The organism is Azospirillum sp., assembly GCF_050789165.1.
On the sequence record NZ_JBOZRT010000011.1, the window covers coordinates 1 to 57,671 of the forward strand.

A 57,671-nucleotide genomic window follows, 5' to 3' on the forward strand; every position below is an offset into this window, starting at 1 on the left:
CGGGGGGGGGCCCGCGGCGTGTCGGGGAGGCCGCTGCCCCCACCCTCCCGCTTCGCGGGTCCCTCCCTCCCCCGCCGGAAGCGGGGGAGGGCCTCGTCACCTCACGCCTTCACCACCTTCACGGCGCACTTCTTGAAGTCCGTCTCCTTGGAGAGCGGGCAGGTGGCGTCCAGCGTCAGCTTGTTGACCAGCTGGCTCTCGTCGAAGAACGGGATGAACACCACGCCCTTCGGCGGCTTGTTGCGGCCCTGCGTCTCGACGCGGGTGAGCAGCTCGCCGCGGCGGGTCTGCAGCTTCACCGGCAGACCGCGGCGCAGGCCGCGCGCCTTGGCGTCCTCGGGGTGCATGAAGACCACCGCGTTGGGCACCGCCTTGTGCAGCTCCGGCACGCGGCGCGTCATCGAGCCGGTGTGCCAGTGCTCCAGCACGCGGCCGGTGACCAGCCACATGTCGTACTCGGCGTCCGGGCTCTCGGCGGGCGGCTGGTAGGGCAGCGCGAAGATGTTCGCCTTGCCGTCCTTGTTGCCGTAGAACTTCACGCCCTCGCCCGCCTTCACGTACGGGTCATAGCCCTCGCGGAAGCGCCACAGCGTCTCCTTGTTGTCCACCACCGGCCAGCGCAGGCCGCGGGCCTTGTGATACACCCCGTAGTCGGCGAGGTCGTGGCCGTGGCCGCGGCCGAAGCCGGCGTACTCCTCGAACAGCCCCTTCTGCACGTAGAAGCCGAAGTGCTTGGATTCGGTGTTCTCGAAGCCCGGCTGCAGCTGGTCCAGGCCGAACTTGTTCACCTGGCCGTTCAGGTACAGCACCTCGAACAGGGTCTTGCCCTTGAACTCGGGGTTCTTGTCCAGCAGTTCCGCCGGCCACACCTCGTCGGTGGTGAAGCGCTTGGCGAACTCCATGAGCTGCCAGAGGTCGGACTTCGCCTCGCCCGGCGCGTTGACCTGCTGGCGCCACACCTGGGTGCGGCGCTCGGCGTTGCCGTAGCCGCCCTCCTTCTCCATCCACATCGCGGTGGGCAGGATCAGGTCGGCCGCCATGGCGGAGACGGTCGGGTACGGATCGGACACCACCACGAAGTTGTCGGGGTTGCGCCAGCCCGGATACAGCTCCTCGTTGATGTTCGGGCCCGCCTGCATGTTGTTGGTGCAGAGCGTCCAGTAGCAGTTCAGCTTGCCGTCCTTGAGCATCCGGCTCTGCAGCACGGCGTGGAAGCCGATCTTCTCCGGCACGGTGCCTTCCGGCACCTTCCAGATCGTCTCGGCCGTCTTGCGGTGCTCGGGGTTGGTCACCACCAGGTCCGCCGGCAGGCGGTGGGCGAAGGTGCCGACCTCGCGCGCGGTGCCGCAGGCCGAGGGCTGGCCGGTCAGCGAGAACGGGCTGTTGCCCGGCTCGGAGATCTTACCGGTCAGCAGGTGGATGTTGTAGACGAGGTTGTTGGCCCAGGTGCCGCGGGTGTGCTGGTTGAACCCCATGGTCCACAGCGACATCACCTTGACCTTCGGGTCGGCGTACAGCTCGGCCAGCGCCTTCAGCTGATCGACCGGCACGCCGGAGATCTGGCTGGTCTTCTCGGCCGTGTACTCCGACACGAACTGCTTGAACTCGTCGAAGCTGATCGGCGAGGACTTGTTCGGGTCGGCGGCGTCCTTGGCGTCCTTCTCCAGCGGGTGGTTCGGACGCAGGCCGTAGCCGATGTCGGTCACGCCCTTCTTGAAGTTGGTGTGCTTGGCGACGAACGCCTCGTTCACCCGGCCGGTCTGGATGATGTAATTGGCGATGAAGTTGAGGATCGCCAGATCCGACTGCGGCTTGAAGATGATCGGCAGGTCGGCCAGCTCGTAGGACCGGTGCTCGAAGGTCGAGAGCACGGCCACCTTGCTGTCCTTGTGGCTCAGGCGGCGGTCGGTGATGCGCGACCACAGGATCGGGTGCATCTCCGCCATGTTCGAGCCCCAGAGCACGAAGGCGTCGGCGTTGTCGATGTCGTCGTAGCAGCCCATCGGCTCGTCGATGCCGAAGGTGCGCATGAAGCCGACGACGGCGGACGCCATGCAGTGGCGGGCGTTCGGGTCGATGTTGTTGGAGCGCAGGCCCGCCTTCATCAGCTTGACGGCGGCGTAGCCCTCCATGATCGTCCACTGGCCCGACCCGAACATGCCGATGGAGGACGGGCCGTTCTTCTTCAGCGACGCCTTCCACTTCTGCGCCATGATGTCGAACGCCTCGTCCCACGAGACCGGCGTGAACTCGCCGTTCTTGTCGAACACGCCGTTCTTCTTGCGCAGAAGCGGCTTGGTCAGGCGGTCCTCGCCGTACATGATCTTGGAGAGGAAGTAGCCCTTGATGCAGTTCAGGCCGCGGTTGACCGGCGCGTCCGGGTCGCCCTGGGTGGCGACCACCTTGTCGCCCTTGACGCCGATCAGCACGCCGCAGCCGGTGCCGCAGAACCGGCACGCGCCCTTGTCCCAGCGGATGTCGTCGGGAAGACGGCCGGTCGGCTGGGCAACCGCCGTCGAGACGGGGAGCCCGGCCACCGCGGCGGTCGCCGCCACCGCGTTGGCCTTAACGAAATCTCGCCTGGTGAACTTCATGAGGGCATCTCCTCAGACAGGTCGTCCGTCTCGCAGTGGTGGTAGACCAAGGCCGCCGACACGACGCCTTCGATCGCGGGGAATTGGCTCAGGGTGAGCGACGCCGGGACGCCGTCCGCGTCCTCGACGGTGACCACGAGGCGGCCGTCCGCCACCTCCTGGTGGATCTCGACGCCGGGCAGCGCTGCCAAGCCGCGCTTGGCGGCCTCCAGCCGCTCCGGCACGGCGTGGACCAGCACGCCGCAGACGTTGTGGCCGGAGGGCGGGGCTGCCGCCTCCCGGTCGATGAAGCGCGTCAGCCGCATGCCGCGACCTCCCTCTCGTCCTGGTCCGTCTGGACCGAAATCGCCTTGACCGGGCACGGGCCGACGCAGGCGCCGCAGCCCGTGCACGAAGCGCCTGCCACTTCCGGCAGCCAGCGCCCGCGCCCCAGCGGGCGGAAGCGGATCGCCCGCGCCTCGCAGTGGTCGCCGCACACCCGGCAGTCCACGCCGTTGACCGACAGGCAGCCGGCGCCGATCGCCGCCTTCAGGCCCCACGGCGCCCGGTCCCCGTCGCGCGCCAGCGCGCCGGTCGGACAGGCGTCGGCGCAGGCGCCGCAGAAGGTGCAGGCCCCGGCGGCGAACTCGACGCTGGGGTAGCCGGCGCGGTCCTGCCCGATGATCCGCTCCGGGCAGGCGCGCTCGCACCGGCCGCAGCGGTCGCAGGAGTCGGCGAACCCGTCGGTCGTCCATGGCGGACGCACGGCGTCGGGGTCGCCCCGGAACCGCCCGCGCAGGAAGTTGAACCGACTGACCGCGCCCATTGGCGAAGCTCTCCCGTTCGCGGCCCGCGCCCCTTTCGGGCGCAGGCCGCGTTGATCCTGTTTCTCGTACCGTGATCCGTCGCCCAGGTTGTACCGGTGGCTCCACCGACACGCTTAGGCTTGACGGACTATGGGCGCCGCCGAACCGGCCAAACCTTGACTTCGATCAAGCTCACGCAGGACGGTTTGTCGCACGTTGGTTGAAATACCTCAGCAAATTCGTCGAGTATTGCCGCCGCCCCGCGCGCCTGGACGGCAGTGCCGTCGCTTTCGAAACCGGTTCGATTTTTTCGGTTTGCAGTTCGGTTCCGCCAAGCCTATGTTTGCTGATCAAACAAACAGGCACGCTGCCGAAGCGGCGGCCGGGACCGGGAGGATCATCCATGACGCAGGCGAGGACGCGGCTGTTCGCCGCGACGGTCATTGCATCCGCTTACGCGTTCGCCGCGCCGGCAAGCGCCCAGGATTGCCAGAGCCGCGGCGACCTCGACCAGCTCTACTGCGACCGCAACGGCGACCTCGTCGCCGACGCGCCGACCGATGCGAAGGACTGGAAGGACCCGGACACGCTGGTCTTCACCTACACGCCGGTCGAGGATCCCGCCGTCTACGCCAACATCTTCAAGCCGTTCCAGGAAGAGCTGGGCAAGTGCACCGGCAAGAAGGTCCTGTACTTCCAGGTGCAGTCGAACGCGGCGGAGATCGAGGCGATGCGCTCCGGCCGGCTGCACGTCGCCGGCTTCTCCACCGGGCCGACCGGATTCGCGGTGAACCTCGCCGGCGCGGTGCCCTTCGCGGTGAAGGGCGACGAGTCGGGCTTCCAGGGCTACCAGCTGTGGATGCTGGTCAAGGCCGACAGCCCCTACAAGACGCTGGGCGACCTGAAGGGCAAGAAGATCGCCCACACCTCGCCCTCGTCGAACTCCGGCAACCTGGCACCGCGGGCGCTGTTCCCGGAACTCGGGCTGGTGCCGGAGAAGGACTATCAGGTGCTCTATTCCGGCAAGCACGACCAGTCGGTGATGGGCGTGGTGTCCGGCGACTACGACGCCGCCCCGGTGGCCTCCGACGTCTACACCCGCATGGTCCACCGCGGGCAGGTCGACGGCAACAAGATCCGCGTTATCTACAAGAGCGAGACCTTCCCCACCTCCTCCTTCGCCCACGCCCACAACCTGAAGCCGGAGTTGGCCCAGAAGCTGGTGCAGTGCTTCACCAGCTACCGGTTCCCGGAGGAGATGAAGAAGGCGTTCGAGGGTGCCGACCGATTCGTGCCGGTCACCTACAAGGACGCCTGGGCGGTGGTGCGCAAGGTGGCGGACGGCAGCGGCACGCCGTTCAACGCCGCCACCTACGCCAAGCAGAAGCAGTGACCATGCCCGACGGCACGCTGACCGGCCGCGTCGCGGCCCTCCCCGGCGGCGGCACCGACGCGCCGCCGCCGCTGGTGGTCCGCAACCTCGTGAAGTCCTACGGCGACGGGCTGCCGGTGCTGAAGGGCCTGTCGCTGTCCTTCGCGGCGCGCGGGGTGTGCGCCATCATCGGCCCGTCGGGCACCGGCAAGAGCACCTTCATCCGCTGCGTCAACCGGCTGGTCGAGCCGACCTCGGGCGAGATCCTGGTCAAGGGCCGCGACGTCGCCCGCGCCGGCCGGCACGAGCTGCGGCTGATCCGCCGCCGCATCGGCATGGTGTTCCAGGAGTACAACCTCGTCGAACGCCTGACGGTGATGGAGAACGTGCTGTGCGGCCGGCTCGGCTACGTGCCGGTGTGGCGGGCGTGGCTGCGCCGCTACGGCACGGACGACATCGACCAGGCGTTCGCGCTGCTCGACCGGGTCGGCCTGGGCGGCTTCGCGCACAAGCGCGCCGACAGCCTGTCCGGCGGCCAGCGCCAGCGCGTCGGCATCGCCCGCGCCGTCATGCAGGACCCCGACCTGCTGCTGGCCGACGAGCCCACCTCGTCGCTCGACCCCAAGACGTCGGTGGAGATCATGGAGCTGCTGACCGCGGTGGCGCGGGAGCGCGGCGTGCCGGTGCTCATCAACATCCACGACGTGACGCTGGCCCGCCGCTTCGCCGACCGCATCGTCGGCCTGTCGGCCGGACAGGTGGTGTTCGACGGCCCGCCGGCCGAGCTGACCGACGCCCACCTGCGCGCCATCTACGGCGGCGAGGACTGGCTGGCATGACCGCGGCACGGCAGGCCTTCCGGCCCAACTGGACGGCGCGGGCCGTCTGGCTGCTGTTCGCCGCCTACGTGCTCTACGCCGCGCAGGTGCTGGACATGAGCTGGGCGCGCTTCGTGCTGGGCCTGGAGCACGGCGGGCGCTTCCTCGGCCGGCTGTTCCCGCCGCAGTTCCTGCGCTGGGAGCTGCTGCTCGACGGGCTGGTGGAGAGCCTGCAGATCGCTGTCATTGCGTCCGTGCTGGGAATCCTGGCGTCGCTGCCGCTGGGGCTTCTGTCGGCACGCAACCTGATGCCGGCGTGGGTCAGCACGCCGGCGCGGGTGTTCATCGCCGTCTGCCGCTCCTTCCACCCGATCCTGGTCGCCATCGTCTTCGTCAAGGCGATCGGCTTCGGCGCGCTGGCCGGCATCCTGGCGCTGGTCGTCGCGTCGCTCGGCTTCGTCGCCAAGCTGTTCGCCGAGGCCATCGAGGAGATCTCCATGAAGCAGGTGGAGGCGGTGCGCGCCACCGGCGCGCCGTTCCTGGGAGTCGTCGCCATGGGCGTGCTGCCGCAGGTGACGGCGCGCTTCATCGGCTTTTCCACCTACCAGCTGGACAGCAACCTGCGGAACTCCACCATGGTCGGCATCGTCGGCGGCGGCGGCATCGGCGGCACGCTGTTCGCGGCGTTCCAGCGCTTCGACTACGGGTTCGTCTGCGCGATCCTGCTGTCGATCATCGCGCTGATCATGGTGGGCGAGTTGCTGGCCGCGCGGCTGAGGGCGATGTTCCAATGACCGACGCGACGCTCCACCGTCCTTGGCAGCGCTTCACCCCGGCCGAGCGCCTGGGCCGCTTCGCCACCTATCTCGTGCTGGTCGCCGGCTTCGTCTGGTCGCTGCGCACCGTCGAGGTGATCCCCGAGTTCCTGTGGGACGCGCCGGAGCAGGTGATGGACCTCGCCCGCCGCCTGTGGCCGCCCGACCTCGCCTACGCCCCTCCGGTCGGCAGGGCGCTGCTGGAGACGCTGCACATCGCCACGCTGGGCACGATCCTCAGCGTCGTGCTTGCGGTGCCGGTCGGGCTGATGGCGGCGCGCACCATCACCCGCTCGCGGCCGCTGAACTGGCTGGCGAAGCTGGTGCTGGTCTCGTCGCGCTCGGTCAACTCGCTGGTCTGGGCGCTGCTGTTCGTCGCGGTGTTCGGGCCGGGCGCGCTCGCCGGCATGCTGGCCATCGCCTTCCGCTCGGTCGGCTTCGTCGGCAAGCTGCTGTCGGAGGCGCTGGAGGAGGCCGCCCCCGGCCCCATCGAGGCGCTGCGCGCCGCCGGCGCGCCGTGGCCGTCGATCCTGCTCAAGGGCTACTGGCCGCAGGTTCAGCCGGCCTTCTGGTCGATCGCGCTGTTCCGCTGGGACATCAACGTGCGCGAATCCGCGGTGCTCGGCCTGATCGGCGCGGGCGGCATCGGGCTGGTGCTGAACTCCGCCATGGACCTGTTCCAGTGGGACCGGGTGGCGACCGCACTGCTCGCCATCTTCGCGGTGGTGGTGCTGGCCGAAGTGTTCGTGACACAAGTGCGCAAGCGACTGCTGTAACTCCCTCCTCAGCACCGTCATGGCCGGTGAGGAACGTTGCCGCGAAGACGTGGATGGCCGGGTCAAGCCCCATGGGCGCTACGTTAGCGTTCTGGACATCGCTCCAGACATTTTTTGGCCGTCATCCCCGCGAAGGCGGGGATCCATAACTCCCGAGGCAGAGGCTGTGGAACGTATGGATCCCCGCCTTCGCGGGGATGACGGTTTGGGACCGTGATTGGTCGCCGAAACCGGCCGCCAACCACTAAACTGAGCGCCCATGGGGTCAAGCCCGGCGATGACGAGAAGGACGAATGACGACCAGGATGACTCACGACATCGAACTCGACCGCCGCCTCGCCGCAGGCGCCGCGGTGGCGCGCGAAGCCGGGCGCCTCGCCCGCCGCTACTTCGAGCGCCGCGCCGACCTCACCGTCGAGGTGAAAGGCCCGCAGGACCTCGTCAGCGTCGCCGACCGCGCGGTGGAGGACCTGATCCGCGCCCGCCTGTCCGCCCTGTTCCCGGAGGACACGGTGGTCGGCGAGGAGGCCGGCGGCTTGGCGGCGTCGCGGGTGTGGGTGGTCGACCCCATCGACGGCACGCAGAACTTCCTGCGCGGCCTGCCGTGGTTCGGCGTGGTGCTGGCGCTGATGGTGGACGGCCGCACCGAACTGGGCATCATCTATGACCCCAACACCGACGAGCTGTACACCGCCCGGCGCGGCGGCGGCGCCTTCCTGAACGGCGAGTCGATCCGGGTGTCCGGCTGCGCCGAGCTGGGCAAGGCGGTGATCGGCGTCGGCCACTCGCCGCGCCACGCGCCGCACCTGTTCCTGGAGCCGTTCACCGCGGTGATCGAAGCCGGAGCGCAGACGCGCAACCTGCTGACCGCGGCCCTGCAGCTGGCGCACGTCGCCTGCGGGCGGCTCGACGCGACCTGGGACCCGTACCTGCTGCCCTGGGACGTGCTGGCGGGAATTCTGCTGGTGGAAGAGGCCGGCGGCGCTGCGGCGCCCTACCGGCTGCGCCCGGACTTTTCCGGCGGCGCATCGCTGCTCGCCGGAACGGCGGCGCTGGTCGACGCGTTGCGCCCGCTGGTTACGGACCGCGCCGACAAGGAGTAAAGAGTTGAGACGCGAGACGCCGGGCCCGCCGAAGCGGACCCGGCACGTTCTCGAGACCGCCGATTAGGCGAGTTCGATGCGCTCGGCCTCGGGGCCCTTCTGGCCCTGACGCACGGTGATGCGCACGCGCTCACCATCCTGCAGGCCGCTCAGGCCGGACCGCTCGACCGCCTTCACGTGCACGAAGACGTCCTTGCCGCCGTTGTCCGGAGCGATGAAGCCGAAGCCCTTGGTCACGTTGAACCACTTCACCGTGCCGTCGACGACCTCGCCGCCGCCGCCGCCCTGGTCGCCGTAGCGGTCGTAGCCGCCGCCGCCGCCGTAGCCGCCACGCGACGGACGGTCGCCGTAGCCGCCACCGCCGCCGCCACGCGACGGACGCTCCTGCGCGGTCGACTTATCGACCGAGTGCAGGGCGGCGACCTGCGGGCCCTTCGGGCCGCGCGACAGGTCGCACACGACGGTCGTGCCCTCGGGCAGCGAGTCGTGGCCGGCGAACTGCACGGCCGAAGCGTGCAGGAAGGCGTCCGGCGAGCCGTCCTCCGGCGTCACGAAGCCGAAGCCCTTCTCCGGGTTGTACCACTTGACAGTGGCGGTGATGTTGCGCTGGGTGATCTCGGGAGCAGAAGCGCGGAAACCACCGCGCTGGGGACGATCGTACATCGGGGTCTCGTAAAACGTAAAAAGAGGCCGCAGCCGCTATGGATGGGCTGAACAACAATGCCTGTCGACAGCACCCGATGCAATCGTAATCGCGCCCTACGCACAAAGAACATTCGAGGGTGTGACCGCACTCATACCGGTGCATGGCCGGTGTATGCGGCGATGGTGCTTGACCCGGCCCGCATTCGGCGTCATACCGAGACCGAAACGGACGCCCGCCGCTGCGGCGGAGCGCTCCATGCGTGTCGTGATCGCGCGGAACCGTGGCCGGGATCGCTCCCGCCGCCGGTGCAAATCCGAGACGTACCTGCCCATACGACCCGACCGGCACGCGCACGGTCCGGGGCTTAGAAAGCGCGATCCGCTCAGCCGATTACGCAGACCCATCGCCTCCGCGCCGCGGGGGCACGGCGGTGCGCGCGACCCAAGGACACCATGACCTCCTTTTCCGACCTTTCGCTCCGTTCCGAGATTCAGGCCGCGCTGGCCGCCCAGGGCTACGTGACGCCGACGCCGATCCAGGCGCAGGCCATCCCGCCGGCGCTGCTCGGCCGCGACATCCTGGGCATCGCCCAGACCGGCACCGGCAAGACCGCCGCCTTCACGCTGCCGATCCTGCAGCGCCTGTCCACCACCGCGACCGGCCGCGGCGCGGCGCCGCGCACGCTGATCCTGACGCCGACGCGCGAGCTGGCCATCCAGATCGGCGACAGCATCGCCAACTACGGCGCCGGCCTGGGCCTGCGCCACGCGGTCATCTTCGGCGGCGTCGGCCAGAGCCCGCAGGTGGATGCGCTGCGGCGCGGCCTCGACATCCTGGTCGCCACGCCCGGCCGCCTGATCGACCTGATGAACCAGGGGCACGTGAAGCTCGACCGGCTGGAGGTCTTCGTCCTCGACGAGGCCGACCGCATGCTCGACATGGGCTTCATCCACGACGTCAAGCGCGTCATCGCCAAGCTGCCCAAGGAGCGGCAGACGCTGTTCTTCTCGGCCACCATGCCGAAGGAGATCACCGACCTCGCCAACCGCCTGCTGAAGGAGCCGGTCCGCGTCGAGGTCACCCCGGTCGCCACCACGGCCGAGCGCATCGACCAGAGCGTGATCTTCGTCCCCGCCGCCGACAAGCGGCACCTGCTGCTGGAGATGCTGGGCAAGGACGCCGGCATGGACCGCGTGATGGTGTTCACCCGCACCAAGCACGGCGCCAACAAGGTGACCGAGCATCTGGTCAAGGGCGGCGTCACCGCCGCCGCCATCCACGGCAACAAGTCGCAGAGCGCCCGCCAAGCGGCCCTGGAGGGCTTCCGCGCCGGCACCGTGCGCGTGCTGGTGGCCACCGACATCGCGGCGCGCGGCATCGACGTGGACGGCGTGTCGCACGTGGTGAACTTCGAGCTTCCGAACATCGCGGAGAGCTACGTGCACCGCATCGGCCGCACCGCGCGCGCCGGCAACTCGGGCATCGCCATCGCCTTCTGCGACGACGGCGAGGAGCGCGCCTACCTGCGCGACATCGAGAAGCTGACCCGCAAGCCGCTGACCGTGGTCGGCACGCCCGCCTACCGCCGTCCGGCCCCGACCGAGGCGCACGCCGGCTCCCGGCACAACCCGCCGCCGCATCGCGCCGAGCAGCACCGCGGCGAGCGCCGCGGCCCGCAACAGCCGCGCCCGGCCCGCGCCGAGCAGTCCCGCCCGGCGGCCCGCGCCGAGCAGCCGAAGCCGGCGAACAAACCGGCCCGGCCGCAGCGCAACGAGCAGCCGCGCCAGGACCGTCCGCAGCACGCCCGCGGCGCCGCCCCGCGCGGCCGCGGCGGGGCGTTCGGCGACTTCGTGTCGGCGATCAACGGCCCGCGCTCGTCCGACAAGCGCTGACCGCGATGACCGCGCCCGTGCCCGACTGCGAGAGCTGCGGGGCCTGCTGCGCCTATTCGTGGACGTGGCCGGCGTTCGTCGGCCCGCTCGACGGCGACGGCGTCCCGGGGCACCTCGTGGAGAACGGCCGCATGCGCTGCGACGGCGACCGCTGCGCGGCGCTGCGGGGGACCATCGGCGAGGAGGTCACCTGCGTCGTCTACGACGACCGCCCGCTGGTCTGCCGGGAGTTCACCGCCGGCAGCGACGCCTGCCACGCCGTCCGCGCCCATTTCGGGCTGGACGGCGCGGCCGGCGGGTAGCGGGGCGTCAGCTCGCGGCGGCCACCTTGCCGCCGCCGGAGCCGGCCATGCCGTTGTTCATGGCCCAGATCGCCGCCTGCGTGCGGTTCACCGCGCCGATCTTGCGCAGCAGGCTCTTCAGGTGGACCTTCACCGTCGCTTCGGTGATGCCCAGCTCGTTGGCGATCTGCTTGTTCCCGTGGCCGCTGGTCAGCCGCGTCAGGATCTCGATCTCGCGGTTCGACAGCGTGCGCCCGCCGATGCTGGTGGACCCCGGCGAGCCCGGGCTCTGCGCCAGGATCTGCGCCATGTCGCGCGGGTACACCTTGCCGCCGGCCAGCGCGTAGCGCACCCACTGCGCCAGCGCGGTGGCCGAGGTGTCGGCGGTCAGGCAGCCGTCGGCGCCGGCGGCCAGCGCCTCGCGCAGCATGGCGCCGCTGATCGTCGTGGCCAGCAGGAGGATGCGCGAGTCGGCGAACGCCGCGCGCAGCGAGGCGATGTCGTCGCCGACCGCTTGGCAGCCGGTGGCGTCGAACAGGATGGCGTCCGCGGCCGGGGCCGAACCCTGGGTGGCCTGGCGGGCGTTCGCGGCCTCGGCAACCACGTCGAAACCCTCCTCACCCAGAAGGTGTCGCAGACCGCCCCGCTGGAGCCCGTTGGCCCCGATGATCATGACCGTCGGCACGTCTCACTCCTCCATCAGCATCGCTGGATGGGGACAGACTATCCGTTCTTGCGCCACGGGCAACGAACCGGACGGTGAGCCGGGGCACGCAGCCGCGATGCCCAGATCGGGGGACCTTCCCCAAATGTTCCTGAAAAACATCCTACGAAAGTAGTGGTTGCGCGCTTTGCTGCGCTGCAACATACTCTGGGTGTTCGCCCTTCTTGGGCGTTTCCTCCCTAGACTTCGGGCCGCCGCGCACGCGCAGCGGCCTCTTTTTTTGGCCGTATCAGTCCGGCAGGACCCGGTAGGCCATGTACCGCCGGGCCAGCGGTGCCGGCAGCGGCAGCGGCCGCAGCCAGACCGGCGGCCGGTCGATCCACAGCCGCGCCAGCACGCCGCGCGGCTGTCCGCCCATCAGCCGCTCGACGCCCGCGCCGGTGCTGCGGCAGAGCAGCACGTGCGTCACCGCGCGGCGGCGGGCGACCTCGCGCGCCTCGGCGTCGCTGCCCAGGAAGAAGCGCACGGTGTCGAGGATGGCGTCGGCGCCGCGGTGGTACGGGCCGGCGACGGCCGCGCCGCCGGTGCGGTAGGCGATCTCCGGTCCGTCGAAGAGGTTGGTCATCAGCGTGGCGCCGGAGTCGGTCAGGAACGGCGCCACCTCGGCGTAGTTACACGGGCGCGGCGCGCCCAGCGCGACCGCCCCGCCCATCGGCGCCGCGATGGCCGCCGCCACAGCCCAATAGCCGGCCGCCGAGGCCGCGAACGCTCCCGCCCCCGCCAGCCGCCGCATCCGGCCGTGCCCGGCCCGGCACCACGGCACCAGCGCCGCCAGCCCCTCGACCCAGGGGATGACGCACACCGCCTCCAGCATCGGCACCTCGCGCACCGCCAGCACGCTGGAGACCAGGTAGACCGCCAGGAACAGCGCCAGCACCGCGTGCCGCCGCGCGTCGGCGCCGCGACGGCGGCGCAGCGCCAGCGCGGTGAAGATCGCCGCCGGAAAGAACGGCCCCCAGTCCAGCACGAAGGCCAGCCGCTCGCCCCAGTTGGCGACGCTGAGCGGCCGGTCGGCCTGCACCGCCCCGGTCAGAAGCCGCGTCACCAGCGGATCCACCCCGTCATACGGGTGGACCAGCATGCCGGGGAACGCCGCCAGCGCGACTCCGGCCACCGCCACGCCGGCCACGGCCAGCGCGCCGAGCCGCCGCTGCGGAGTCGTCAGGACGCCACGCGCCGCCGCACGGTCGACGACTCCCACCATGACCAGCGACGCCAGCGCCAGCGCCGCGTGGAACGCGGAGATGCGGTCCACCTCCAGGTCGCCGAGTCCCCACGGCCCACGCTCGGCCAGCAGTTCCAGCGGCAGCAGCGCCGCGAGCGCCGCCGCGTAGGCCAGCAGCGCCCGCGGCCGCTGCGGTCCGTAGAGCGCCCACAGCAGCCCGACCGCCACCCCCGCCGTGGCGGCGAGCAGCACGCCCTCGACCGAGGTCCACAGCGCCACCGCAGCCGCCAGCGCCGCCAGCACCGGCGGGCCCCGCCGCTCCGGCTCCACCGCGTGGAGCAGCAGCGCCGCGAGCGTCGCCAGCAGCAGCAGCACGAGCAATCCGTGATGGTCGGCCGCGCCGGCCGAGAACACGACGTCGCCGCTCACCTGCAAGGCCAGCAGCAGCACGGCGCCGACGAACCAGCGGTCGTTCAGGAAGGGCCGCGTCGCCGCCGACAGCGCCGGCACGCACAGCAGGTGCAGCAGCGGCCCCATCAGCATCGCCGCGCGCAGCAGCGCGTCATGATACGAAAGCATCAGGCCGGCCAGCCCGGCGCCGGCCAGCAGCAGCAGGTCCACCGGGTGCGTCCAGTGCAGCGACTGTCCGTAGGGGGCGTTCAGCCGGCCTAGCAGCGGGTCGAACCAGCCGCCGCGGTCGTGCATCTGTTCGACGCGCATGACGCGGGCGTAGCTGTCGGCGTCGTAGAGCTGCGTCCAGCCGCCGTCGGCCGCCAGCGGGCTGATGCCGAGCAGCACCAGCGCCACCTGCGCCGCGGCGACGATCAGCAGACCCGACACCAGCGCGGTCGGCGCGTGCAGAAGCGGCCGGCCGGCGGCGGACTCGGCGGACGGCGCCGCGGTGCGGGGCATGGCTGTGCTCGCGAAGGAACGGTCGCGCAGCATCAGCAAGGATCAGGCCATACGCTTCACCGGTCGCTCGACCACCTCTCCGAACCGTCATCCCCGCGAAGGCGGGGATCCATAATTCCCAAAGCGCGCGGCCACGAAACGTATGGATCCCCGCCTTCGCGGGGATGACGGCCAAAAGAGTCTTCCCGCTTTTTTTGAGAGTCGGCAGCGGGAATCCCCGCCCCGCCCTTCCCGACTCCGGGAAGCCGCGCTCAGCCGCCGGCCGGCACCACGCGGTCGCCGGACACCGGGCGGCACGCCGGCGGGACCGGCAGCGGCAAGCCGGCGCGGGCCATGGCGCGGTCGACCACGTCGGCCGGCGCCTGATCGATCAGCTGCAGCAGCAGGTCGTCCACCTCGCGCTCGTCGATCTCGGCGCACTCGGTGAAGACCTCGGCGATGACCTCAGCCTGGTAGGTGGCGCGGCCGGCGTCGCCGCCGTCGTAGCCCAATTCGCGCGCCACCGCGATGGCGATGCGCACCGGCACCTCCAGCGCGCTGGGGAGCCGCGCCTTGCGGAACAGCGCCTCCAGGCCGAGCGGCCCGCCGTCCCAGGCCAGCAGCCGCACCGCGTCCACCGCGATGCCGGCGCGCACCGACATGCCGGCGACGAACAGCCGGAACTCCCCGGCGCACAGCGCGCGGCAGAGCAGCGACCCGGTCAGCCGGTGGTTGGCCTCCAGATGGTGGGCGACCAGATCGACGTCGTCGATCTCGTGCACCAGGGGCTGGAGCAGCAGCATGGTGGCCGCCTCCCGCCCGCGCTCGACCAGCTTGGCCGCGAGATGCGGCGACACCTTGTGCGACTTGACCAGCGAGGCGCGGATCTCCTCCGACACGAAGGCGATCAGCCGCTCGACCAGCGCCATGGACAGGTCGGGGCGCGCCGCGATGGCCTCGGTCACCGCGCGCACGCCGCCGAAGCGGTCCACCGCCGTGTGCAGCGCCGGTTCCGGCACCGCGGCGCCGGCGTTGCGCAGCAGGCGGGTGACGACCACCACGTTGCCGACCTCGACGATGGCGTTCGCCACCTTGGCCGACACGGTGCGCCGCCCGGCGATGGCGAGCTGCTTGTGGGCGTCGCTCTCGGCGACGATGCGCAGCAGGAATTCGTCGCCCAGCGCCTCGGCGTGGCGCAGCACCGGGAAGGCCACCGCGCCGACGTCGCGCGCCAGCTGCTCGGCCAGGTCCTCGGTCAGCAGCGTGCTGTTGTTGATCTGCCAGGCGACCGCCTCGCGCACCGTGGACTCGGCGTCGGCGGCGAAGCAGTGCAGGATCTCGGTGGCCAGGCTGCGCTCGCCCTCGGTCAGCGCGCCGGCCTCCAGGTCATGCACCAGCTTGGTCATGGTGACGATGCGGGCGGCGGCGGTCGGCGCCGCCGAGAGGTACGCGACGTCCTCCGACGTCAGGGCGTAGACGGTCACGGAGCGTCCCCGTTCCCCCATTCCAGGCTGGCGGAGTCGTAGCGGATCAGGTCGCACCACGCGCGCTCCAGCCGGCGCAGCGTGCGGTAGGTGGCGTCGAACTCCTGGGCGTCGGCCTCGGTGCGGATCATCGCCTCGCTGCGCGCCGCCTCCAGCCGGCGCAGCTCCTCGACCAGCCGCAGCCCCTGCGGCGACAGCTTGAGTCGCGCGGTGCGGCGGTCGCGGGCGCTGGCCGCGCGGTCCACGTAGCCGGACTCGACCAGATGCTTGAGATTGTAGGAGGCGTTGGAGCCCAGGTAGTTGCCGCGCTCCAGCAGGTCGCGCACCGACAGCTCCTCGTTGCCGATGTGCATGAGCATCAGCACCTGCACGGCGCTGAGGTCCTCCACGCCGATGCGCGCCAGCTCGATGCGCACCACGTCCTGGAAGCGGCGGTTCATGCTTTCGATGATCCGCGCCAGATCATAGCAGACCCCCTTCCCGGCGAAGCGCCCGGGGCGGGCGGGTTCGACCGGCAACGGTTCGGCGGCGGCGGTGTTCATCGGCGGCTCCTGGTGCTGGTCCGGCAAGGGGTCGGCGCGTCTCCGGAGCGGGCAATGGCCCGGAAACGCTGCCTCGACCGGTTTGCCGCAGATTCATTTCAAATTGTTGGGACATATTTCGGCCATCGGCGCTCTCCGACCGATGGTTGCAAGGGTCCGCAAAACGTTCGACGTGCGACAGCACGCATATTGCTGGCGAGAGGCGGGCTCCCCTCTTTCCGCCAGCCGCGGGCCGATTTGGCAAGTCATCGTCTTTCCTTCTGCACCCCTTGCCGAGGCGAGTCAACACTGCGAGACTTAATCGCGCCGAAAGCATTCTGTCCACAATAATAAAACATTACTGCACGCAAACACTTATCGAGCAAAATTCCGTGGTTTTGATCGGCCGATGTTTCGGATATCAAAACATCCGGGAAGCACAGAGGCGAACCAGCGCGAACGCCAGACATTTCGAATTTTGAAACAACCAGCAAACGCATTGCGCCGCATATCCATGCGATTGCACAAGTATGCGGGTCACACCATTTTCCGTTGACCTTTCGCGAGCGTGGTGCCTAGCGTCACCGACCTGGATTGTCCGTCGGCGACACCCGAAAGGCTTCGCACCTCCATGACGACCGCCTCCTCTTCTCGCGAGCCGGCGCCGCTGCGCGGCACCCTGCGGCAGATCGGCCACGGGTTGCTGTTCGCGGCGGTGCTCAACTGCTTCGCCAACGCGCTGATGCTGATCGTGCCGCTGTTCACCATGCAGGTGTACGACCGCGTGATGACCAGCCACAGCACCGACACGCTGGTCATGCTGCTGATCGTCGCCGTCGCCGGCCTGATGCTGGCCGGCGTGCTGGAGTACATCCGCGGGCGCACCTTCCAGATCCTCGGCGGCATCGTGGCGCGGCGCCTCAACGTGCCGGCGCTGCAGGCCGCCGTGGTGGACGCGCTCGGCGGCGGCAAGGGCACCAGCCAGACGATCCGCGACCTGAACGAGCTGCGCACCTTCCTTACCGGCTCGGCCATCGCCGTGCCGCTGGAACTCATCTGGGTGCCGCTGTTCCTGGCGGTGCTGTTCCTGCTGCACCCGGCCTACGGCGCCGTGGCGTGCGTGGCCGCGGTGCTGCTGATCGTGCTCAGCGTGATCACCGACCTCGCCACCCGCCGGCCGCTGGCCGAGGCCAACGAGGCCGCCGCCCGCACCTTCGCCGAGGTCGGCGCCACCGTCCGGCACGCCGAGGCGATCGAGGCCATGGGCATGCTGCCCGCCGTGTCGCGCCGCTGGCAGGAGTCGCAGGCGCACATGAGCGACCTGCTCGACCGCGGCTCGTCGCGCGCCCGCGCGCTGGCGGCGGTGACGCGCTCGCTGCGCCTGATCCTGCAGGTCGGCACCATGGCGATCGGCGTGCTGCTGGTTCTGGACAACAGCGCCTCGCCGGGCAGCATGATGGCGGCGGGCATGCTGATGAGCCGCCTGCTGCACCCCTTCGAGCAGCTGATCGACGGCTGGCGGCAATGGGTCTTCGCGCTGTCCGCCTACGGCCGCGTCCGCACCATGCTGACCAACAGCGCGTCCCGCCGCGAGACCATCCCGATGCCGCGGCCGGAGGGCCGGCTGAGCATCGACCGCCTCGGCTACATCCCGCCCGGCGCCGACCGGCCGGTGCTGCGCAACGTCTCCTTCGCGCTGGAGCCCGGCGAGGTGCTGGGCGTCATCGGCCCGTCGGGCGCCGGCAAATCCACGCTGGCCCGCCTGCTGGTCGGCGTCTGGGAGCCGACGGCCGGCGGCATCTTCCTGGACGGGCACAGCACCTGGCTGTGGGAGCGCGAGAGCTTCGGCAAGCACGTCGGCTACGTGCCGCAGAGCGTGGCGCTGCTGGAGGGTTCGGTGCGCGAGAACATCGCCCGCATGCAGGAGGGCGACCCGGCCGCCGTGGTCGCCGCCGCCAAGCTGGCCGGCATCCACGAGATGATCGGCCGCCTGCCCTACGGCTACGACACGCCGCTCGGCGACACCACCGGGGGCCTCAGCGGCGGCCAGCGCCAGCGCGTGGCGCTCGCCCGCGCGCTGTACGGCAACCCGCGCCTGCTGGTGCTGGACGAGCCCAACTCCAACCTCGACAACGTCGGCGAGGAGGCCTTGATGCAGGCCATCGCGCGCGCCAAGGCGGCGGGCACCACGGTGGTGATGATCACCCACCGGCCCTCCATCGTCTCGGCGGTGGACAAGCTGCTGGTGCTGAAGGACGGCATGGTCGAGCAGTTCGGCCCACGCGCCGAGGTCATGCGCACCGTCACCCCCGCGGCGCCCAAGCCCGCCGTCCGCCTCGTCCGCGCCGGAGAGCCGTCATGACCATCGCCCTGACCGAAGACAACGGCCTCGATCCGGCGCTGCGCCGGGTGATGCTGTCCGGCGCGCTGGCGGTGGGGATCGGCTTCGGCGGGTTCCTCGGCTGGGCCTGCCTCGCCGACCTCGACGCCGCCGCCATCGCCCCGGGCACCATCATTGCCGACAGCCAGCGCAAGACCATCTCGCATCTGGAAGGCGGCATCCTCAGCGCCATGCTGGTGAAGGAGAGCGACGTGGTGCGCGTCGGCCAGCCGCTGCTGCGCCTGGACGACACCCAGGTGTCGGCGGCGATCGCGCAGATCCAGACGCAGCACTGGGCGGCGCAGGTCCGCCTCGCCCGCCTGCGCGCCGAGCAGGCCGAGGCGACCTCCTTCGAGGTGCCGGCCGAGGTCGCCGCCGCCGCCGGCTCCACCCCGGCCGCCGCCGACTCGATCGCCAGCGAGCGCGGCCTGTTCACCGCCCGGCGCGAGCGCAACGAGGGCCTGCTGGCCGTGCAGCGCAAGCGGATCGCCCAGCTGCGCGAGCAGATCGCCGCCGTCGACGCGCAGAGCGCCGCCAGCACCGAGCGCCTGGCGCTCACCGAGGACGAGCTGCGCATGGTGAAGACGCTCGTCGACAAGGGCTACGAGCGCCGTCCCCGGCTGCTGGAGATGCAGCGACTCGTCTCCGACCTGAAGGGCCGGATCGGCGAGCTGAAGGCCAACCGCGCCCAGGCCGAGCAGGGGATCGCCGCCGCCGAGCTGGAGATCCTCGACGTCGCCAACACCCGCCGCTCCGACATCGCGGACGAGTTGCAGAAGACCCAGGCGGTGCTGGCCGACCTGACGGAGCGGCTGCGCGGCACCGGCGACGTGAAGCGCCGCCTGACCGTCACCGCGCCGCAGGACGGCCGGGTGGTCGCCGTTCACTTCCTCACCCCCGGCAGCGCCATTCCCAGCGGCGCCCCGATCCTGGAGCTGGTGCCGGAGCACGACGACCTCGTGGTCGAGGCCTCGGTCAGCCCCACCGACATCGACAGCGTGCGCGCCGGCCAGCCGGCGCACGTCCGCCTGACCGCCTACAAGCAGCGCAAGGTGCCGCCCGTGGACGGCGTGGTGGTGTCGGTCTCCCCCGACCAGCTGAAGGACCAGCGCACCGGCGCCCCGTACTTCGCCGCCCGCGTCCGTCTGCTGCCCGAATCGCTGGCGAAGCTGGACCACGTGGCGCTCTACCCCGGCATGCCGGCCGAGGTGATGATCACCTCGGGCGCCCGCAAGGCCATCGACTACTTCATCTCCCCCATCACCGACAGCATGCGCCGCTCCTTCCGCGAGGAGTGAGCGGGTAGCCATAACGGCCCCCTCCCCAGCCCTCCCCCGCTGACGCGGTGGAGGGAGCCGCCGCCGCTTGTCCCCTCCACCGCGCAGCGGGGGAGGGTTAGGGAGGGGGCATCGCTTCCCTTTTAAAATCCCGCCTCAATTTCCCACCGGATGTCTTCATCCGGCCACAATCATTTCAAAAACCGAAACATCCAATAAATATTCCAACATCGAACCCGAAATAGCTCAGAAACACCGCACTCCCTAACAGCGAAACATCCTCGATACTTGTGAGACATTTGGCGGTCACGGGTCATATGAGGCGATTCTCCTCTTGAGAATCTTCTATCTCCAACGAAGAATGCCGCTCGAAAGAATTAGAACTCTCGCCTCCCCACATAACGAATAAGGAAACACGACCAATGGCCACGATCCCGGGCGCCTCCTACGACATGCACGCCGGCACCGACGGCAAGGACCACATCAACGGCGGCAAGGGTGACGACCTCATCCTCGGCAAGGATGGCAACGACCATCTCCAGGGCGGCAGCGGCAACGACCTGCTGTTCGGCGGCGCCGGTGACGACCACGTGCAGGGTGGCAAGGGCGACGACCTGATGACCGGCCTCGGCGGCAAGGACCACCTGCAGGGCGGCGCGGGCAACGACACGCTCGCCGGCGGCGACGGCGACGACAAGCTGGAAGGCGGCAAGGGCCAGGACTTCCTGGTCGGCGGCAACGGCCACGACAAGCTCGAGGGCGGCAAGGACAACGACCACCTCCAGGGCAACGACGGCAACGACAAGCTGGACGGCGGCAGCGGCGACGACTTCCTGTCGGGCGGCGCCGGGCATGACACGCTGATCGGCGGCAAGGGCGACGACACGCTCGCCGGCGGCGACGGCAACGACAAGCTGGACGGCGGCAAGGGCGACGACTTCCTGGTCGGCGGCAACGGCAACGACACCGTCAACGGCGGCGACGGCAACGACCACCTGCAGGGCAACGCCGGCAACGACCTCCTCGACGGCGGCAAGGGCGACGACTTCCTGTCGGGCGGCACCGGCGACGACACGCTGATCGGCGGCAAGGGCGACGACACCATGCAGGGCGGCGACGGCCACGACACCTTCGTGTTCAGCGGCGGCGGCGGCCAGGACGTGGTGCTGGACTTCAAGGCGGGCGAGGACCTGCTGCAGATCTCCCGCAACATCAACGGCCTGCACATCCGCACCGCCGAGGATCTGGCCTCGCGCGTCAGCGACGACCACGGCAACGCGGTCATCGACCTCGGCCACGGCGACAGCATCACGCTGGTGGGCGTCAACGCCACCGACGTCCAGCACAACCCCAACCACTACTTCACCATCGGTTGACCTTGACGCCGGCGGCGCGCCCCCGCGCCGCCGGCCTTTTTTGAACAGGCACCATGACCCAGATCGCAGTCCTTCGAAGCCCCGAGGCCGTGGCGGCCGCCAGCCTGCACGCCCTCGGCGGCGGCTTCCTGCTGGCGGTCTGGGAATCGCACGGCACCGACGCCCCCCATAATAATGTGGCTGGCCGGATCACCCCGTCGGTGAACGGCGGCACGGCACCGCTGCCCTACACCACGCTCACCGTCCGCACCTCCTGGGGCAGCCAGCGCAGCTACGCGGTGCTGCGGTGGCCGGGCGGGCGCGGCACGGCGGGCTTCCACGACCAGTCGGGCCACCTGCTGGCGGAGGCCCAGGCCGGCGCCGGCCTGCCCGACTTCGACCCGGCGCTGCTGCTGGGCGGCCTCGACGCCCCGGCGCGGCTGCGCGTCGCCCGCCTGATCCTCGATTTCTGCCGCTCGACCGGCGCGCTCAAGCAGGACGCCGGCTTCGTCGCGGCCTGCCGGCGCGTGGTGCACGAACTCTCCCCGCGCCCCTCCACGCTGGCCGCCACCGCGCTGCTCACCGACACGCTGCTGCTGTGCGAGGGCGGCCTGTCCGCCAGCTTCGGCGCGGTGCTCGGCGTCGTGGCGCTGACCGGCGACACGCTGTCCCCCGTCCCCGTCCCCGCCCACGTGGGCAACGCCCCCGATTCCCGCGGCCGGCTGACGCTGCATCTGGTGATCGAGCGCGCGTTGGCACGGCCGGAGACGCTGGTGGTGCTGATCGGCCGCAACGGCCTCGCCTGCCGCACGGTGACCGGCGCCACCGCCGCGCAGCCGACCCTGCTGGAGCATCTGGAGCAGCGCCGCGGCCTGCCCGCCGCCCTGCGCCAGCACCTCACCCGCTGCCTCGCCGAGCGCGGCCGCACCGAAGCGGCCGCCGGCGCCACCGCCTACGAGATGCAGGTGCTGCTGCCGCAGCCGAAGCGCCAACTCGCCGACCCAGACCGCCCGGTGGGCGCCGCGGTGGACGTGGCGGTGCCGACGCCGGACGGCGGCCTGTTCCTCGCCGGCTGGGTGCACGACCCGCATTCCCTCACCGCCGGCCTGACCGTCGTCTCCCCCTTCGGCGAGGAGCGGACGCTGGACGCCCTTCCGCACCGCTTCCCGCGCGAGGACGTGGCCAAGCTGTTCCGCACCGGCCCCGGCGAGATGCACGGCTTCGCCGCCTTCCTGCCCGGCGGGCCGGAGCCCGGCCCCTCGGTGCAGGTGCGCTGCGAACTGCGCCTGGGCGGCGGCGGGAAGATCGCCCTGGTGCCGCCGCCCAGCCCGTCCTCGGCCAAGGAGGCGTGCGCGCTGGTGCTCGGCAGCGTGCCGCCGGCCTTCGTCACCAACGAGGTGATCGAGACGGTGCTCGCCCCCGCGGTGGCGCCGCTGCACGCCGCCCACCTCGCGGCGCGCACCGCGCCGACGGCGATCCGCTTCGGCACGCTGCCGGAGCGCCCGGCGGTGTCGGTCATCATCCCGCTGTACCGGAACCTGGAGTTCCTGCGCTTCCAGCTCGGCGCCTTCGCCACCGATCCGGCGATGGCCGGGGCGGAGCTGATCTTCGTCCTCGACTCGCCCGAGCAGGCGAAGGAGGTCGAGCACGCGCTGCGCGGCCTGCACGGCCTGTACGGCCTGCCGATGCTGCTGCTGATCAACGGCGCCAACCACGGCTATTCCGCCGCCAACAACGCCGGCGTCGCGGTCGCCCGCGGCAAGACGCTGCTGTTCCTCAACTCCGACGTGGTGCCCGACCGACCCGGCTGGCTGCCGCAGCTCTCCGACGCGCTGGATGCCCGCCCGGCCACCGGCATGGTCGGCCCGAAGCTGCTGTTCGACGACGAGTCGCTGCAGCACGCCGGCCTGCTGTTCCAGCAGGACTTCGAGGGCCGCTGGTACAACCACCACTACTTCAAGGGCATGCCGCGCGACTTCGCGCCGGCCACCGTGGCGCGCGCCGTGCCGGGCGTCACCGGCGCCTGCCTGATGATGCCGAAGGCGCTGTTCGAGCGGGTCGGCGGCTTCACCGAGGACTACGTCATCGGCGACTACGAGGACTCCGACCTCTGCCTGAAGGTGCGCAGCGCGGGCCGCGAGATCCGCTACGTGCCCGAGGTCGAGCTGTACCACCTGGAGCGCCAGTCGATCACCCGCAACGCCGGCTACACCCGCGGCGTCGCCGCCCACTACAACCGCTGGCTCCACGCCGGCCGCTGGAGCGCGCTGATGAGCGACCTGATGTCCCGCGACTGGGCGGCGGACGACGCCGCGCCGACCCCGTCCTCCACCCCCGTCAAGCACAAGAAGCGGAAGGGCCGGCGATGAGCGCGCTCCCCTCGGGCAAGGTCGTCCTGCTGCGCGGCGCCCAGCGGAACACGCCGCCCATCGAGTGGCTGTGCGAACAGGTCGCCCGCAACCGCTTCATCCCCGTCCCGCCGTCCGAGCGCTGCTTCGTCGGCGACGGCGACTTCCGCGCCGTGGGCGCCGAGTTCCTCGGCCACTTCGTCCGCATCGGCGGGCTGAAGCCGACCGACCGGGTGCTGGAGATCGGCTGCGGCATCGGCCGCATGGCGCTGCCGCTGACGCAGTACCTGACCGGCGCCTACGATGGGCTGGACATCGTCGAGGACGGCATCGCCTGGTGTCGCGAAACGATCACGCCGGCCTATCCGGAGTTCCGCTTCCACCACATCGACGCCGCCAACGCGCTGTACAACCCCGACGGCCGGCTGGACGCGGCGCGCGCGGCGCTGCCGATGCGCACCGGCGTCTACGACTTCGTCATCCTGACCTCAGTTTTCACACACCTGCGGCAAGCCGAAACCGAGCATTACGTGGCGGAGATCGCCCGCGTGCTGCGCCCCGGCGGACGCTGCTTCGCCAGCCTGTTCCTGGTCGATCACGCCGCCCGCACCGCGCTGAAGGACGGCGCCACCCGTCCGGTCTTCGTGGACGGCCCCGGCCCGGAGTTCATCGCCGATCCGGACGCGCCGAACGGCGCGGTCGCGTACGACGAGGGCTTCTTCCTCGGCCTGTGCGCGGCCAACGGCTTGCGCCCGGCCGCGCCGGTCGTCCGCGGCGGCTGGAGCGGGCGGGAGAACGCCGAGAGCTACCAGGACCTTCTGGTGCTCGAAAAGACGGAGACGGTTCGATGAGCGCGCCCCGCGTTCTCTTCATCGCCCACAACCACCCGGCGCTGCACCCCGGCGGCACCGAGATCTTCGCGCACGACCTGTTCCGCGCGCTGAAGGCGGACGGCGTCCCGGCGCTGTTCCTCGCCTGCACCAACCAGACGCACCGCCAGCCGAAGCCCGGCACCAGCTTCCAGACCCTCGGCCGCAGCGCCGACGAGGTGATCCTCTGGGCCGGCCACTTCGACCATTTCTACCAGAGCCAGATCGACCTGCACGGCATCGTGCCGGACCTGTCGAACCTGCTGCGCTCCTTCAAGCCGGACGTCGTGCACGTGCACCACACGCTGCTGCTCGGCGTCGAGATGCTGTTCCTGATCCGCCGCGTGCTCCCCAAGGCGAAGATCGTCTACACGCTGCACGACTACTACCCGATCTGCGCCAACGACGGGCAGATGGTGACGCCGAAGACGCACGCGCTGTGCACCGGCGCCTCGCCCGACGCCTGCCACCGCTGCTTCCCCGAGCGCACGCCGGACAAGTTCGTGCTGCGCGAGAAGCACCTGAAGACCATGCTGGGCCTGGTCGACCGCTTCCTGTCGCCGAGCCGCTTCCTGCGCGAGCGCTACATCGCCTGGGGCCTGCCGGCCGATCGAATCGACGTCATGCCGAACGGCCGCCCGGAAACCGAGCGCGCCGCCCCGCGCGCGCTGGCTGAGGACAGCCGGCGCGACGTGCTGGGCTACTTCGGCAACCTCAGCCCCTACAAGGGCATCCGCGTGGCGCTCGCCGCCGCCAAGCGCTTGGTCGATGCCGGCGAGACCACCTTCCGGCTGGAGGTGCACGGCGGCGCCCCGTTCCAGACCGACGGCTTCAAGTCCGACGTGGAGACCGCCATCGACGCCTGCGGCGGCCGCGTCACCGCGCACGGCCCCTACCGGCGCGACGAGATGGCCGCCCTGCTCGGCCGCGTCGATTGGGTGCTGACCCCGTCGATCTGGTGGGAGAACGCGCCGCTGGTCATCCAGGAGGCGTTCCAGCAGGGCCGCCCGGTCATCTGCTCCGGCATCGGCGGCATGGCCGAGATGGTGCGCGACGGCGTGGACGGCCTGCACTTCCGCCCCGGCGACCCCGTGGACCTCGCCCGCGTGCTCCAGCGCGCGCTGAGCGAGCCCGGCCTGTGGGAGCGCCTCTCCTCCAACGTCCCCGCCGTGCCGACCATCGCCGAGGCGGCGCGCAAGCACCGCGCCCTCTACGACGTGCTGGCCGGCGTCCACACCGTTCTCGCCGAGAGAGCCTCCTGATGACCGACACCACCCTGCAGCCGGACCTCTCGGTCGCCGTGCTGATCGACGACGACACGTTGCTGCTGTTCGGCACCTGCGACCGCCCGGCGCTGGCCGGCGGCGGCGCCATCGCCAACGGCGAGCCGGCGGGCCGCTTCGACGCCCACTGCTGGCCGCGCGAGGACGGCGGCCACTGGCTGCTGGCCGCGCTGCGCGCCCCCGACGCCGGCCGCCTGCAGGCCGCCCGCGTCGCCGTGCAGGGCACGGACGGCGAGGCCCTCGTCCTGCCCCGCCTGCGCGCCGTCAAGGTCAACCCCTGGGGCCTGCTCTCGACCCTGAAGGAGGAGCACGCGGCGGCCATGCCGGCGGCGCTCGACTTCCTGCTGCGGGTGCTGGCGCCGGCCGAGGGGCAGCCGCTGTCGGCGCGCCTCGGCAAGTTCCTGTCGGCCTTCGTCGGCCACATCGCCCGGCCCGAAGGCTTCGCCGAGATCTTCGGCCGGCTGTCGGCCGGCAACGGCACCATGATCCAGGGCTGGTCCTCCTCGCTGGAGGCCGGCCGCGCTGAGCTGCTGGTCGAGACCGACGCCTGCCGCTTCTACCGCGCCGAGGTCGGCACCGTCCGCCGCCCCGACCTGCCGGAGACCGCCTGGGGCGTCGTCGCCGTGGTGCCGGCCGCCGAGGACGCGCCCGAGCAGATCCGCCGCATCTTCTACCGCGCCGGTGGGCGCTGGTGCGAGTTGGAGCTGTTCGCCGAGCGCACCCTGTTGCCCGACGGCGTGGCGCTCGCCCATCTGCGCGACCTGCTGCCGCGCCTGGGTGCCGACCCGGCCACCCTGCGCGCGCTGCGCCGCCGCATCACCGGGGTGTACGAAGGGCGCGAGACGGTGTCGCGCCTGGAGGTGCCGGTGTGCGCCGCGCTCGACCGCGCGGTGCGCGTGCCCGGCGTCGGCACGCTGGTCACCGGCTGGCTGCTCGACCCGCAGCGCAACGTCGCCTCGGTGATCCTGCACGGCCCCGCCTTCGAGGCGACCATCGACGGCGACTGGTTCCGCACCCAGCGCAAGGACGTCACCGAGGGCTTCCTGCACGACGGCCGCTTCGCCGGCCGCCTGCCCGCCGACCGCCACGACCACGGCTTCCTGGCCTTCGTGCCGGAGCCCGCCGGCCTGCCCGAGGACGCGTCCTTCCACCTGGAGATCGCGCTGACCGACGGCGGCTGCGCCTACCTGCCGGTGCATCCGGTGGCGCCGAACGCGGAGCTGATCCGGCACCTGCTCTGCCTGATCGACATCAACAACCCGGCCGCCGAGAGCCTGATCGAGCGCCACGTCGGCCCCATCGTCCAGGCCGCCGGCCGCATCTCCCCGGACGCGCCCGCCGCCCCGGTGTTCGCCATGGGCCGCACCGTGGCGACGCCCAACGTCTCGGTCATCCTGCCGGTCACCGACGGGCGCGAGGACGTCGACCTGCACCTCGCCCGCCTCGCCATCGACCCGGACTTCGCTCAGGCGGAGATCCTGGTGGCCGCCGCGGCCGGCAGCTCCGACCGCCTGGCGCTGACGCTGCGCCGCGCCGCGTCGTTCTACAAGCTGGCGGTCCGCCTCGTCCCCGCCCCGCAGGCGCACGACGCCTTCGAGGCGATGGCCGCCGCCCTGCCGCACGCCGCGGCGGAGCACGTGCTGCTGCTGTCCACCGCGGTGCTGCCGACCTCGCGCGGCTGGCTGTCCGAGCTGGCCCGCGCCGCCGCCGCGCACCGCAAGCCGGCGATGGTCAGCCCGACGCTGCTGTACGAGGACTTCTCGATCCGCTTCGCCGGCGTGCGCGTCGAGGGTGACCGCCCGGTCGCCCAGTTCGTCGGCTACCCGCGCGAGTGGCTGAAGGAGCGCCAGCCGGTCGCCGTTCCCGCCGCCACGGTGGACTGCGCGCTGCTGCCCAAGCGCCTGATCGCCGAGGCCGGCGGCCTGACCGCCGGCTTCGTCGGCGCCGAGTACAAGAGCGCCGACTTCTGCCTGCGCCTCGGCAAGGCCGGGCACACCTGCCTGTGGGTGCCCACCGTGGCGCTGGTCGCCGTGGACGAGCACGCCCGCACCGCCGCGCACGAGTACTGGCGCCAGACCGGCACCCTGATCGACCGCTGGGCCTTCGACCGTCACTGGGCCGTAAAGGCCGCCAACACCGACCTCCGGGTGAGCACGCGATGAGCAACAAAGACAAGAAGGTCCTGGTCATCAGCCACGGCCACCCGGCCTTCTCGCTGGGCGGCGCCGAGGTCGCGTCCTACAACCTGTTCCAAGGGCTGCACGACCTGCCGGGCTGGGAAAGCCACTACCTCGCGCGCACCGCGCCGCCGATCACCCCGCACGGCGGCTCGGCGCTGATGAGCCTGCGCCAGAAGGAGCGCGAGGTCCTTTTCTACGCCAACGACTACGATCACCTGCGCTGCTCGAACCGCAACCTGCCGGCGTTGGAGCAGGACTTCGTCCGCTTCGCCCGCGACCTGCAGCCGGACGTGGTGCACTTCCACCACTTCCTGGGCATGGGCGTCGAGAGCCTGCTGGCGCTGAAGCAGGCGCTTCCGCAAGTCCCCATCGTGGTGACCTTCCACGAGTACCTGTCGATCTGCCACCACCACGGCCAGATGGTGAAGACCAGCCGCAACGCGCTGTGCTACCGCGCCAGCCCGGCCGACTGCACCGGCTGCTTCCCGCACATCGGCGAGGCCGAGTTCTTCAAGCGCGAGCTGTTCCTCAAGACCTTCCTGGAACTGGCCGACTTCTACGTCTCCCCCAGCCACTTCCTGATCGACCGCTACGTCGATTGGGGCCTGCCGCGCGAGCGCTTCTCGATGATCGAGAACGGCCTGACCGTGGAGGAGGTGGTGCCGCCCCGCCCGCTGCCGCGCGGCGGCCGGCGCAACCGCTTCGCCTTCTTCGGCCAGCTCACCGAGTTCAAGGGCGCCCACGTGCTGGTCGAGGCGGTGTCGCGCGTGTCGGCCAAGGTGTGGGGCGAGGACAGCGCGCTGATGATCTTCGGCGGCAACCTGGAGCGCCAGCCCGAGGCCTACCAGAAGAAGTTCCTGGAGATCACCGAGAAGGCCGGCGAGCGCGTGCGCTTCTACGGCTCCTACCGCTCGGCCGAGCTGCCCGGCCTGATGAAGGACGTGGACTGGGTGGTGATGCCGTCGATCTGGTGGGAGAACTCCCCCGTCGTCATCCAGGAGGCGTTCCTGCACGGCCGGCCGATGATCACCAGCAACATCGGCGGCATGGCGGAGAAGATCACCCACGGCGTGGACGGCCTGCACTTCCGCAACGCCAGCGTCGAGGATCTGGTCGACCGCCTGACCGAGGTGCTGACCACCCCCGACCTGTGGGACCGCCTGCACATGCGCATCCGCCGCCCGATCGACCGGGTCGAGTGTGCCAAGCGCCACGTGGACATCTACGAGCGCCTGCTGTCGGCGCGCAGCAAGGCCGCGGCGCCGGCCACGCCGAAGCGCGCCGTGGCGCAGAAGGCGTGAGAATGTCCGCCGCATCCCCTCTCCCCCCCGGGGAGAGGGACAGGGTGAGGGGGTCCCGCGACTCCCGAACGTGCCGCCATGCGCGTCCCCCTCACCCAGCCCTCTCCCCGGGGGGGAGAGGGTTCCTCGCGCTCGCCCTGGCGCTCCTCCTTCTCATCGCCCTCCCCGCCCACGCCGCGCCCCTCGACATCGCCCCCGCCGGCGCGCCGCAGCCCGTCTTCACTTGGAAGACCGAGGCCTGCGAGCCCTGGGACGTTCCCGACGCCCCCGCCCGCGCGTGGCGCGGCGCCGACGGCGCGGTGCACCTCCTGGCAAGCCACCACCGCGCCCGGCTGATGTCCGGCCCCACCCTGGACAGCCTGCGCCACGAGTGCCGCGTCGTCTTCGAGGCCGCGCACGACCCCGCGCCGGAACACGTCAACGACCGCGGCTGGCTGGTCTCCCCCTACACGCTGGACGGCCGGACCATCCACGCCCTGGTGCACAACGAGTTCCACGGCCACACGCGCCCGGCCCTGTGCCCCAGCAAGCGCTACGCGTCCTGCTGGTGGAACTCGATCACCGCCACGGTGTCCACCGACGGCGGCCGGAGCTTCGGCCCGCCGCGTTTCGTCGCCGGCCTGCCCTACCCCTACCAGGGCGACCTCGGCCACCGCGCCGGCCTGTTCAGCCCCAGCTCCATCGTCGCCCGCGACGGCTGGTACTACGCCATGCTGTTCGCCGAAGGCTTCGGCGCCCAGAAGCGCGGCGTCTGCGTCATGCGCACCCGCGACCTCGCCGACCCGGCCTCCTGGCGCGCCTGGGACGGCGCCGGGTTCACCGTCGCCTTCACCCAGGACACCGACACCCCGGAGCGGCACGTCTGCGCCCCGCTGCCGCGGCTGTTCGGCACGGTGACCAGCCTCGTCCGCCACCGCCCCTCCGGCCTGTACGTCGCCCTCATGCAGGGCGGCAAGCCCGGCGGCGTCTGGGCCGCCACCTCCCCCGACCTGACGACCTGGTCGGAACCGCGCCTGGTGTGGCAGGCGCCCGCCGCCTTCGCCCCCGACTGCGGCCAGCGATACGCCTACGACTACCCGTCGTTGCTCGACCCCTCCAGTCCTTCGCGCAACTTCGAGGACATCGGTGAGACCGCCTTTCTTTACCTCACCCGTCTCGCGCTCAACGGCTGTAAGCCGGGCACCGAGCGCGACCTTGTCCGGCTGCCGGTGACGATCCGGCAGGCCCCATCCAGTCACTAAGAGTTCAGGGAGGCATCCTTGTCCAAGATCCTCGTCATGATCCCGTCCGGCGAAGTCTACGACCACGACTGCGTGCGTTGGTACGAGTACGCCAACATCCAGGCCAGCATCGACCACTACCACAACATCGGCGACGCCTTCGTCTACGACAGCTCGCTGAAGCTGCTGAAGTTCGACAAGCTCGACGTGCTGGAGATCCGCACGTTCGATCAGGCCGAGGTGGACCGGGTCAACGCGGAGTACGACTTCGTCTTCCTGCGCGGCTCCAACTACATCAACAGCGAGATGCGCTGGCCGGCCGCGACCGAGCAGGTGCTGTCCAAGCTGAAGATCCCTGTGCTGGCCTTCGGCGTCGGCGCCCAGGCGCCGGTGACCGGCAAGCTCCAGCTCTCCGAGGAGAGCAAGCGCATGTGGCGCCTGATCGCCGAGAAGTCGGTGACGCTCGGCGTGCGCGGCGCCTACACGGCGGAGGCGATGTGGGACATCGGCATCCGCAACACCCGCATCGTCGGTTGCCCGACCGCCTTCCGCGGCCTGAACCCCGACCTGCGCATCGACCTGCCGCCGCTGGAGCGCATCAAGAAGGTCGGCGTCACCATGCGCCGCGAGGTCTCCAAGGCCTACGCCCGCGACGTCCAGGTGTACCTCACCAAGCACCGCCAGATGGTGAAGGACCTCGCCGCCCGCTTCGACACCGTGCTGATGATGCAGGGCGAGGTCGAGGAGAAGAAGCTGCTCTGGGGCACCGAGGAGCAGAAGGCCGAGGCCTGGGAGGCGCTGCACAAGCAGGAATGGCTGAAGAACTGGTACTTCGACGCCGAGATGGACGAGCTGTACCGCACCCGCCTGTGGTACTCGGACGTCGTCGCCGACTACGAGAGCCTCGTGCGCTCGAAGGACATGGTGCTCGGCTACCGCCTGCACGGCAACCTGATGGCGCTCTCCAACGGCGTGCCGTCGGTGTACTTCAGCTACGACAGCCGCACCGCCGAGTTCGCCGAGACCTTCGGCATCCCCTGCTACGACGTCTTCTCCGAGAAGCCGTTCGTGCTTGAGGAGTACTGGGACCAGTCGCTGTTCGAGCGGTTCAACCAGCGCTTCTACACGCGCTACCGCGACATGCGCGAGTTCCTGGACGAGAACGGCATCGCCCACCGCATGCCGGAAGTCACCGCGAAGCCGCGCGCCCAGAAGCAGGCGGCCTGACCATGAGCGCCGCCACCGCTCCCCAGCTCGAAGGCCGTCTGGACGCGGTGGCGGGCCGCCGCGTCTACGGTTGGGCGTGGAACCGCTCCGCGCCCGACGAGCCGCTGGTCATCGAGGTGCGCTTCGACGGCGTCGACGCGCCGCTGGCCACCGTCACCGCCGACCAGCCGCGCGAGGACCTCGCCGGCGCCGGCATCGGCAGCCACGCCTTCGAGGCGGAGGTCGAGCTTCCCCCCGGCGCCGACCCGGCCCGGCTCGTCGTCGTCGCAAAGCCGCCCTCCGGCGGTGCCGAGCTGACGATGCGTCCGCGCAGCGAGACCGAACGCCTGCTGGAGGAGACGGTCACCCCGCACCTGACCCGCCTCGGCGCCGAACTGGACTCGCTGCGCGGCGGCCTCGGCCGGGCGCTGCGCGACCTGGCGGCCCGGATGCCGGCCAACGACGCCGGGGCGTCGGAGGCGCTGGCCTCGCGCCTGGACGCGCTGTCCGACGCCCAGCGCACGCTGGACGAGCGTGTGGCCGGGCTGGAGGTGTTCCTGATGCGCCTCGACGGCTCGCTGTGGGCGCTCGCCGACGAGGCGAAGAAGCGCAGCACCGGCACCGCCGACCGCCCCCTGCGGCTGGCCGTGGCGGGGCTCGGCGGCGCGGTCGCCGTGATGGCCGTGCTGATGCTGGCGCGGGTGTTCTCTTAAGCCCCTCTCCCTCGACGGGAGAGGGGTTGGGGAGAGGGTGGCGCACGTACTTTTTGCGCGCTGCCGCGCGCCACTCCCCCTCTCCCCAACCCCTCCCCCTCAAGGGGGGAGGGGCTTCTCACGCCATCCCGGCGATCTCATCCAGCAGCTGCGCGCGGAAGGTCAGCAGAAATTCCGCGCGCTCCTGCGCCCGCCGCCGCCCGGCGGCGGTCTGCATGGTCGCCGGCAGGCGCAGCAGCTTGGCCTCGAAATGGTCGAGCGCGTATTGCAGGTCGTCGAGCGGCCGGTCTTCCGCCAGCGGATCGTCGCCGTGGAACAGCGCCCGCTTCATCAGCCCCGAGGTCGCGAAGCAGCGCGCGATGCCGATGGCGCCCAGGCTCTCCAGCCGGTCGGCGTCCTGCACCAGCCGCGCCTCCACCGTCCGCGGCGCGATGCCGGCGGAATAGCTGTGCGCCTCGATGGCGTGCCGCACGGCGGGCAGCAGCCCCACCGGGAAGCGCAGGGCGCGCAGCACCTCCTCCGCCCGCACGGCCGACAGGCGCGAGGCGCGGCTGCGGTCGGGGTGGTCCTTCGGCACGTTGACCACGTCGTGCAGCAGGCTGGCGCCCAGCACCACCAGCAGGTCGGCCGGCGCCGCTCCCGACGCCTGCGCCTCTTCCGCCGCGAGGCCGCGCGCGGTGCGCCAGACGCGCATCAGGTGGTGCACGTCGTGCGCCGGGTCCTCGGCGACGTTGGCCCGCAGCCAGCCGGCGATGGTGGTTTCCCAGGCGGCAACGTCGCTCAGCACCAGATCCTTGGGCATCGGCAGAGGTCCTCAATAGTCGGACCTTTCAATATGGGAACGAATCCCGCGCCTGTCCCGCAACCTTCCGGAGTTTCCCCGAAATCGCCTCACCCCAGCCGACGGGAGGTCACCGGCTCCAGCCCGCCGCGCCATTCGGCGATCTCCGCCTCGACGCGCTCCACCGCGCGCTGGTCGCGGAAGCGCTTGACCGCCCGGTTGTTGTCGCCGCGCATCTGCATGGCCTGCAGCCGCTCCGCCACCTCCGGCTCGGAGGCGACGGCCTGACGCCAGCGCTCCATGCGGATCGCCACCACCGCATCGACCATCGACTGCGCCGCCAGCCGGCCGCCCATCTTGACCGCCGCCGGGGCGAGGCGCGTCGCCGCGGCCTGCGCCACCTCCTCCGGGATGCGCGGGAACACGCCGCGCACCGCGTCGGCCAGCGAGCGCTTGAGGTCCTCGCCGCGCTTGCGCCCCTCCGCCGCCGGGCCGACCGAGGCGCGGGCCTGCTTGGCCGCGTGCCACGCCAGCACCGCGTCGCCAATCGCCTTGGCGTCGGCGTCCATGCTCACGCCGCCGTCCGTCTCCGTCGCCAGACCCAGCTTGAGCAGCGAAGCCAGCGAGCGTTCCCGCAGCGGATCGCCGGCCAGCAGCCGGTCGCGCCCGACGCCGTCCGCCGCCAGCAGGATGCGCAGCAGGTCGAGGTCGCTGCGCGTCCAGCGCCGCGACGCGACCAGACGGTCGGCGCGCTCGCGCAGAGGATCGGGCAGGCGGTCTTCGGACATGCGGGTCTCCTCGGGAATGAATGCGGCTGCGTTCTAGACCGGTTTCGGGGCCGGCGGAAAGCCCCTTCATGGCCGCACGCCGCCGCCACGCCGCAAAAGAAACAAAGGGGCGAATACTTGCATCAATTTGCATATACCGGCGCAATGGAGGTAACCGCCGACGCCTTTAATTCGCCATTAACCACGATCTGCGACCTCTGGCGCACACGAGACATTCCCGCGCCGTCACGGCACCGCAGAGAGAGCCGTCATGCCCGTCACCACCCTCACCGAACTGAACGCCCTCGTCGCCCGGGTCAAGGAGGCGCAGCGCGCCTATGCCGAGTTCCCGCAGGAGACGGTCGATCTGATCTTCCGGCAGGCGGCGCTGGCCGCCGCGAACGCCCGCATCCCGCTCGCCAAGCTGGCGGTTGCGGAGACGCGCATGGGCGTCATGGAAGACAAGGTCATCAAGAACCACTTCGCGTCCGAGTACATCTACAACGCCTACAAGGACGACAAGACCTGCGGCGTCCTGTCGGAGGACCGCGAGGCCGGCATCGTCACCATCGCCGAGCCGGTCGGCCTGATCTGCGCCATCGTCCCCACCACCAACCCGACCTCCACCGCCATCTTCAAGGCCCTCATCAGCCTCAAGACGCGCAACGGCATCGTCTTCTCGCCGCACCCGCGCGCCCGCAAGGCCACCTGCGAGGCCGCCCGCATCGTGCTGGAGGCCGCCGTCGCCGCCGGCGCCCCGGCGGACATCATCGGCTGGATCGACGAGCCCTCGCTGGAGCTCTCCAACGCCGTCATGCACCACCCGGACATCAGCCTGATCCTCGCCACCGGCGGCCCGGGCATGGTCAAGGCCGCCTACTCCTCGGGCAAGCCGGCCATCGGCGTGGGTGCGGGCAACACCCCGGCGGTGATCGACGAGTTCGCCGACATCAAGCGCGCCGTCGCCTCCATCCTCATGTCCAAGACCTTCGACAACGGGGTGGTCTGCGCGTCCGAGCAGTCGGCCATCGTCGTGGACAGCGTGTACGAGGCCGTGCGCGACCGCTTCGCCCACCATGGCGGCCACATCCTCAGCGCCAAGGAAGCGGATGCCGTCCGCAAGGTGCTGCTGGTGGACGGCCACCTCAACGCCGACATCGTCGGCCAGTCGGCGCTGACCATCGCCGCCATGGCCGGCATCGCCGTGCCCGCCGCCACCAAGGTGCTGATCGCCGAGGTCGAGGCGGTGTCGGACGACGAGCCCTTCGCCCACGAGAAGCTCTCCCCCACGCTGGCCCTCTACCGCGCCAGGGACTTCGCGCACGCCTGCGACACGGCGGCGGCGCTGGTGGCGCTGGGCGGCATCGGCCACACCTCGGCGCTCTACACCGACCAGGACCAGCAGACCGAGCGGCTGCGGATCTTCGGCGAGCGCATGAAGACCGCGCGCATCCTGATCAACACGCCGTCCAGCCAGGGCGGCATCGGCGACCTCTACAACTTCCGCCTGGCGCCGTCGCTGACGCTGGGCTGCGGCTCGTGGGGCGGCAACTCGATCTCCGAGAACGTCGGGCCGCAGCACCTGCTGAACCGCAAGACGCTGGCCAAGCGGGCCGAGAACATGCTCTGGCACAAGCTGCCCAAGTCGATCTACTTCCGCCGCGGCTGCCTGCCCTTCGCGCTGGAGGAACTGCGCGGCAAGAAGCGCTGCCTGATCGTCACCGACCGCTTCCTGTTCGAGAACGGCCACGTGTCGGAGACGGTGCGCATCCTCAAGGCCCTCGGCCTGGAGGTCGAGACCTTCTTCGAGGTCGCCGCCGACCCGACGCTGGCGGTGGTGCGCAAGGGGCTGGCGCTGGCCAACGCCTTCCAGCCCGACGTGATCCTGGCGCTGGGCGGCGGCTCGCCGATGGACGCGGCAAAGATCATGTGGGTGATGTACGAGGCGCCCGACGTGGCCTTCGAGGACCTGGCGCTGCGCTTCATGGACATCCGCAAGCGCATCTACCGCTTCCCCCGGCTGGGCGTGAAGGCGACGTTCGTGGCGGTGCCGACCACCTCGGGCACCGGCTCGGAGGTGACGCCGTTCGCGGTGGTGACCGACGAGCGCACCGGCATCAAGTACCCGATCGCCGATTACGAGCTGACGCCGACCCTGGCGATCGTGGACGCCAATCTGGTGATGGACATGCCGAAGGGCCTGACGGCGGCCGGCGGCATCGACGCGGTGACGCACGCGCTGGAGGCGTACGTCTCGGTGGTGGCCAACGAGTACACCGACGGGCAGGCGCTGCAGGCGCTGAAGCTGCTGAAGGAGAACCTGCCCTCGGCCTACGCCAACGGGGCGAAGGACCCGAAGGCGCGCGAGCTGGTGCACAACGCGGCGACGATGGCCGGCATCGCCTTCGCCAACGCTTTCCTCGGCGTGTGCCACTCGATGGCGCACAAGCTGGGGGCGGAGTTCCACCTGCCGCACGGGGTGGCCAACGCGCTGCTGATCGCCAACGTGATCCGCTACAACGCGGCGGACATCCCGACCAAGCAGACGGCGTTCAGCCAGTACGACCGGCCGAAGAGCGTGGCCCGCTACGCCGAGATCGCGCGGCACCTGAGCCTGGGCGGCAGCCGCGACCACGAGCGGGTGGAGCTGCTGGTCGCCTGGGTGGAGGAGTTGAAGCGGGCGCTGGACATCCCCGCCTCGATCCAGGCGGCGGGGGTGCCGGAGGAGGCGTTCCTGGCCAAGGTCGACCTGATCGCCGAGGCCGCCTTCGACGACCAGTGCACCGGCGCCAACCCGCGCTTCCCGCTCGTCGCCGAGCTCAGGCGCATCCTCCTCGACAGCTACTACGGGCGGGCGTACGCCGAGGACGCCGACGCCCAGGCCGAGCCGGTCAAGGGCCGCAAGAAGGGGGTGGCGCTGGTGCATTCGCGTTAACCAGCCCCGCACGCGGTCGCCGACAGAGGGCCGGAAGCACCCCGCTTCCGGCCTTTTCTTTGCGGGCGCCTCGCATCAAAGTGATCGCCGCGCTGTTGACACCAAGGTGGCGGAATCCGATCTGCGCACAGCGGACGACGAACCACGGAAGGACGGGCGCACAGGCATGTTCAGGATCAGGACGCTGGTGTTCGCCGCGGTCGGGACCGTCTCCCTGGCGGTCTTCGCGCAGGTGCCGACGCACCTGCAGGAGGCGAAGCCGAAGTTCGGCCCCGACGCCATCCCGATCACCCTGGCGAACGACTACGTACGCACCCACGACGCGCCCGACTATTGGGCGCTTGCCCCCTACTACGTGCATCAGAACACCGGCAGCGCCTGCTCGGTCGCCAGCGTGGCGATGATGCTGAACGCGCTGCGCGGCCTGCCCAATGCCGCCACCGAACGGCTGGTCACGCAGAAGAGCCTGCTGGAGGAGGTCGGCGACGACGCCTGGAAGACGGCGGTCGCCGAGGACGGTGAGGGCATCAGCTTCACCGACCTGGAGGTGTACGTGCGCCGCGCGCTCAAGGCGTACGGCATCAGGGCGGACGTCGAGGTGTTCCGTCCGCGCGACGAGTCGCCAGCAACACTGGCGCAACTGCGCCGGATCCTCGCCGAGAACGAGCGCAGCGCCGAGGACATCATCCTGCTGGCCTTCGACCAGGGAACGCTGACCGGCGACGCCACGGTCGGCCACATCGCGCCGCTGGGCGCGTACGACGCCGCCAGCCGCCGCGTGCTGGTCATGGACGTGGACCGCGCGTGGTACGTCCCCTACTGGTCCAGCGACGAAAAGCTGCTGCGGGCCATGCTCAAGCCCGACCGCGCCGACCCCGAGGGCAGCGGCCTGATCCGCGTGCGCATCCGCCACCATTCGGGCTGAGCATTACCCCTTCCGTTCGTCATAGCCGCCATGCGAAGGGAGAAGCCCCGTCCTCCGGACCGGGCCCCGCCCGCCCCGCGGCCAACGGGCGTGACGATAAAGGCACAGAGTGCCCAAGATTCGAACTTTCGCGGGCATCTCAACATTTCATTAACCAACAACCACATACAACGGAAGTGCGGCATCCAGCCGCCTTCAGCTCTATGCCGCCACAGGTCATATGTCCGGGCGGCGGCGCGCTGAACACCACCGATGAAGGTTGGCAGCGTGACCTTGTCGAGCACCTTTACTGCCGTCTCCGAGACCTCCCCGGCCCCCGCCTTCCGCTCCGTCTCCCCATCCCGTCCCGGCGTCCTGCGCGGCTCCGCCGACGCCTCGCTGCTGCGCGACGAGCTGCTGCCCGAGATCTTCGCCGCCAGCGCCGCCGCCCATCCGGAGCGCACGGCGATCGTCTTCGAGGGCCGCCGGGTCAGCTACGGCGAGTTGGAGCGGCGCGCCAACCGGGTCGCGCACGCGCTGCGCGCCCGCGGGATCGGCCGCGGCTCGTTCGTCGGCCTGTGGATGGCGCGCTCGCTGGACCTGCACGTGGCACTGCTCGGCATCCTGAAGGCCGGCGCCGCATACCTGCCCTTCGACGCCGACGCCCCGGCCGACCGCGTCGCCGTCAGCCTCGCCGACTGCAACGCCGCCGCCATCCTGGTGGACGTGGCCACCGGCTCGAAGGCGGCGGAGCTGGGCGTCGAGGCGCTGTACCTCTACGACCTGACCGCCGGCGCCGACCTGCCGGAAAACACCAGCACGCCCGACCTGCGCGCCGACGGCGTCACGCAGGGCGACCCGGCCTACGCCATCTACACCTCGGGCTCGACCGGCAAGCCCAAGGGCATCGTCATCTCCCACCGCAACATCTGCCACTACCTGCGCGCCGCCAACACGGTGTACGGCCTGACCGCCGACGACGTGGTGTTCCAGGGCGCCTCGGTTGCCTTCGACCTGTCGCTGGAGGAGATCTTCGTCCCGTACCTGGTCGGCGCCACGCTGTGGGTGGCCAGCCGCCAGGTGCTGGATTCCGCCGACCGCCTCGCCGACGTGCTGACCGAGGCCGGGGTGACGGTGCTGGACACCGTGCCGACGCTGCTCGCCATGCTGCCGAAGGACGTGCCCAGCCTGCGCGTCATCATCCTCGGCGGCGAGGCCTGCCCGCCCTCGGTGGCGGCGCGCTGGTGCCGCCCCGGGCGCACGATCTTCAACAGCTACGGGCCGACCGAGGCGACGGTGGTCGCCACCGTGGCCGAGGTGCGGCCGGACAGCCCGGTCACCATCGGCCGGCCGATCCCCAACTACACCGGATACGTCGTCGACGAGGCCCTCTCGCTGGTCGGCCCCGGCACCCAGGGCGAGCTGCTGATCGGCGGCCCCGGCGTGGCGCAGGGCTATCTCGGCCGTCCCAACCTGACCGCGGAGAAGTTCATCCCCAACCCTTTTCCGGGCGACGGCAGCGATCCGGTGCTGTACCGCTCGGGCGACGCGGTCAGCGTCGATGACGCCGGCAACCTGCTGTTCCATGGCCGCATCGACGATCAGGTGAAGATCCGCGGCTTCCGGCTGGAACTGGGCGAGATCGAGGCGGCGCTGACCGACATCGCGCACGTCGCCCAGGCCACCGTGGTGCTGCGCACCGACAACGGCCTCGACCGCCTCGTCGCCTTCCTGGTGCCGCAGGCGGGGGCCGCGCTCGACCGCGCCGTGCTGCGCGACACGCTGCGCGCCCGGCTGCCCGCCTACATGGTGCCCGCCCACTTCGAGGTGGTGGAGTCCTTGCCCCGCCTCTCCTCCGGCAAGGCCGACCGCAAGACGCTGCGCACCGCCGAGCTGACCCAGGACGCCGGCGCCGGCGCCCAGGAGGAGCCGCGCACCCCCACCGAGGCGACGCTGCTGGAGGCCGCCAAGCGCGTCTTCCCCGGCCAGACGATCCCGCTGGAGGCCGACTTCTTCCTCGACCTCGGCGGCCACTCGCTGCTGGCGGCGCAGTTCCTGTCGCACGTGCGCGCCACCGCGCACCTGGAGGGCCTGACCTTCCAGGACGTCTACGGCGCCCGCACCATCCGCGCCATGGCGGAGAAGATGGACGCCCGCGCGGGATCCGTCCGGCGCGACCAGTCCTTCACCCCGCCGCCGCTGCTCCGCCGCATGCTGTGCGGCGCGGCGCAGGCCGCGGCGCTGCCCGTCATCCTGGCGCTGATGACGGCGCAGTGGCTGGGCGTTTTCGTCAGCTACATGCTGCTGTCCGGCGAGGACGCGACCTTCCTGCAGGAGGTCATGACCCTGGTCGGCGTCTACATGGGCATCAACGTCGCCACGGTGGCGATCGCGATCGCCGCGAAGTGGCTGATCATCGGCCGCACCAAGCCCGGCCGCTATCCGCTGTGGGGCGTCTACTATTACCGCTGGTGGCTGGTGCAGCGCTTCATCAGCCTCGTCCACCTGAAGTGGTTCCACGGCTCGCCGCTGATGCGCGTGCTGCTGCGGGCGCTGGGCGCCAAGGTCGGCAAGGACGCGCTGGTCGGCGAGTTCGAGTCCGGCGCCATCGACCTCGTCACCATCGGCGCCGGCGCGTCGATCGGCGATAAGGTGAAGCTGGCCAACGCCGAGGTGATCGGCAACGAGCTGGTCATCGGCACGGTGGAGATCGGCGCGGACGCCTACGTCGGCACCTCCTGCGTCATCGGCCACGGCGCGGTGGTCGCCGACGGCACCGAGCTGGCCGACCTGACCGCCCTGCCGGCGCACGCCCGCACCGGCGCCTACGAGGTGTGGGACGGCTCCCCGGCCCGCAAGACCGGCGTGGTGGCGCGCGACGAGCTGCCGGAACCGCCGAGCGCCGGCCCGGTGACCAAGGCCCTGCAGGCGGCGATCTACACGCTGGCCGTGCTGGCGCTGCCGCCGGTCAGCCTGATCCCGATCTTCCCGGCCTTCTACCTGTTCGACAAGCTGGACAGCGTGCTGGGCGACGTCCTGCGCGTCAGCTACCTGACCTACCTGCCGGTGATCGCGTGGCCGACGGCCATGGCGATGGTCACGGTGACGGTGCTGCTGATCGCCGCCCTGCGCTGGACCCTTCTGCCGCGGGTCAAGGCCGGCAGCTACTCGGTGCACAGCTGGTTCTACGTGCGCAAGTGGATCATCGCGCTGTCCACCGAAGTGATGCTGGAGACGCTCAGCTCCCTCTACGCCACCGTCTACATGCGGGCGTGGTACCGGCTGATGGGCGCCAGGATCGGCAAGGGCGCTGAGATCTCCGCCAACCTCGCCGGGCGCTACGACCTCGTCGAGATCGGCGAGAAGTGCTTCATCGCCGACGAGGTGGTGCTGGGCGACGAGGAGATCCGCCGCGGCTGGATGACCCTCAAGCCGGTCAAGACCGAGGACCGCGTCTTCGTCGGCAACGACGCCGTGGTGCCGGCCGGCGCGGTGATCCCCACCGGCTCGCTGATCGGCATCAAGTCGAAGCCGCCCGCCAACGAGGAGATGAACCCCGGCTGCACGTGGTTCGGCAGCCCGCCGATCAAGCTGCCGGTGCGCCAGAAGTTCGATATCTCCTCCAACTGGACCTACGAGCCCCCGCTGGGCCGCCGCATCGGCCGCGCCGTGTTCGAGGCGTTCAGCCTGTCGATGCCGACCGCGCTGTTCATCACCTTCGGCACGCTGGCGGTGGAGGTGCTGGCCCCGTCGATCCTGGCGGCGGACTACGCCACCTTCCTGAAGCTGTTCGTCGCGGCCAGCGTCGCCATCCCGGCGGCCATGGTGGCGGTGGTCATCCTGGTGAAGTGGGCGCTGATGGGCCGCTACACGCCGACCATGAAGCCGATGTGGTCGTGGTGGGCCATGAAGACCGAGGCGGTGGCGGTGCTGTACTGGGGCCTAGCGGGCAAGGTGCTGCTCGACCACCTGCGCGGCACGCCGATGCTGCCCTGGGTGCTGCGCCTGTTCGGCACCAAGTTCGGCAAGGGCGTCTTCATGGACACCACCGACCTGACCGAGTTCGACTGCGTCGAGGTCGGCGACTACGTGGCGCTCAACGCCCTGTCGGCCCTGCAGACGCACCTCTACGAGGACCGCGTGATGAAGGTCGGCCGCGTGGTGGTGGGCGACGGCGTGACGGTCGGGGCCGGCGGCACGGTGCTCTACGACACCCACATCGGCGACTGGGCGCGCCTCGGGCCGCTGACCCTGGTGATGAAGGGCGAGAGCATCCCCGCCCACACCGAATGGGTCGGCGCCCCCGCCGAACAGGCGGCGGACCCGTCGGCCAAGGCGGAGACGTTCCGGGCGGCGGCTTAGGTCTTCGCACCGGCCCCCCACCCAACCCTCCCCCACTGCGCGGGGGAGGGCTTTTTTTACTCCTTCCCCCGCGCAGTGGGGGAGGGTTGGGATGGGGGTCCGACGCGCGGCCTTGCCAAACCACCAGAAGCGCGACAGGATCGTTTTCCTTGAAACCCCACGCATGAAACAATCTCCGTTCGTGCGTTTCATCGCGTCTCACAGCGTTTCATTCCCGCCGCCGAAAGGAGCGCCCGCATGACCGCCGACACCCCCCACCGCCCCGAGACCATCGCGGCCGGCGCGCTCGGGTACGAGGACGCGGGCAGCGGCGCCATCATCCCGCCGATCCAGCCCTCCACCACCTACGTCCGCGACCCGGACAACGCCTACCGCCGCGGCCGGGTCTACGCCCGCGCCGACAACCCCACCTTCGACCCGGCGGCGCAGACCATCACCGCGCTGGAGGGCGGCGCGGACACCCTGCTGTTCGCTTCGGGCATGGCGGCGGCGACCGCGGTGTTCCAGGCGCTCGATCCCGGCGACCACGTGCTGATGCCGGAAATCATGTACTGGTCGTTCCGCAACTGGCTGCACGGCCCGGCGGCGCGCTGGGGGCTGCGCGTGCAGGGCGTGGACATGAGCGACACCGACGCCGTCCGCGCCGCCATCCGCCCCGGCGAGACCAAGATCGTCTGGGTCGAGACCCCGGCCAACCCGCTGTGGAGCGTCACCGACCTCGCCGCCGTCGCGGAGATCGCGCACGCCGCCGGCGCCCGGCTGGCGGTGGATTCCACGGTCGCCACCCCGGTGCACACCCGCCCGCTGTCGCTGGGCGCCGACATCGTCATGCACGCCGCGACCAAGTACCTGAACGGCCATTCCGACGTGGTCGCCGGCACCCTGACCGCCGCCGTGAAGGACGAGTTCTGGTCGCGCGTCAAGGCGGTGCAGACGCAGCAGGGCGGCATCCTCGGCAGCTTCGAGGCGTGGCTGCTGCAGCGCGGCCTGCGCACCCTGTTCGCCCGCGTGCGCTGGCAGAGCGCCGCCGCCCTCGATCTCGCCGAGCGCCTGTCCGCCCATCCCGCGGTCGCGGCGGTGCTCTACCCCGGCCTGCCCGGCTTCCCCGGCCACGGCGTGGCGGCGAAGCAGATGCAGGGCGGTTTCGGCGGCATGCTGTCGATCCGGGTCAAGGCCGGCACCGAGGCGGCCATCGCCACCGCCGCCAACGTGCGGATCTGGCGCCGCGCAACCTCGCTGGGCGGGGTCGAGAGCCTGATCGAGCACCGCTCCAGCGTCGAGGGGCCGACCTCCCCCATCCCCGGCGACCTGCTGCGCCTGTCGGTGGGGCTGGAGGCGGTGGACGACCTCTACGACGACCTGGACGCCGCGCTGCGCGCCGCTACTGCGCCGGCATCTTGATGGACGGGTCGAGGAACCGGTTGGTGTAGGCCGTCCCGACGTCGAACGGCTGCTCCAGCCCGAAATAGGTCTTCACCATCTCGAAGTCCGCCTTCATGCGGGCCGCGTCGAACATGCCGAGCCCGGCGGAGGTGGTGGTCGGGTCGCGCATCAATTCCTTGATGCGGTTCCACTGGTCGCGCTGATTCGGCTCGTCGAGGCCGGAGACGCTGGCCAGCAGCGCCTTCAGGCACGGCGCGACGTCCTGGACGCAGGCCGCGAACGCCTTCTGGCTGATCTCGGTGAAGGCCTTCACCAGCTCCGGCTTCTTCGCCAGGACGTCGCCGTTGACGATGATGGCGTTGCCGTAGGGGTTGATGCCGATGCTGCGCCAGGGCAGGAAGCCCAGATCGTCGCCGAACTCGCGGACCTTCAGGTCGTGCTCGTTGTAGAAGTCGGAGGTGATGTCGATCGCCTTGCTCTTCAGCGACGGCACCTTGGCCTGCGGGCTGACGTTGACGAAGCTGACCGAATTCGGGTCGATGCCCGCCTGCTTGGCGAAGGCCGGCCACATCACCCGCGAGGCGTCGCCCGGCGGGTTGCCGATCTTGCGGCCCGGGAAGTCCTTCGGCCCGGTGATCCCCGAACTCTTCAGCCAGTAGAACCCCTGCGGCGAGTTGGCGTACACCGCCATCACCGCCACGAGGTTGGCGCCCTTGCCCTTGGCCAGCAGCGCGGTGGCCATGTCGGCGATGCCCATGTCCGAGGTGCCGGCCCCCACCCGCTGCGCCGACACGCCGGAGCCCTTGCCGCTCTCGATGGTCAGCTCGATGCCGGCCTGCTCGTACCAGCCCTGCTCCTTGGCGTAGTAGTAGGGGGAGTGGTCGGCGGTCGGCACCCAGTTCAGCACCAGATTGATCCTGTCCTTGGCCGCCGCGACGCCCGGCGCCAGCAGCGCCGCCGCGACCGCCACGCCGGCAAGGCCCCGGCCCACGGTGTTCCGCCCCGCCATGCTCCGCTCCCCGATTGTTCGTTGGTGTTCAAAAAAGCTTAGCCACGAACCCCGGTCGGATCAATAATCGGCACCAGGACGACCGATACCGACGCGTGCATGACCTCAGGCATCGACACTCCCGGACAGGGCAACGCCCAGGCGCACCGCCGCTGGCTGGTCATCGCCGGCGTGCACGTCGGGGCGCTGCTGCTCTGGCACGCGCTGGTCACCGCCTTCCAGGTCCCGGCCTTCGTGCTGCCGGCGCCCGCCGCCGTGCTGGCGACCCTGGCCAAGGCCAACTACGCCTGGGGCACCAACACGCTGGTGACCGCCACCGAGATCGTGGGCGGCTACACCCTCGCCGTGGTGCTCGGCGTGCTGATGGCGCTGCTGTTCTCGTGGTCGCGCTGGCTGATGCTGCTGGTCTTCCCGCTGCTGGTGACGCTGAACATGATCCCCAAGGTGGCGCTGGGGCCGCTGGTGATCGTCTGGTTCAGCTACGGCATCGGCACCAACGTGCTGATCACCTTCAGCCTGTGCTTCTTCCCGATCCTGCTGACCACCGTCCGCGGCCTGCGCGAGGTGGAGCCGGACCTGCTCGACCTCGTCCGGTCGCTCAAGGGCTCGCGCTGGCAGGCGTTCCGCTACATCCAGCTGCCGGGCGCCCTGCCCTACATCTTCTCCGGCATGAAGGTCGCCGCCATCCTCGCCGTCGCCGGCGCGGTGGTGGGGGAGTTCATCGCCTCCGACCGTGGCCTCGCCTACCTGATGATCCAGGTCCAGGCCTCGCTCGACACGCCGGCCATGTTCATGGCGGTGATCCTGCTGACGCTCCTCGGCATCGCCCTCTATCTGGCGGTGCTGCTGCTGGAGCACCGGCTCGTTCCCAAGGACGCGAGGATGACATGAGCCTGCCGCACGCCCCCTGGGATGGCGGTCCGTGGCTGGATGACGCCCCCCTGCCCGACCGCTTCGACGGCCCCGAGGAGCTGGACGCCTTCCTGGCCCGGCCGAGCCGCGCGCTGGCCGCCGACCTCGCGGCCATCGACGGCGACATCCTGGTGCTCGGCGTCGGCGGCAAGATGGGGCCGACGCTGGCCCGCCTCGCCCGCAACGCCGCGCCCGACCGGCGCGTCATCGGCGTCGCCCGCTTCTCCGAGCCCGGCCTGCGCGAGACGCTGGAGGCGCACGGGGTCGAGACCATCGGATGCGACCTGCTCGACCGCGCGGCGGTGGAGGCGCTGCCGCGCGTCCGAAACGTGGTCTTCATGGCCGGGCGCAAGTTCGGCGCGCAGGGCAATCAGGCGCTGACCTGGGCGATGAACGTCCACGTCCCGGCCATGGTGGCGGAGACGTTCCACGAGTCCCGCATCGTCGCCTTCTCGACCGGCTGCGTGTACCCGTTCGTCCCGGTCGCCGGCCCCGGCCCGACCGAGGAGCATCCGCTCGACCCGCCCGGCGAGTACGCCAACTCCTGCATCGGGCGCGAGCGGATCTTCGAACACTTCTCGCAGGTCCACAGCACGCCCGGCCGGCTGTTCCGGCTGAACTACGCCATCGACCTGCGCTACGGCGTGCTGTTCGACGTGGCCTCCAAGGTGCGCGACGGGCTGCCGGTGGACGTCACCATGGGGCACGTCAACGTCATCTGGCAGGGCGACGCCAACGCCCAGGCGCTGCGCTGCCTGCGCCACGCCACCGCGCCGACCACCCCGCTCAACGTCACCGGGCCGGAGGTCGTCCCGGTGCGCTGGCTGGCCCGGCAGTTCGGCGAACGCCTCGGCCGGACGCCGCAGATCACCGGCGCCGAGGCGCCGACCGCGTGGCTGAACAACGCCGCCCAGGCGGCGAAGCTGTTCGGCTACCCCGTGGTGCCGCTGGCGCGCATGATCGACTGGGTGGCCGACTGGGTGGCGCGCGGGCAGCCCGGCCTCGGCAAGCCGACCCACTTCGAGGTTCGGGATGGCGCCTACTGAGCTGGACGCCGCGCTGCTGCCCGGCTGCCTCGTCCTGTCGGCGGAGGCCGGGTGGAACCAGACGGCGGAGGACTGGTCGGTCTTCTTCGCCCGCGGCACCGTCTTCGGCGTGGTCGAGGACGGCCGGCCGGTGGCGACCGGCGCGGTGCTGCCGTTCGACGGCGGCTTCGGCTGGATCAGCATGGTGTTGGTCACGCCGGCCCGACGCGGCCGCCGGCTCGGCACGCGCATCCTGGAAACCTGCCTGGAGGAGCTGTCGCGCCTCGGCCGCGTCCCGGTGCTCGACGCCACCCCGGCCGGCGAGCGGGTCTACCGGCCGCTCGGCTTCCGGCCGCAGTTCGGCCTGACGCGCTGGCAGGGACCGGGCGGAGGCGGCGTGCCCGCGGGTGTGCGGGCGATGGCCGCGCACGACCTGACCGGAGCGATCGCCGCCGATGCGCACGCCTTCGGGGCGGAGCGCGCGCCGCTGCTCGGCGGCTTTCTCGGCCGCGCGCCGGAGCACGCCTTCGCGCTGAAGAACGGTGCTGGCTTCGTGCTCGCCCGACCCGGCCGCGTCGCCGTGCAGGTCGGCCCGCTGGCGGCGGAGCGCGAGGACGCCGCGCGGCTTCTGCTGGAGGCGGCGGTGGGCAGCGCACGTGGACCGGTGTTCCTCGACCTCGCCGACCGCTGGGAGTCGCTGGCAGCGTGGCTTGAGGAGAGGGGATTCGCGCGCCAACGGCCGTTTCTGCGCATGGCGCGCGGCCGGGAGGCGCCGTTCGGCGATCCGTCACGGCTGTTCGTCGCCGCGGGACCGGAATTCGGGTGAGTGTCGCAGGCCCCCTCCCCATCCCTCCCCCGCGTTGCGGTGGAGGGGGCAGAGCGGCGGAGTTCCCTCTCCCGCGCAAGCGGGGGAGGGCTAGGGAGGGGGCCTCTTGCCTCAAGGAGCTAAGGAGCACATGGGCCTGCATCGATCCGACCTCCCCGCCGCCGTCCGCGAGACGCTCGCGCGCGGCGCCGTGATCCCGGCCCACCCGCTGGCGCTCGACGCCGGGCGGCGCTTCGACCGGCGTCACCAGCGGGCGCTGACCCGCTATTACGTGGACGCCGGCGCCGGCGGTCTCGCGGTCGGGGTGCACACGACGCAGTTCGAGATCCGGCAGGCCGGCCTCTACGAGACGGTGCTCGGCGCCGCCATGGAGGATGCGCGCTCCTGGACCGACCGCCCCCTGGTGATGATCGCCGGCGTCGTCGGCCGCACCGAACAAGCCATCCAGGAAGCGCGCACCGCCGTCGCCCTGGGCTACCACGCGGGCCTGCTCAGCCTCGCCGCGATGAAAGGCGCCTCCCCCGACGAGACCGTCGCGCACTGCCGCCGCGTGGCGGAGGAGATCCCGCTGGTCGGCTTCTACCTCCAGCCGGCGGTCGGCGGCCTGCCGCTGGACGCGGAGTTCTGGCGGCGCTTCTGCGAGATCGACAACGTGGTCGCCGTGAAGGTCGCCCCCTTCCACCGCTACCGCACGCTCGACGTGGTGCGCGGCCTCGTCGCGGCGCGGGCGGAGGAGCGGATCACCCTCTACACCGGCAACGACGACCACATCGTGCTCGACCTCGTCACCCCGTTCACCGCACGGCGCGACGGGCAGCCGGTGACCGTGCGCTTCAGGGGCGGGCTGCTCGGCCACTGGTCGGTGTGGACGCGGGGCGCCGTGCGCCTGCTGGAGACGCTGCACGCCGCCGTGGCGGCCGGACCGGTCCCGCCGGAGATCCTGGCGCTGGACAGCCGGGTGACCGACTGCAACGCCGCCTTCTTCGACGTGGCGAACGACTTCCACGGCTGCATCGCCGGCTGCCACGAGGTGCTGCGCCGCCAGGGCCTCCTTCAAGGCACCTGGTGCCTCAACCCGGCCGAGGGCCTGAGCCCCGGCCAAACGGACGAGATCGACCGCGTCTGCCGCGAGCACGCCGACCTCGCCGACGACGCCTTCGTCGCCGCGAACCTGGGCCGCTGGCTGGCATGAGCGAGCCGCTGATCCGCCTGCGCAACGTGCGCAAGGTCTATCGAACGGGCGGGCGCGAGTTCGTGGCGGTCTCCGACGTCACCATGGACGTGGCGGAGGGCGACCTCGTCTCGCTGGTCGGGCCGTCGGGCTGCGGCAAGACGACGGTGCTGAAGATCCTCGCCGGCCTGCACGCCGCCGACGACGGCGAGGTGCGCATCGGCAACGCCGCCTCCGCCTTCGTGCCCGGCCGCGACGTCGGCATGGTGTTCCAGCAGGCGCTGCTGCTGAAGTGGCGCACCATCCTGCAGAACGTCACGCTGCCGGCCGAGATCCTGCACATCCCCCGCCGCGAGGCGGAGGCGCGGGCGCGCGACCTGCTGGGCATGGTCGGGCTGCGCGGCTTCGAGGACAAGTACCCCTACGAGCTGTCCGGCGGCATGCAGCAGCGTGCGGCCATCGCCCGCGCCCTGGTGCACGACCCGAAGCTGATCCTGATGGACGAACCGTTCGGCGCCCTCGACGCGCTGACTCGGGAGAAGATGAACCTGGAGATGCTGCGGATCTGGGAGCAGAGCCGCAAGACCATCATCTTCGTCACGCACTCGATCCAGGAGGCGGTGTTCCTGGGATCGAAGTGCGCGGTGCTGACCTCCGGCCCGGCCCGCATGGCCGACGTGTTCGCCATCGACCTGCCGTTCCCGCGCACCCTCGACCTGAAGACCACGGAGGGGTTCGGGCAGCACGTCAAGCGGATCTACCGCCTGCTCGGCATGGACTGAAAGGGCCCAGCCGCGAAGCGGTCACGGTCACGCGGCGACGTCATGCCGGGCATCGGCGATCAGCTCCTTGATTTCCGGGACGCAGCTGCCGCAGCCGGTGCCGGCCTTCAGCGCCGCGCCGATCTCCTGCACGGTGGTCAGGCCGGCCTCGACCGCGGTGCGCACGCGCGCCTCGGCGACGTTCCAGCAGGCGCACAGCACGCGCCCGCACCCGGTGGCGCCGGACGGCGCCTGACCGCTGAGCAGCCACGGCCGCTCCTCGGCCGGGACGGACGGCTCGGCGAAGCGGGCAACCAGCCAGTCGCACGGCCGCTGCGGGCCGTCGGTGCCGAGGAACAGGACGGCCTCCAGCCGGTCGCCGTCGAGCCGCGCCCAGCGGTGCACGCCGCGCCCGCCGTCGTGCAGGTCCAGCCGCGCTTCGCCGCCGAGCAGGCGTGCGGCCCAGCCCTCCAGGTCGGCCGGCCATGCGTCGCCGGCCAGCAGCGTCACGCGGCAGCCGTCGCGCACCGTGCCGACCCACCAGTCGGCATCCGGCACCACATCGGCGCGGCCGACCAGGAAGCCGGTCCAGGCCGGCGCCCAGCGGCGGACGGACACCGGGCCGTGCTTCAACTCCGGCTGGCCGGACACCGGGTCGGTGGCGGCCGGGAGCAGCGGGCCGACGCCGCCTTCCGAGGCGAAGCGGCGGCTCCAGTGGATCGGCGCGAACAGGGTGCCGGGAGCCTGGTCCCCGGTGACGCGCACGCGCAGCACCGCGCGGCCGGGCGGCCCCGCGACGATGGCGAGGTCGCCGTCCGTCAGGTCCTGCTCCGCCGCGTCGTCGGGATGGATGGCGACGAACGGCTCGTCGGTGTGCGAGGCCAGCCGCGGCACCATGCCGGTGCGCGTCATGGTGTGCCACTGGTCGCGCAGGCGCCCGGTGTTGAGGATGAAGGGATGCTCGACCGAGACGACGTGCGCCGGCCGCTTCACCCGCACCGGCACCAGCCGGGCGCGGCCGTCCGGGGTGACGAACGTCCCGTCGGCGAACAGGCGCGCCGTCCCGCCAATTTCTCCATTTAGGGCGCGCACCGGCCACTGCACCGGCTCCAGCGCGTCGTAGGCGGCGTCCGTCAGCCCCGCCAGCGGGCCGAGATCGAAGGCGCGGGTGCCATGGTTCTCGAAGGCGGAGAGCGCGGCGTGCTCGCGGAAGATGTCGGCGGACGACCTCCAGGCGAACGCCTCGCCCCAGCCCAGCCGGCGGCCGACCTGCGCCACCTGCCACCAGTCGGGCATGGCCGCCCCCGGCGAGGGGCGCAGCGCCCGCTGGCGTGAGATTCGGCGTTCGGAGTTGGTGACGGTGCCGTCCTTCTCGCCCCAGGCCGAGGCCGGCAGCAGCACGTGGGCGTGCGCCGTGGTGTCGGTGGCGCGCACCGCGTCGGAAACGACGACGAACGGGCACGCGGCGAGGGCGGCGCGCACCGCGTCGGCGTCGGGCAGGCTGACCGCCGGGTTGGTCGCCATGATCCACAGCGCCTTGATGCGGCCCTCGGCGACCGCCTGGAACAGATCGACCGCCTTCAGGCCGGGCTTGGCCGCCATCGCCGGCGCGTTCCAGAAGCGCCCCACCCGCTCCACGTCGGCCGGGTCGTCGAAGCCCATGTGCGCGGCCAGCTGGTTGGCGAGGCCGCCGACCTCGCGCCCGCCCATGGCGTTGGGCTGGCCGGTCAGCGAGAACGGCCCCATGCCCGGCTTGCCGATGCGGCCGCTGGCGAGGTGCACGTTGAGGATGGCGTTGACCTTGTCGGTGCCCTGGCTGGACTGGTTGACGCCCTGCGAGAACAGGGTGACGGTGCGCTCGGTGGCGGCGAACCAGCGGAAGAAGCGGGCCACGTCGGTGGCGCGCAGCCCGCAGCCGGCGGCCACCGCGTCGAGGTCCGGCGCGTCGCGCTCGGCCGCCGCCAGGGCGTCGGCGAAGCCCTTGGTGTACGCGGAGAGGAACTCGCCGTCGATGGCGCCGCTGCGCACGAGGTGCGCCAGCAGGCCGTTGAACAGCAGCACGTCGCTGCCCGGCCGCAGGGCCAGGTGCAGGTCGGCGGAATCGCAGGTCGCGGTGCGGCGCGGGTCGATGACGACGATGCGCGCGCCGCGGGCGCGCGCCGCCTCCAGCCGGCGGTGCAGGATCGGGTGGCACCACGCGGCGTTGGAGCCGACCAGCACCGCGAGGTCGCAGGTGTCGAGATCCTCGTAGCAGCCGGGCACCACATCGGCGCCGAAGGCGCGCTTGTGGCCGGCCACCGTGGAGGCCATGCACAGGCGCGAGTTGGTGTCGACGTTGGCCGAGCCGACGAAGCCCTTCATCAGCTTGTTGACCGCGTAGTAGTCCTCGGTCAGCAGCTGGCCGGAGATGTAGAAGGCGACGGAGTCCGGCCCGTGCCGCTCGATGGCCGCGCGGAAGCCCGCCGCCACGGTGTCCAGCGCGGTGTCCCAGTCCACCGCCCGCCCGTTCACCTCCGGCGTCAGCAGGCGCCCGTGCAGGCCCAGCGTCTCGCCGAGCGCCATGCCCTTGGAGCACAACCGGCCGCGGTTGGCGGGGTGGTCGGGGTCGCCCCGCACCGCGACGGTGCCGTCCGCGCCGGCCTCGGCCAGCACGCCGCAGCCGACGCCGCAATAGGGGCAGGTGGTGCGCACGGGCTCTGCCAACGGCGTCACTCCCCTTCCAGCGGACGGGCCAGTTCGATCACCCCGGCGACGACGCGCACGGGGACGGTGCGCGCCTGGCAGGCGTCCGGTCCGACCGACGTGCCGTCGGTCAGGTCGAAGACCATGCCGTGCAGCGGACAGGTCACCTTGCGGTCGTGCACGATGCCGTTGGACAGCGGGCCGTTGCCGTGCGGGCAGCGGTCGCGCAGGGCGTAGACCTCGTCGGCGCCGGTGCGGAAGACGGCGATGTCGCCGCCCGGCGCCTTGACGACGCGGGCACCCCGGCGGGGGATGTCGGTGACGCGGCCGACGGCGACCCAGGACTGCGGAAGCATGGCGTTCATCGGTGTCACTCCGCGGCGAGAGGGACGAGGGTGGCGAGCGGCGCGAACTCGTGGTTGTCCACGGCGCCCGAGGCGCGCTCGGCCCAGGGGTCGATCTGCTCGAACTTCTGGCTGTACAGGAAGCGCTGGTGCAGGGCCTCGCGCACCTCCACGTCCTCCATGCGGGCGCGGACGTAGTCGATGCCGACGCGCTCGATCCACGGCGCGGTGCGCTCCAGGTAGCGCGCCTCCTCGCGGTAGAGCTGCAGGAAGGCGCCGCAGACCTCCAGCACCTCCTCCTCGGTCTCGACCTTCATCAAGAGGTCGGTAGCGCGCACGTGCAGGCCGCCGTTGCCGCCGACGTGCAGCTCAAAACCGCTGTCCACCGCGACGATTCCGAAGTCCTTGATGGTCGCCTCGGCGCAGTTCCGTGGGCAGCCGGACACCGCCATCTTGAACTTGTGCGGCGTCCAGGTGCCCCAGGTCATCTTCTCCAGCTTGACGCCCATGGACATGGAGGCCTGCGTGCCGAAGCGGCACCACTCCGAGCCCACACAGGTCTTCACCGTGCGCAGGCCCTTGGCGTAGGCGTGGCCCGACACCATGCCGGCCTTGTTGAGGTCGGACCACACCGCCGGCAGGTCCTCCTTCTTCACGCCCAGCAGGTCGATGCGCTGGCCGCCGGTGACCTTGACGGTGGGGATCTGGAACCGCTCCACCACGTCGGCGATGGCGCGCAGCTCCGCCGCGTTGGTCAGGCCGCCCCACATGCGCGGCACGACCGAGTAGGTGCCGTCCTTCTGGATGTTGGCGTGGACGCGCTCGTTGATGAAGCGGGACTGGTTGTCGTCCTTGTACTCGCCCGGCCACGCGCACATCAGGTAGTAGTTCAGCGCCGGCCGGCACGAGGCGCAGCCCTCGGCGGTCGTCCACTCCAGCGCCTGCATGACGGCGGGGATCGACTTCAGCTTGTCGATGACGATCAGCCGGCGCACGTCGTCGTGGGCGAGGTGCGTGCACTTGCACATGGGCTTGGGACCCGTCTGCGCCTGGTAGCCGTCGCCCAGCGTGCAGGCCAGCAGCTTCTCCACCAGCCCGGTGCAGCCGCCGCAGGAGGCCGACGCCTTGGTGTGGGTGCGGATGTCCTCGACCGAGCAGCAGCCCTTGTCGCGGATGGCGGCGACCACCGTGCCCTTGTTGACGCCGTTGCAGCCGCAGATCTCCGCCGTGTCAGGCAGCGCGGCGACGGCCGCGAAAGGGTCCTGCGCCTGCGCGCGCGCCCCCTGGCCGAAGATCAGCGTGTCACGCAAGGAGGCGATGTCCTCGGCGTCCCTGAGGAGCTGGAAGTACCAGGGGCCATCCTTGGTGTCGCCGTACAAGACCGTGCCGACGATCCGGTTGTCGCGCAGCACGATGCGCTTGTAGACACCGCGCGCGCCGTCGCGGAACACGATATCCTCGGTGCCGGCGTCGCCGAAGGTGCCGGCCGAGTACAGCTCGACCCCCGTCACCTTGAGGCGCGTCGCCGAGACGGTGCCGGTGTAGGCGCTGTTCGCCACGCCCGCCAGATGGTCGGCGCACACCTTCGCCATGTCCCACAGCGGCGCCACGAGGCCGTAGGTCTGGCCGCGGTGCTCGACGCACTCGCCGACCGCCAGGATGTCGGGGTCGGAGGTGACCATGCGGTCGTCCACCACGATGCCGCGGTTGACCTCCAGACCCGCCAGTTGGCCCAGCGCGGTGTTCGGCCGGATGCCCACCGCCATGACCACGAGGTCGGCGTCCAGCTCGCGCCCGTCGGCGAGCTTGACCGTCTCCACCTTGCCGTCGCCGAGGATCGCCTCGGTCTGCGCCTTGGTGATGATTTTGATGCCGCGCCCCTCCAGCTCCGCCTGCAGCAGCCAGCCGGCCGCCTCGTCGAGCTGGCGCTCCATGATCGTGCCCATGAGGTGGAGGACGGTGACCTCCATGCCGTTCCGCGCGAGGCCGTTGGCGGCCTCCAGGCCGAGCAGGCCGCCGCCGATCACCACCGCGTGGGTGCCGGTCTTCGCCGCGGCGACCATGGCCTCGACATCGGAGAGATCGCGGAAGCCGATGACGCCGGGCAGGTCCTTGCCGGGGATCGGCAGCACCACCGGGTTGGAGCCGATGGCGAGCAGCAGCTTATCGTACGGGACGATTTTTCCGCCAACCGAGGTGACGGTCTTCGCCGCGCGGTCGATGCTCTCGATGCGGTCGCCGGTGTGCAGCGTAATGCCGTTGGCCTCGTACCACGCGCGGTCGTTGAGGATGATCTGCTCGAACGACTTCTCCCCGGCCAGCACCGGCGAGAGCATGATGCGGTTGTAGTTCGGGTGCGGCTCGGCGCCGAACACCGTGATGTCGTAGCGGCCGGGGGTGCGGAGCAGCAGCTCCTCCACCGTGCGGATGCCGGCCATGCCGTTGCCGATGACGACGAGACGTTCTTTGGTCATGCTTCGGGCCTCTGGGGCGAAGGGGTATCGCTATGCGGCCGTATTGCCCCCACCCTGACCCTCCCCCGCTTTGCAGGGGAGGGAACTCCGCCGCTCTGCCCCCTCCCCTGCGAAGCGGGGGAGGGATGGGGTGGGGGCAAATGCCGACTACGCGGCTTCGACGTGGCGGTGGCGCTCGTAGAGGAAGCGCAGCACCTCGCCGCGGCAGTGCACGTAGGTCGGGTCCTCGGCCAGCTCGAGCCGGCGGCGCGGGCGCTTCAGCGGCACGTCGAGCACCTGGCCGATGGTGGCGGCCGGGCCGTTGGTCATCATCACGATGCGGTCGGAGAGCAGCACCGCCTCGTCCACGTCGTGGGTGATCATGATCACCGTGTTGCCCAGCGTGGTCTGGATCTCCATCAGGCTGTCCTGCAGGTGCGCACGGGTCAGCGCGTCGAGGGCGCCGAACGGCTCGTCCATCAGCAACACCTTCGGCTCCATGGCCAGCGCGCGGGCGATGCCGACGCGCTGCTTCATGCCGCCGGAGATCTCCTCCGGGTACTTGCTTATGGCGTGGTCCATGTGGACCAGCGACAGGTTGCGCAGCGTCCACTCGTGCCGCTCGGCCTTGCTCTTGCTGCGGCCGAACACCTTGTCCACGCCGAGGCGGACGTTGTCGTAGACGGTCAGCCAGGGCAGCAGCGAATGGTTCTGGAACACCACCGCGCGGTCGGGGCCGGGGCTGTCCACCTCGCGGTTCTCCAGCAGCACGCCGCCGGTCGTGCAGCGCAGCAGACCGGCCACGATGTTCAGCACCGTGGACTTGCCGCAGCCGGAGTGGCCGATGATGGAGATGAACTCGCCGCGGTCGATCTTCAGGCCCACGTCCTTGAGCACCACCGACTTGGTGTTGCCGCGGGTGAACTCCATGCCGACGTTCTCGAGGGAGAGGTAGGCGTGCATCGGCTGGTCCTCCTTACGAACGGGCCTTGGGGCCGGAAATGCGGCCTGCGATGAAGCCGATGAGGCGGTCGAGCAGGAAGCCGACGACGCCGACGTAGACCAGGGCGAGGATGATCTCGCTCATCAGCGAGCTGTTCCACGCGTCCCAGATGAAGAAGCCGATGCCGACGCCGCCGATCAGCATCTCGGCCGCGACGATGGCCAGCCAGGACAGGCCGATGCCGATCTTCAGGCCGGTGAACATGTAGGGCACGGTGGCCGGCAGCATGATCTTGAAGAAGTACTCGGGCCCGGAGAGGCGGATGACGCGCGCGACGTTGCGGTAGTCCTGCGGGATCTGCCGGATGCCGACGGCGGTGTTGAGGATGATCGGCCACACCGCGGTGATGAAGATCACGAAGATGGCCGAGGGGTCGGCGTTGCGGAAGGCGGCCAGCGAGATCGGCAGCCACGCCAGCGGCGGCACCGTGCGCAGCACCTGAAAGATCGGGTCGAGCCCGCGGTAGGCGAGGCTCGACTGGCCGATCAGCACGCCCAGCAGCACGCCGGCGACGGCGGCCAGCGAAAAGCCGACGGCGACGCGCTTCAGCGACGCGGCGAGGTGCCAGAACAGGCCCTTGTCGGTGCCGCCATGGTCGAAGAACGGGTTGGAGATCAGCTCCCAGGTGTCGGTCACCACCTTGGAGGGTGCCGGCAGCGAGGCCCCGGCGCCCATGCACAGCAGCTGCCAGACGCCGACGAGGATGGCCAGCGCCACCAGCGGCGGCAGCGTGTTGGCGACCGCGTCGCGTGCCCAAGCGACGGTGGCGGGGATCAGGTTGGCGAAACGCGCGGACGGCGCGGCGGTGCGGTGGGTTTCGGTGAGGGCCGTCATGGGGGCTCCTGTAGCGATCGGTGCGGGTGGGAAGTTCTGGCGCTGGGCCCCCACCCAACCCTCCCCCACTTCGCGGGGGAGGGCTTGACTCCTCCCCCCGCGCAGTGGGGGAGGCTGGGAGGGGGGCCCAGCGCGGAGACGTCACACGCGCCGGATGTCGAGGCTGGCGAGGTAGGTGGTCGGGTTCTCCGGGTCGAAGACCTTGCCGTCGAAGAAGGTCTCGGGCCCGCGCGAGGTCGAGGTCGGGACCTGCGCGTCGGCCACGCCCAGCGTCTTGGCGGCGGCGCGCCAGAGGTCCTCGCGGTTGACCGCGTCCACCGTCTTCCGGATGTCGAGGTCGGCCGGCTGGTAGCCCCAGCGGACGTTCTCGGTGAGGAACCAGGCGTCGTGGCTCTTGAAGGGGTAGGAGGCGAAGTCGCTCCAGTACTTCATGATGTGCGGGCTGTCCTTCACCACCCGGCCGGTGCCGTAGTCGATGGTGCCCTGCGAGCGGGTCAGGATGTCCTCCACCGGCACCTTGAACCACTCACGCTTGGCGAGGATCTGGCACATTTCGGCCTTGTTCTCGGCCTTGTCGCACCACATCGCGGCTTCCTGCACCGCCATCACCACCGCTTTGGCGGCGTTGGGGTTCCTGTCCACCCAGTCGGCGCGCATGCCCAGCGCCTTCTCCGGGTGGTTGGCCCACAGCTCGCCGGTGGTCAGCGCGGTGAAGCCGATGTTCTGGTGGACCAGCTGGGCGTTCCACGGCTCGCCAACGCAGAAGGCCTCCATGGTGTCGACCTTCATGTTGGCGACCATCTGCGGCGGCGGCACGACGATGGTGGAGACGTCCTTGTCCGGGTCGATGCCGTTGGACGCGAGCCAGTAGCGGATCCACAGGTCGTGGGTGCCGCCGGGGAAGGTCATGGCGCACTTGACCTCCTTGCCGGCCTTCCGCATGTCGGCGAAGGCGGCCTTGAGCGTCCTGGCATCGGTGGTGACGCCCGCCGCCTTGTAGCGGTTGGAGACCGAGATGCACTGACCGTTGGTGTTGAGCCGGGCCAGAATGTACATCGGCACTTTCTGGCTGTTCTTGGTCACCTTGCCGGTGCTGATCAGGTAGGGCATCGGCGTCAGGATGTGCGCGCCGTCGATGCCGCCGTTGGCCGAGCCCAGCTCGATGTTGTCGCGGGTGGTGCCCCAGGACGCCTGCTTCTGCACGTCGGCGTCCTTCAGGCCGTGCTTGGCGAAGAAGCCCTTCTCCTTGGCGACGATCAGCGGCGCGGAATCGGTCAGCGCGATGAAGCCGAAGACCGCCTTGCTGGTCTCGGGCGCGTCGGCGCCGGCGGCCCAGACGCCCGAAGGGAACGCGGCGCGCGCGGCGGCGAGGGTCGCGGCGGTCCCGGCCAGCAGGCTGCGGCGGGTGAGCGCGGGGAGAACGGGGGCAGACTTGATATCGCTCTTGGTCTCGCTCATGGGGGGCTCATCCATTCCAGGGAGGGGGCTGGCTCTTTTGGGATCAGGCGGGCACGAAGGAG

45 protein-coding genes (1 of these 45 running past the window's edge) are annotated in these 57,671 nt (G+C 70.9%); 27 read left to right on the forward strand and 18 right to left on the reverse strand.

Annotation, left to right across the window (positions count from 1 at the left end; translation table 11 throughout):
* Positions 1-101: 101 nt before the first annotated feature.
* From napA to napF, 3 genes are read right to left on the reverse strand one after another with little or no spacing between them, the layout of a single operon-like run.
* Positions 102-2,594 carry a nitrate reductase catalytic subunit NapA gene (napA, locus tag ACRWK7_RS01825; RefSeq protein ID WP_431854454.1) on the reverse strand — a complete coding sequence of 831 codons (2,493 nt, stop codon included), beginning with the start codon at positions 2,592-2,594 and terminating at the stop codon, positions 102-104.
* The gene (locus ACRWK7_RS01830) at positions 2,591-2,899 is read right to left on the reverse strand and encodes a chaperone NapD (protein WP_431854455.1); all 309 of its coding nucleotides are present in this window, start codon (positions 2,897-2,899) and stop codon (positions 2,591-2,593) included. Before ACRWK7_RS01830 ends, napA begins: the two co-directional genes overlap by 4 nt.
* Positions 2,890-3,399, reverse strand: coding sequence for a ferredoxin-type protein NapF (gene napF / locus ACRWK7_RS01835; RefSeq protein WP_431854456.1), 510 nt, complete (start codon positions 3,397-3,399; stop codon positions 2,890-2,892). Before napF ends, ACRWK7_RS01830 begins: the two co-directional genes overlap by 10 nt.
* Positions 3,400-3,782: 383 nt before the next feature.
* Between napF and phnD the strand changes: the two genes are divergently transcribed.
* The 5 genes from phnD to ACRWK7_RS01860 all read left to right on the forward strand — a co-directional run bounded on the left by phnD (position 3,783) and on the right by ACRWK7_RS01860 (position 8,263).
* Positions 3,783-4,772, forward strand: a complete 990-nt coding sequence (gene phnD / locus ACRWK7_RS01840; protein WP_431854457.1) for a phosphate/phosphite/phosphonate ABC transporter substrate-binding protein — start codon at positions 3,783-3,785, stop codon at positions 4,770-4,772.
* A 2-nt stretch (positions 4,773-4,774) separates the two neighbouring features.
* A complete protein-coding gene (gene phnC / locus ACRWK7_RS01845; protein WP_431854458.1) occupies positions 4,775-5,590 on the forward strand; it encodes a phosphonate ABC transporter ATP-binding protein in 816 nt (271 codons plus the stop codon).
* On the forward strand, positions 5,587-6,363 hold the full coding sequence (phnE, locus tag ACRWK7_RS01850) for a phosphonate ABC transporter, permease protein PhnE (RefSeq protein WP_431854459.1): 777 nt from the start codon (positions 5,587-5,589) through the stop codon (positions 6,361-6,363). The genes phnC and phnE (ACRWK7_RS01850) overlap by 4 nt, the downstream gene beginning before the upstream one ends.
* Positions 6,360-7,160 (forward strand): phosphonate ABC transporter, permease protein PhnE, encoded by an 801-nt coding sequence (gene phnE, locus ACRWK7_RS01855; RefSeq protein WP_431854460.1) that lies wholly within the window; start codon positions 6,360-6,362, stop codon positions 7,158-7,160. The genes phnE (ACRWK7_RS01850) and phnE (ACRWK7_RS01855) overlap by 4 nt, the downstream gene beginning before the upstream one ends.
* 293 nt (positions 7,161-7,453) lie before the next feature.
* Entirely contained in the window at positions 7,454-8,263 is an 810-nt protein-coding gene (locus tag ACRWK7_RS01860; protein WP_431854461.1) for an inositol monophosphatase family protein, read from the forward strand.
* A 63-nt stretch (positions 8,264-8,326) separates the two neighbouring features.
* Here the strand turns inward: ACRWK7_RS01860 and ACRWK7_RS01865 are convergent, their stop codons facing one another.
* Positions 8,327-8,926, reverse strand: coding sequence for a cold-shock protein (locus ACRWK7_RS01865; protein ID WP_431854462.1), 600 nt, complete (start codon positions 8,924-8,926; stop codon positions 8,327-8,329).
* Between the two features lie 435 nt (positions 8,927-9,361).
* Between ACRWK7_RS01865 and ACRWK7_RS01870 the strand changes: the two genes are divergently transcribed.
* Entirely contained in the window at positions 9,362-10,801 is a 1,440-nt protein-coding gene (locus ACRWK7_RS01870; RefSeq protein WP_431854463.1) for a DEAD/DEAH box helicase, read from the forward strand.
* 5 nt (positions 10,802-10,806) lie between these two features.
* Positions 10,807-11,103: a YkgJ family cysteine cluster protein gene (locus ACRWK7_RS01875; RefSeq protein ID WP_431854464.1), complete on the forward strand. Its 297-nt coding sequence runs from the start codon at positions 10,807-10,809 to the stop codon at positions 11,101-11,103.
* 7 nt (positions 11,104-11,110) lie between these two features.
* Here ACRWK7_RS01875 and ACRWK7_RS01880 read toward each other — a convergent pair whose 3' ends face one another.
* From ACRWK7_RS01880 to ACRWK7_RS01895, 4 genes are all read right to left on the reverse strand, one after another.
* Positions 11,111-11,767 carry a LuxR C-terminal-related transcriptional regulator gene (locus tag ACRWK7_RS01880; protein WP_431854465.1) on the reverse strand — a complete coding sequence of 219 codons (657 nt, stop codon included), beginning with the start codon at positions 11,765-11,767 and terminating at the stop codon, positions 11,111-11,113.
* A gap of 268 nt (positions 11,768-12,035) precedes the next feature.
* The gene (locus ACRWK7_RS01885; RefSeq protein ID WP_431854466.1) at positions 12,036-13,883 is read right to left on the reverse strand and encodes a hypothetical protein; all 1,848 of its coding nucleotides are present in this window, start codon (positions 13,881-13,883) and stop codon (positions 12,036-12,038) included.
* 251 nt (positions 13,884-14,134) lie between these two features.
* Positions 14,135-15,346, reverse strand: a complete 1,212-nt coding sequence (locus tag ACRWK7_RS01890) for a DUF2336 domain-containing protein (RefSeq protein ID WP_431854467.1) — start codon at positions 15,344-15,346, stop codon at positions 14,135-14,137.
* Positions 15,343-15,888, reverse strand: coding sequence for a MarR family winged helix-turn-helix transcriptional regulator (locus ACRWK7_RS01895; RefSeq protein WP_431854468.1), 546 nt, complete (start codon positions 15,886-15,888; stop codon positions 15,343-15,345). The genes ACRWK7_RS01890 and ACRWK7_RS01895 overlap by 4 nt, the downstream gene beginning before the upstream one ends.
* Before the next feature lie 610 nt (positions 15,889-16,498).
* Here ACRWK7_RS01895 and ACRWK7_RS01900 point away from each other — a divergent pair.
* The 11 genes from ACRWK7_RS01900 to ACRWK7_RS01950 all read left to right on the forward strand — a co-directional run bounded on the left by ACRWK7_RS01900 (position 16,499) and on the right by ACRWK7_RS01950 (position 31,999).
* Positions 16,499-18,229 carry a type I secretion system permease/ATPase gene (locus tag ACRWK7_RS01900; RefSeq protein ID WP_431854469.1) on the forward strand — a complete coding sequence of 577 codons (1,731 nt, stop codon included), beginning with the start codon at positions 16,499-16,501 and terminating at the stop codon, positions 18,227-18,229.
* The gene (locus ACRWK7_RS01905) at positions 18,226-19,545 is read left to right on the forward strand and encodes an HlyD family type I secretion periplasmic adaptor subunit (RefSeq protein WP_431854470.1); all 1,320 of its coding nucleotides are present in this window, start codon (positions 18,226-18,228) and stop codon (positions 19,543-19,545) included. Before ACRWK7_RS01900 ends, ACRWK7_RS01905 begins: the two co-directional genes overlap by 4 nt.
* A 401-nt stretch (positions 19,546-19,946) precedes the next feature.
* Complete coding sequence (locus tag ACRWK7_RS01910; RefSeq protein WP_431854471.1) at positions 19,947-20,900, forward strand: calcium-binding protein; 954 nt, start codon at positions 19,947-19,949, stop codon at positions 20,898-20,900.
* A 53-nt stretch (positions 20,901-20,953) separates the two neighbouring features.
* The gene (locus tag ACRWK7_RS01915; protein ID WP_431854472.1) at positions 20,954-23,248 is read left to right on the forward strand and encodes a glycosyltransferase; all 2,295 of its coding nucleotides are present in this window, start codon (positions 20,954-20,956) and stop codon (positions 23,246-23,248) included.
* Positions 23,245-24,078 carry a class I SAM-dependent methyltransferase gene (locus ACRWK7_RS01920; protein ID WP_431854473.1) on the forward strand — a complete coding sequence of 278 codons (834 nt, stop codon included), beginning with the start codon at positions 23,245-23,247 and terminating at the stop codon, positions 24,076-24,078. Before ACRWK7_RS01915 ends, ACRWK7_RS01920 begins: the two co-directional genes overlap by 4 nt.
* Positions 24,075-25,358 carry a glycosyltransferase family 4 protein gene (locus ACRWK7_RS01925; RefSeq protein ID WP_431854474.1) on the forward strand — a complete coding sequence of 428 codons (1,284 nt, stop codon included), beginning with the start codon at positions 24,075-24,077 and terminating at the stop codon, positions 25,356-25,358. Before ACRWK7_RS01920 ends, ACRWK7_RS01925 begins: the two co-directional genes overlap by 4 nt.
* The gene (locus ACRWK7_RS01930; protein WP_431854475.1) at positions 25,358-27,541 is read left to right on the forward strand and encodes a hypothetical protein; all 2,184 of its coding nucleotides are present in this window, start codon (positions 25,358-25,360) and stop codon (positions 27,539-27,541) included. Before ACRWK7_RS01925 ends, ACRWK7_RS01930 begins: the two co-directional genes overlap by 1 nt.
* Positions 27,538-28,860 (forward strand): glycosyltransferase family 4 protein, encoded by a 1,323-nt coding sequence (locus tag ACRWK7_RS01935; RefSeq protein WP_431854476.1) that lies wholly within the window; start codon positions 27,538-27,540, stop codon positions 28,858-28,860. Before ACRWK7_RS01930 ends, ACRWK7_RS01935 begins: the two co-directional genes overlap by 4 nt.
* A gap of 299 nt (positions 28,861-29,159) precedes the next feature.
* The gene (locus ACRWK7_RS01940; RefSeq protein WP_431854477.1) at positions 29,160-30,101 is read left to right on the forward strand and encodes a hypothetical protein; all 942 of its coding nucleotides are present in this window, start codon (positions 29,160-29,162) and stop codon (positions 30,099-30,101) included.
* A gap of 18 nt (positions 30,102-30,119) precedes the next feature.
* On the forward strand, positions 30,120-31,307 hold the full coding sequence (locus tag ACRWK7_RS01945) for a polysaccharide pyruvyl transferase family protein (protein ID WP_431854478.1): 1,188 nt from the start codon (positions 30,120-30,122) through the stop codon (positions 31,305-31,307).
* 2 nt (positions 31,308-31,309) lie between these two features.
* The gene (locus ACRWK7_RS01950) at positions 31,310-31,999 is read left to right on the forward strand and encodes a hypothetical protein (RefSeq protein ID WP_431854479.1); all 690 of its coding nucleotides are present in this window, start codon (positions 31,310-31,312) and stop codon (positions 31,997-31,999) included.
* A gap of 118 nt (positions 32,000-32,117) precedes the next feature.
* Here the strand turns inward: ACRWK7_RS01950 and ACRWK7_RS01955 are convergent, their stop codons facing one another.
* Both ACRWK7_RS01955 and ACRWK7_RS01960 read right to left on the reverse strand, forming a co-directional pair.
* Entirely contained in the window at positions 32,118-32,801 is a 684-nt protein-coding gene (locus ACRWK7_RS01955) for an HD domain-containing protein (protein ID WP_431854480.1), read from the reverse strand.
* An 89-nt stretch (positions 32,802-32,890) separates the two neighbouring features.
* Positions 32,891-33,568 (reverse strand): hypothetical protein, encoded by a 678-nt coding sequence (locus ACRWK7_RS01960; RefSeq protein WP_431854481.1) that lies wholly within the window; start codon positions 33,566-33,568, stop codon positions 32,891-32,893.
* Between the two features lie 250 nt (positions 33,569-33,818).
* Between ACRWK7_RS01960 and adhE the strand changes: the two genes are divergently transcribed.
* The 4 genes from adhE (at position 33,819) to ACRWK7_RS01980 (ending at position 43,149) form a co-directional block, all read left to right on the forward strand.
* The gene (gene adhE / locus ACRWK7_RS01965; protein WP_431854482.1) at positions 33,819-36,482 is read left to right on the forward strand and encodes a bifunctional acetaldehyde-CoA/alcohol dehydrogenase; all 2,664 of its coding nucleotides are present in this window, start codon (positions 33,819-33,821) and stop codon (positions 36,480-36,482) included.
* A gap of 166 nt (positions 36,483-36,648) precedes the next feature.
* Complete coding sequence (locus ACRWK7_RS01970; RefSeq protein WP_431854483.1) at positions 36,649-37,407, forward strand: phytochelatin synthase family protein; 759 nt, start codon at positions 36,649-36,651, stop codon at positions 37,405-37,407.
* A 267-nt stretch (positions 37,408-37,674) separates the two neighbouring features.
* Positions 37,675-41,748, forward strand: a complete 4,074-nt coding sequence (locus ACRWK7_RS01975; protein WP_431854484.1) for a Pls/PosA family non-ribosomal peptide synthetase — start codon at positions 37,675-37,677, stop codon at positions 41,746-41,748.
* 237 nt (positions 41,749-41,985) lie between these two features.
* Positions 41,986-43,149 (forward strand): trans-sulfuration enzyme family protein, encoded by a 1,164-nt coding sequence (locus ACRWK7_RS01980; protein ID WP_431854485.1) that lies wholly within the window; start codon positions 41,986-41,988, stop codon positions 43,147-43,149.
* Here ACRWK7_RS01980 and ACRWK7_RS01985 read toward each other — a convergent pair.
* The gene (locus ACRWK7_RS01985) at positions 43,130-44,140 is read right to left on the reverse strand and encodes an ABC transporter substrate-binding protein (protein WP_431854486.1); all 1,011 of its coding nucleotides are present in this window, start codon (positions 44,138-44,140) and stop codon (positions 43,130-43,132) included. The genes ACRWK7_RS01980 and ACRWK7_RS01985 overlap by 20 nt on opposite strands.
* Positions 44,141-44,239: 99 nt before the next feature.
* On the opposite strand from ACRWK7_RS01985, the gene ACRWK7_RS01990 reads away from it, so the two are divergent.
* The 5 genes from ACRWK7_RS01990 (at position 44,240) to ACRWK7_RS02010 (ending at position 48,856) form a co-directional block, all read left to right on the forward strand.
* Positions 44,240-45,031, forward strand: a complete 792-nt coding sequence (locus ACRWK7_RS01990; RefSeq protein ID WP_431854487.1) for an ABC transporter permease — start codon at positions 44,240-44,242, stop codon at positions 45,029-45,031.
* Entirely contained in the window at positions 45,028-46,098 is a 1,071-nt protein-coding gene (locus tag ACRWK7_RS01995) for an NAD-dependent epimerase/dehydratase family protein (protein WP_431854488.1), read from the forward strand. Before ACRWK7_RS01990 ends, ACRWK7_RS01995 begins: the two co-directional genes overlap by 4 nt.
* The gene (locus tag ACRWK7_RS02000) at positions 46,085-46,903 is read left to right on the forward strand and encodes a GNAT family N-acetyltransferase (RefSeq protein WP_431854489.1); all 819 of its coding nucleotides are present in this window, start codon (positions 46,085-46,087) and stop codon (positions 46,901-46,903) included. The genes ACRWK7_RS01995 and ACRWK7_RS02000 overlap by 14 nt, the downstream gene beginning before the upstream one ends.
* A gap of 130 nt (positions 46,904-47,033) precedes the next feature.
* Positions 47,034-48,095, forward strand: coding sequence for a dihydrodipicolinate synthase family protein (locus ACRWK7_RS02005; protein WP_431854490.1), 1,062 nt, complete (start codon positions 47,034-47,036; stop codon positions 48,093-48,095).
* Complete coding sequence (locus ACRWK7_RS02010) at positions 48,092-48,856, forward strand: ABC transporter ATP-binding protein (RefSeq protein ID WP_431854491.1); 765 nt, start codon at positions 48,092-48,094, stop codon at positions 48,854-48,856. The genes ACRWK7_RS02005 and ACRWK7_RS02010 overlap by 4 nt, the downstream gene beginning before the upstream one ends.
* Positions 48,857-48,883: 27 nt before the next feature.
* On the opposite strand, the gene ACRWK7_RS02015 is transcribed toward ACRWK7_RS02010, so the two are convergent.
* The 7 genes from ACRWK7_RS02015 to ACRWK7_RS02045 all read right to left on the reverse strand — a co-directional run.
* Positions 48,884-51,538, reverse strand: coding sequence for a molybdopterin-dependent oxidoreductase (locus ACRWK7_RS02015; protein ID WP_431854492.1), 2,655 nt, complete (start codon positions 51,536-51,538; stop codon positions 48,884-48,886).
* Between the two features lie 5 nt (positions 51,539-51,543).
* On the reverse strand, positions 51,544-51,882 hold the full coding sequence (gene nirD, locus ACRWK7_RS02020) for a nitrite reductase small subunit NirD (RefSeq protein ID WP_431854493.1): 339 nt from the start codon (positions 51,880-51,882) through the stop codon (positions 51,544-51,546).
* Positions 51,883-51,887: 5 nt separating this feature from the next.
* Positions 51,888-54,335 carry a nitrite reductase large subunit NirB gene (gene nirB / locus ACRWK7_RS02025; protein ID WP_431854494.1) on the reverse strand — a complete coding sequence of 816 codons (2,448 nt, stop codon included), beginning with the start codon at positions 54,333-54,335 and terminating at the stop codon, positions 51,888-51,890.
* Between the two features lie 147 nt (positions 54,336-54,482).
* The gene (locus ACRWK7_RS02030; protein ID WP_431854495.1) at positions 54,483-55,277 is read right to left on the reverse strand and encodes an ABC transporter ATP-binding protein; all 795 of its coding nucleotides are present in this window, start codon (positions 55,275-55,277) and stop codon (positions 54,483-54,485) included.
* 13 nt (positions 55,278-55,290) lie between these two features.
* The gene (gene ntrB / locus ACRWK7_RS02035; RefSeq protein WP_431854496.1) at positions 55,291-56,151 is read right to left on the reverse strand and encodes a nitrate ABC transporter permease; all 861 of its coding nucleotides are present in this window, start codon (positions 56,149-56,151) and stop codon (positions 55,291-55,293) included.
* Positions 56,152-56,292: 141 nt separating this feature from the next.
* Positions 56,293-57,609: a CmpA/NrtA family ABC transporter substrate-binding protein gene (locus ACRWK7_RS02040; protein WP_431854497.1), complete on the reverse strand. Its 1,317-nt coding sequence runs from the start codon at positions 57,607-57,609 to the stop codon at positions 56,293-56,295.
* Positions 57,610-57,652: 43 nt separating this feature from the next.
* Positions 57,653-57,671, reverse strand: the final stretch of a protein-coding gene (locus tag ACRWK7_RS02045) for a CmpA/NrtA family ABC transporter substrate-binding protein (protein ID WP_431854498.1). The gene runs 1,220 nt beyond the window's last position; the window shows 19 of its 1,239 coding nt (coding positions 1,221-1,239); its start codon lies beyond the right edge, outside the window — the gene reads right to left on this strand; its stop codon occupies positions 57,653-57,655.

Bases quoted from the DNA above. Each gene is read 5' to 3' on its own strand.
- napA (WP_431854454.1), bottom strand. From the start codon at position 2,594: ATGAAGTTCACCAGGCGAGATTTCGTTAAGGCCAACGCGGTGGCGGCG.
- ACRWK7_RS01830 (WP_431854455.1), bottom strand. From the start codon at position 2,899: ATGCGGCTGACGCGCTTCATCGACCGGGAGGCGGCAGCCCCGCCCTCC.
- napF (WP_431854456.1), bottom strand. From the start codon at position 3,399: ATGGGCGCGGTCAGTCGGTTCAACTTCCTGCGCGGGCGGTTCCGGGGC.
- phnD (WP_431854457.1), top strand. From the start codon at position 3,783: ATGACGCAGGCGAGGACGCGGCTGTTCGCCGCGACGGTCATTGCATCC.
- phnC (WP_431854458.1), top strand. From the start codon at position 4,775: ATGCCCGACGGCACGCTGACCGGCCGCGTCGCGGCCCTCCCCGGCGGC.
- phnE (WP_431854459.1), top strand. From the start codon at position 5,587: ATGACCGCGGCACGGCAGGCCTTCCGGCCCAACTGGACGGCGCGGGCC.
- phnE (WP_431854460.1), top strand. From the start codon at position 6,360: ATGACCGACGCGACGCTCCACCGTCCTTGGCAGCGCTTCACCCCGGCC.
- ACRWK7_RS01860 (WP_431854461.1), top strand. From the start codon at position 7,454: ATGACGACCAGGATGACTCACGACATCGAACTCGACCGCCGCCTCGCC.
- ACRWK7_RS01865 (WP_431854462.1), bottom strand. From the start codon at position 8,926: ATGTACGATCGTCCCCAGCGCGGTGGTTTCCGCGCTTCTGCTCCCGAG.
- ACRWK7_RS01870 (WP_431854463.1), top strand. From the start codon at position 9,362: ATGACCTCCTTTTCCGACCTTTCGCTCCGTTCCGAGATTCAGGCCGCG.
- ACRWK7_RS01875 (WP_431854464.1), top strand. From the start codon at position 10,807: ATGACCGCGCCCGTGCCCGACTGCGAGAGCTGCGGGGCCTGCTGCGCC.
- ACRWK7_RS01885 (WP_431854466.1), bottom strand. From the start codon at position 13,883: ATGCCCCGCACCGCGGCGCCGTCCGCCGAGTCCGCCGCCGGCCGGCCG.
- ACRWK7_RS01895 (WP_431854468.1), bottom strand. From the start codon at position 15,888: ATGAACACCGCCGCCGCCGAACCGTTGCCGGTCGAACCCGCCCGCCCC.
- ACRWK7_RS01900 (WP_431854469.1), top strand. From the start codon at position 16,499: ATGACGACCGCCTCCTCTTCTCGCGAGCCGGCGCCGCTGCGCGGCACC.
- ACRWK7_RS01905 (WP_431854470.1), top strand. From the start codon at position 18,226: ATGACCATCGCCCTGACCGAAGACAACGGCCTCGATCCGGCGCTGCGC.
- ACRWK7_RS01910 (WP_431854471.1), top strand. From the start codon at position 19,947: ATGGCCACGATCCCGGGCGCCTCCTACGACATGCACGCCGGCACCGAC.
- ACRWK7_RS01915 (WP_431854472.1), top strand. From the start codon at position 20,954: ATGACCCAGATCGCAGTCCTTCGAAGCCCCGAGGCCGTGGCGGCCGCC.
- ACRWK7_RS01920 (WP_431854473.1), top strand. From the start codon at position 23,245: ATGAGCGCGCTCCCCTCGGGCAAGGTCGTCCTGCTGCGCGGCGCCCAG.
- ACRWK7_RS01925 (WP_431854474.1), top strand. From the start codon at position 24,075: ATGAGCGCGCCCCGCGTTCTCTTCATCGCCCACAACCACCCGGCGCTG.
- ACRWK7_RS01930 (WP_431854475.1), top strand. From the start codon at position 25,358: ATGACCGACACCACCCTGCAGCCGGACCTCTCGGTCGCCGTGCTGATC.
- ACRWK7_RS01935 (WP_431854476.1), top strand. From the start codon at position 27,538: ATGAGCAACAAAGACAAGAAGGTCCTGGTCATCAGCCACGGCCACCCG.
- ACRWK7_RS01950 (WP_431854479.1), top strand. From the start codon at position 31,310: ATGAGCGCCGCCACCGCTCCCCAGCTCGAAGGCCGTCTGGACGCGGTG.
- ACRWK7_RS01955 (WP_431854480.1), bottom strand. From the start codon at position 32,801: ATGCCCAAGGATCTGGTGCTGAGCGACGTTGCCGCCTGGGAAACCACC.
- ACRWK7_RS01960 (WP_431854481.1), bottom strand. From the start codon at position 33,568: ATGTCCGAAGACCGCCTGCCCGATCCTCTGCGCGAGCGCGCCGACCGT.
- adhE (WP_431854482.1), top strand. From the start codon at position 33,819: ATGCCCGTCACCACCCTCACCGAACTGAACGCCCTCGTCGCCCGGGTC.
- ACRWK7_RS01970 (WP_431854483.1), top strand. From the start codon at position 36,649: ATGTTCAGGATCAGGACGCTGGTGTTCGCCGCGGTCGGGACCGTCTCC.
- ACRWK7_RS01980 (WP_431854485.1), top strand. From the start codon at position 41,986: ATGACCGCCGACACCCCCCACCGCCCCGAGACCATCGCGGCCGGCGCG.
- ACRWK7_RS01985 (WP_431854486.1), bottom strand. From the start codon at position 44,140: ATGGCGGGGCGGAACACCGTGGGCCGGGGCCTTGCCGGCGTGGCGGTC.
- ACRWK7_RS01990 (WP_431854487.1), top strand. From the start codon at position 44,240: ATGACCTCAGGCATCGACACTCCCGGACAGGGCAACGCCCAGGCGCAC.
- ACRWK7_RS01995 (WP_431854488.1), top strand. From the start codon at position 45,028: ATGAGCCTGCCGCACGCCCCCTGGGATGGCGGTCCGTGGCTGGATGAC.
- ACRWK7_RS02000 (WP_431854489.1), top strand. From the start codon at position 46,085: ATGGCGCCTACTGAGCTGGACGCCGCGCTGCTGCCCGGCTGCCTCGTC.
- ACRWK7_RS02005 (WP_431854490.1), top strand. From the start codon at position 47,034: ATGGGCCTGCATCGATCCGACCTCCCCGCCGCCGTCCGCGAGACGCTC.
- ACRWK7_RS02010 (WP_431854491.1), top strand. From the start codon at position 48,092: ATGAGCGAGCCGCTGATCCGCCTGCGCAACGTGCGCAAGGTCTATCGA.
- nirD (WP_431854493.1), bottom strand. From the start codon at position 51,882: ATGAACGCCATGCTTCCGCAGTCCTGGGTCGCCGTCGGCCGCGTCACC.
- nirB (WP_431854494.1), bottom strand. From the start codon at position 54,335: ATGACCAAAGAACGTCTCGTCGTCATCGGCAACGGCATGGCCGGCATC.
- ACRWK7_RS02030 (WP_431854495.1), bottom strand. From the start codon at position 55,277: ATGCACGCCTACCTCTCCCTCGAGAACGTCGGCATGGAGTTCACCCGC.
- ntrB (WP_431854496.1), bottom strand. From the start codon at position 56,151: ATGACGGCCCTCACCGAAACCCACCGCACCGCCGCGCCGTCCGCGCGT.
- ACRWK7_RS02040 (WP_431854497.1), bottom strand. From the start codon at position 57,609: ATGAGCGAGACCAAGAGCGATATCAAGTCTGCCCCCGTTCTCCCCGCG.